This is a genomic window from Cohnella thermotolerans DSM 17683, from assembly GCF_000429825.1.
Lineage (GTDB): Bacteria > Bacillota > Bacilli > Paenibacillales > Paenibacillaceae > Cohnella > Cohnella thermotolerans.
Genome location: NZ_KE386962.1, coordinates 1 through 57,671, shown reverse-complemented (window position 1 = coordinate 57,671; position 57,671 = coordinate 1). Strand labels below are relative to the sequence as shown.

At 59.5% G+C, this 57,671-nt stretch carries 50 protein-coding genes, 1 other RNA gene and 1 pseudogene (1 of these 52 running past the window's edge); 9 read left to right on the top strand and 43 right to left on the bottom strand.

What is annotated here, in order from left to right; all coding sequences use genetic code 11:
* Window positions 1–516, bottom strand: partial view of a glutamate biosynthesis transcriptional regulator GltC gene (gltC, locus tag G485_RS0122455; protein WP_027094382.1) — the 5' portion only. The gene continues 387 nt to the left of window position 1, outside the view; only the first 516 of its 903 coding nucleotides appear in the window; it begins with the start codon at window positions 514–516; its stop codon lies off the left edge, out of view.
* An 85-nt stretch (window positions 517–601) separates the two neighbouring features.
* Window positions 602–1,201 carry a rhomboid family intramembrane serine protease gene (locus G485_RS0122450; RefSeq protein ID WP_027094381.1) on the bottom strand — a complete coding sequence of 200 codons (600 nt, stop codon included), beginning with the start codon at window positions 1,199–1,201 and terminating at the stop codon, window positions 602–604.
* A gap of 116 nt (window positions 1,202–1,317) precedes the next feature.
* Between G485_RS0122450 and tpx the strand changes: the two genes are divergently transcribed.
* Complete coding sequence (gene tpx / locus G485_RS0122445) at window positions 1,318–1,836, top strand: thiol peroxidase (RefSeq protein WP_027094380.1); 519 nt, start codon at window positions 1,318–1,320, stop codon at window positions 1,834–1,836.
* Window positions 1,837–1,919: 83 nt separating this feature from the next.
* Here tpx and G485_RS0122440 read toward each other — a convergent pair whose 3' ends face one another.
* The 4 genes from G485_RS0122440 to cshA form a co-directional block, all read right to left on the bottom strand.
* Complete coding sequence (locus G485_RS0122440; protein ID WP_027094379.1) at window positions 1,920–2,306, bottom strand: DUF1499 domain-containing protein; 387 nt, start codon at window positions 2,304–2,306, stop codon at window positions 1,920–1,922.
* A gap of 82 nt (window positions 2,307–2,388) precedes the next feature.
* Window positions 2,389–2,571, bottom strand: a non-coding RNA gene (ssrS, locus tag G485_RS29555) — 6S RNA.
* Between the two features lie 45 nt (window positions 2,572–2,616).
* Window positions 2,617–3,387: a YesL family protein gene (locus tag G485_RS0122435; protein ID WP_027094378.1), complete on the bottom strand. Its 771-nt coding sequence runs from the start codon at window positions 3,385–3,387 to the stop codon at window positions 2,617–2,619.
* Between the two features lie 34 nt (window positions 3,388–3,421).
* The gene (gene cshA / locus G485_RS27845; protein ID WP_051318495.1) at window positions 3,422–5,035 is read right to left on the bottom strand and encodes a degradosome RNA helicase CshA; all 1,614 of its coding nucleotides are present in this window, start codon (window positions 5,033–5,035) and stop codon (window positions 3,422–3,424) included.
* Between the two features lie 203 nt (window positions 5,036–5,238).
* Between cshA and G485_RS0122425 the strand changes: the two genes are divergently transcribed.
* Entirely contained in the window at window positions 5,239–6,078 is an 840-nt protein-coding gene (locus G485_RS0122425; RefSeq protein WP_027094377.1) for a YitT family protein, read from the top strand.
* A gap of 199 nt (window positions 6,079–6,277) precedes the next feature.
* Window positions 6,278–7,474, top strand: coding sequence for a putative glycoside hydrolase (locus G485_RS0122420; RefSeq protein WP_027094376.1), 1,197 nt, complete (start codon window positions 6,278–6,280; stop codon window positions 7,472–7,474).
* A 145-nt stretch (window positions 7,475–7,619) separates the two neighbouring features.
* On the opposite strand, the gene G485_RS0122415 is transcribed toward G485_RS0122420, so the two are convergent.
* From G485_RS0122415 to G485_RS0122400, 4 genes are all read right to left on the bottom strand, one after another.
* Window positions 7,620–7,829 carry a DUF3906 family protein gene (locus G485_RS0122415; protein ID WP_027094375.1) on the bottom strand — a complete coding sequence of 70 codons (210 nt, stop codon included), beginning with the start codon at window positions 7,827–7,829 and terminating at the stop codon, window positions 7,620–7,622.
* Window positions 7,830–7,860: 31 nt separating this feature from the next.
* A complete protein-coding gene (pfkA, locus tag G485_RS0122410; RefSeq protein WP_027094374.1) occupies window positions 7,861–8,829 on the bottom strand; it encodes a 6-phosphofructokinase in 969 nt (322 codons plus the stop codon).
* 39 nt (window positions 8,830–8,868) lie between these two features.
* On the bottom strand, window positions 8,869–9,894 hold the full coding sequence (locus tag G485_RS0122405; protein ID WP_084423456.1) for a tetraprenyl-beta-curcumene synthase family protein: 1,026 nt from the start codon (window positions 9,892–9,894) through the stop codon (window positions 8,869–8,871).
* 80 nt (window positions 9,895–9,974) lie between these two features.
* The gene (locus G485_RS0122400) at window positions 9,975–10,325 is read right to left on the bottom strand and encodes a hypothetical protein (protein WP_027094372.1); all 351 of its coding nucleotides are present in this window, start codon (window positions 10,323–10,325) and stop codon (window positions 9,975–9,977) included.
* A 139-nt stretch (window positions 10,326–10,464) separates the two neighbouring features.
* Between G485_RS0122400 and G485_RS0122395 the strand changes: the two genes are divergently transcribed.
* Together G485_RS0122395 and G485_RS0122390 are read left to right on the top strand one after the other, a co-directional pair.
* Window positions 10,465–11,805: a hypothetical protein gene (locus G485_RS0122395; protein WP_027094371.1), complete on the top strand. Its 1,341-nt coding sequence runs from the start codon at window positions 10,465–10,467 to the stop codon at window positions 11,803–11,805.
* The gene (locus G485_RS0122390) at window positions 11,802–12,962 is read left to right on the top strand and encodes an MFS transporter (RefSeq protein WP_035157764.1); all 1,161 of its coding nucleotides are present in this window, start codon (window positions 11,802–11,804) and stop codon (window positions 12,960–12,962) included. Before G485_RS0122395 ends, G485_RS0122390 begins: the two co-directional genes overlap by 4 nt.
* Before the next feature lie 78 nt (window positions 12,963–13,040).
* Here the strand turns inward: G485_RS0122390 and G485_RS0122385 are convergent, their stop codons facing one another.
* The 10 genes from G485_RS0122385 to G485_RS0122340 all read right to left on the bottom strand — a co-directional run bounded on the left by G485_RS0122385 (window position 13,041) and on the right by G485_RS0122340 (window position 24,293).
* The gene (locus G485_RS0122385; RefSeq protein ID WP_027094369.1) at window positions 13,041–14,006 is read right to left on the bottom strand and encodes an ABC transporter ATP-binding protein; all 966 of its coding nucleotides are present in this window, start codon (window positions 14,004–14,006) and stop codon (window positions 13,041–13,043) included.
* The gene (locus tag G485_RS0122380; RefSeq protein ID WP_027094368.1) at window positions 13,999–14,982 is read right to left on the bottom strand and encodes an ABC transporter ATP-binding protein; all 984 of its coding nucleotides are present in this window, start codon (window positions 14,980–14,982) and stop codon (window positions 13,999–14,001) included. The genes G485_RS0122385 and G485_RS0122380 overlap by 8 nt, the downstream gene beginning before the upstream one ends.
* Before the next feature lie 13 nt (window positions 14,983–14,995).
* Complete coding sequence (gene opp4C, locus G485_RS0122375; protein WP_027094367.1) at window positions 14,996–15,928, bottom strand: oligopeptide ABC transporter permease; 933 nt, start codon at window positions 15,926–15,928, stop codon at window positions 14,996–14,998.
* A 13-nt stretch (window positions 15,929–15,941) separates the two neighbouring features.
* Window positions 15,942–16,898: an ABC transporter permease gene (locus G485_RS0122370; protein WP_027094366.1), complete on the bottom strand. Its 957-nt coding sequence runs from the start codon at window positions 16,896–16,898 to the stop codon at window positions 15,942–15,944.
* A 53-nt stretch (window positions 16,899–16,951) separates the two neighbouring features.
* On the bottom strand, window positions 16,952–18,697 hold the full coding sequence (locus G485_RS0122365) for an ABC transporter substrate-binding protein (protein ID WP_027094365.1): 1,746 nt from the start codon (window positions 18,695–18,697) through the stop codon (window positions 16,952–16,954).
* A 240-nt stretch (window positions 18,698–18,937) separates the two neighbouring features.
* A complete protein-coding gene (locus tag G485_RS0122360; RefSeq protein ID WP_027094364.1) occupies window positions 18,938–19,846 on the bottom strand; it encodes an ArsR/SmtB family transcription factor in 909 nt (302 codons plus the stop codon).
* Between the two features lie 228 nt (window positions 19,847–20,074).
* Window positions 20,075–21,382: a hemolysin family protein gene (locus G485_RS27840; protein WP_420805833.1), complete on the bottom strand. Its 1,308-nt coding sequence runs from the start codon at window positions 21,380–21,382 to the stop codon at window positions 20,075–20,077.
* A gap of 255 nt (window positions 21,383–21,637) precedes the next feature.
* Window positions 21,638–21,790 carry a hypothetical protein gene (locus tag G485_RS30235; protein WP_156922545.1) on the bottom strand — a complete coding sequence of 51 codons (153 nt, stop codon included), beginning with the start codon at window positions 21,788–21,790 and terminating at the stop codon, window positions 21,638–21,640.
* Between the two features lie 36 nt (window positions 21,791–21,826).
* Window positions 21,827–23,152 (bottom strand): replication-associated recombination protein A, encoded by a 1,326-nt coding sequence (locus G485_RS0122345; RefSeq protein ID WP_027094363.1) that lies wholly within the window; start codon window positions 23,150–23,152, stop codon window positions 21,827–21,829.
* Window positions 23,153–23,237: 85 nt separating this feature from the next.
* Window positions 23,238–24,293: a CotH kinase family protein gene (locus G485_RS0122340; protein WP_027094362.1), complete on the bottom strand. Its 1,056-nt coding sequence runs from the start codon at window positions 24,291–24,293 to the stop codon at window positions 23,238–23,240.
* A gap of 214 nt (window positions 24,294–24,507) precedes the next feature.
* Here G485_RS0122340 and G485_RS27835 point away from each other — a divergent pair, with 214 nt between their 5' ends.
* Entirely contained in the window at window positions 24,508–24,792 is a 285-nt protein-coding gene (locus G485_RS27835) for a hypothetical protein (protein ID WP_051318492.1), read from the top strand.
* 184 nt (window positions 24,793–24,976) lie between these two features.
* Window positions 24,977–25,483 carry a ferritin gene (locus G485_RS0122330; RefSeq protein WP_027094361.1) on the top strand — a complete coding sequence of 169 codons (507 nt, stop codon included), beginning with the start codon at window positions 24,977–24,979 and terminating at the stop codon, window positions 25,481–25,483.
* 132 nt (window positions 25,484–25,615) lie between these two features.
* Here G485_RS0122330 and G485_RS27830 read toward each other — a convergent pair whose 3' ends face one another.
* From G485_RS27830 to G485_RS0122230, 21 genes are all read right to left on the bottom strand, one after another.
* Entirely contained in the window at window positions 25,616–26,266 is a 651-nt protein-coding gene (locus G485_RS27830; RefSeq protein WP_051318491.1) for a YdeI/OmpD-associated family protein, read from the bottom strand.
* A complete protein-coding gene (locus tag G485_RS0122320; protein WP_027094360.1) occupies window positions 26,253–27,023 on the bottom strand; it encodes a tRNA threonylcarbamoyladenosine dehydratase in 771 nt (256 codons plus the stop codon). Before G485_RS0122320 ends, G485_RS27830 begins: the two co-directional genes overlap by 14 nt.
* A 107-nt stretch (window positions 27,024–27,130) precedes the next feature.
* Window positions 27,131–28,969 carry an aspartate--tRNA ligase gene (gene aspS, locus G485_RS0122315; RefSeq protein WP_027094359.1) on the bottom strand — a complete coding sequence of 613 codons (1,839 nt, stop codon included), beginning with the start codon at window positions 28,967–28,969 and terminating at the stop codon, window positions 27,131–27,133.
* A complete protein-coding gene (gene hisS / locus G485_RS0122310) occupies window positions 28,959–30,248 on the bottom strand; it encodes a histidine--tRNA ligase (protein ID WP_027094358.1) in 1,290 nt (429 codons plus the stop codon). The genes aspS and hisS overlap by 11 nt, the downstream gene beginning before the upstream one ends.
* 651 nt (window positions 30,249–30,899) lie before the next feature.
* Window positions 30,900–34,604 (bottom strand): non-ribosomal peptide synthetase family protein, encoded by a 3,705-nt coding sequence (locus tag G485_RS0122305; protein WP_027094357.1) that lies wholly within the window; start codon window positions 34,602–34,604, stop codon window positions 30,900–30,902.
* Between the two features lie 73 nt (window positions 34,605–34,677).
* Window positions 34,678–36,426, bottom strand: coding sequence for a methyl-accepting chemotaxis protein (locus tag G485_RS0122300; protein WP_027094356.1), 1,749 nt, complete (start codon window positions 36,424–36,426; stop codon window positions 34,678–34,680).
* Window positions 36,427–36,622: 196 nt separating this feature from the next.
* A complete protein-coding gene (locus G485_RS0122295; protein WP_027094355.1) occupies window positions 36,623–38,215 on the bottom strand; it encodes a coproporphyrinogen III oxidase in 1,593 nt (530 codons plus the stop codon).
* A gap of 104 nt (window positions 38,216–38,319) precedes the next feature.
* Window positions 38,320–38,496 (bottom strand): hypothetical protein, encoded by a 177-nt coding sequence (locus tag G485_RS30230; protein ID WP_156922544.1) that lies wholly within the window; start codon window positions 38,494–38,496, stop codon window positions 38,320–38,322.
* Between the two features lie 83 nt (window positions 38,497–38,579).
* Window positions 38,580–39,023, bottom strand: a complete 444-nt coding sequence (gene dtd / locus G485_RS0122285; RefSeq protein WP_027094354.1) for a D-aminoacyl-tRNA deacylase — start codon at window positions 39,021–39,023, stop codon at window positions 38,580–38,582.
* Window positions 39,024–39,041: 18 nt separating this feature from the next.
* Window positions 39,042–41,234, bottom strand: coding sequence for a RelA/SpoT family protein (locus G485_RS0122280; protein WP_027094353.1), 2,193 nt, complete (start codon window positions 41,232–41,234; stop codon window positions 39,042–39,044).
* An 83-nt stretch (window positions 41,235–41,317) separates the two neighbouring features.
* Window positions 41,318–42,766, bottom strand: coding sequence for a sensor histidine kinase (locus G485_RS28640; RefSeq protein ID WP_051318490.1), 1,449 nt, complete (start codon window positions 42,764–42,766; stop codon window positions 41,318–41,320).
* Entirely contained in the window at window positions 42,763–43,446 is a 684-nt protein-coding gene (locus G485_RS0122270) for a response regulator transcription factor (protein WP_027094352.1), read from the bottom strand. Before G485_RS0122270 ends, G485_RS28640 begins: the two co-directional genes overlap by 4 nt.
* Window positions 43,447–43,485: 39 nt before the next feature.
* Entirely contained in the window at window positions 43,486–44,655 is a 1,170-nt protein-coding gene (locus G485_RS0122265; protein ID WP_027094351.1) for an ABC transporter permease, read from the bottom strand.
* Window positions 44,652–45,356: an ABC transporter ATP-binding protein gene (locus G485_RS0122260; RefSeq protein ID WP_027094350.1), complete on the bottom strand. Its 705-nt coding sequence runs from the start codon at window positions 45,354–45,356 to the stop codon at window positions 44,652–44,654. Before G485_RS0122260 ends, G485_RS0122265 begins: the two co-directional genes overlap by 4 nt.
* On the bottom strand, window positions 45,353–46,906 hold the full coding sequence (locus G485_RS0122255) for an efflux RND transporter periplasmic adaptor subunit (RefSeq protein ID WP_027094349.1): 1,554 nt from the start codon (window positions 46,904–46,906) through the stop codon (window positions 45,353–45,355). Before G485_RS0122255 ends, G485_RS0122260 begins: the two co-directional genes overlap by 4 nt.
* Window positions 46,907–47,366: 460 nt before the next feature.
* Window positions 47,367–47,885 (bottom strand): adenine phosphoribosyltransferase, encoded by a 519-nt coding sequence (locus tag G485_RS0122250; protein WP_027094348.1) that lies wholly within the window; start codon window positions 47,883–47,885, stop codon window positions 47,367–47,369.
* Window positions 47,886–47,951: 66 nt separating this feature from the next.
* Window positions 47,952–50,438, bottom strand: coding sequence for a single-stranded-DNA-specific exonuclease RecJ (recJ, locus tag G485_RS27820; RefSeq protein WP_035157758.1), 2,487 nt, complete (start codon window positions 50,436–50,438; stop codon window positions 47,952–47,954).
* Between the two features lie 142 nt (window positions 50,439–50,580).
* Window positions 50,581–51,525 (bottom strand): cation diffusion facilitator family transporter, encoded by a 945-nt coding sequence (locus G485_RS0122240; protein ID WP_027094347.1) that lies wholly within the window; start codon window positions 51,523–51,525, stop codon window positions 50,581–50,583.
* A 30-nt stretch (window positions 51,526–51,555) separates the two neighbouring features.
* Window positions 51,556–52,464 (bottom strand): protein translocase subunit SecF, encoded by a 909-nt coding sequence (gene secF, locus G485_RS29550; RefSeq protein ID WP_035157756.1) that lies wholly within the window; start codon window positions 52,462–52,464, stop codon window positions 51,556–51,558.
* The gene (gene secD, locus G485_RS29545; protein WP_035157753.1) at window positions 52,454–53,704 is read right to left on the bottom strand and encodes a protein translocase subunit SecD; all 1,251 of its coding nucleotides are present in this window, start codon (window positions 53,702–53,704) and stop codon (window positions 52,454–52,456) included. Before secD ends, secF begins: the two co-directional genes overlap by 11 nt.
* A gap of 161 nt (window positions 53,705–53,865) precedes the next feature.
* Window positions 53,866–54,138 (bottom strand): post-transcriptional regulator, encoded by a 273-nt coding sequence (locus G485_RS0122230; protein WP_027094346.1) that lies wholly within the window; start codon window positions 54,136–54,138, stop codon window positions 53,866–53,868.
* A gap of 210 nt (window positions 54,139–54,348) precedes the next feature.
* On the opposite strand from G485_RS0122230, the gene G485_RS0122225 reads away from it, so the two are divergent.
* Entirely contained in the window at window positions 54,349–55,965 is a 1,617-nt protein-coding gene (locus G485_RS0122225) for a putative polysaccharide biosynthesis protein (protein ID WP_084423452.1), read from the top strand.
* A 3-nt stretch (window positions 55,966–55,968) separates the two neighbouring features.
* On the opposite strand, the gene G485_RS0122220 is transcribed toward G485_RS0122225, so the two are convergent.
* Complete coding sequence (locus G485_RS0122220; RefSeq protein WP_027094344.1) at window positions 55,969–56,658, bottom strand: DUF421 domain-containing protein; 690 nt, start codon at window positions 56,656–56,658, stop codon at window positions 55,969–55,971.
* A gap of 201 nt (window positions 56,659–56,859) precedes the next feature.
* On the opposite strand from G485_RS0122220, the gene G485_RS0122215 reads away from it, so the two are divergent.
* The gene (locus tag G485_RS0122215) at window positions 56,860–57,273 is read left to right on the top strand and encodes a TIGR04086 family membrane protein (RefSeq protein ID WP_027094343.1); all 414 of its coding nucleotides are present in this window, start codon (window positions 56,860–56,862) and stop codon (window positions 57,271–57,273) included.
* Window positions 57,274–57,507: 234 nt separating this feature from the next.
* On the opposite strand, the pseudogene G485_RS31675 reads toward G485_RS0122215, so the two are convergent.
* Window positions 57,508–57,671, bottom strand: a pseudogene (locus G485_RS31675) (IS110 family transposase); the annotation flags it as partial.

Genomic DNA, 57,671 nt, shown 5'->3' with positions numbered 1-57,671 from the left:
GGCGGGCAGAATGGCGAACAGGTTCTCCGTCAGCACAATTTCGCCGCACACATGGTCGTTCTTGTCCGGCAGCGGCGAGATGAACGCAAGATCGACTTCGGCTTCGATGACGTCCCGGATCAGCGACGCGAACATCCCCTGCTTGAAGCGGAACTTGACGTTCGGATGTTTGGCGCGGAACTCGGCGATCACCTGCGGAATGAGGTGAATGCCCAAGCTGTGCGGAAACCCGAGACGAATCTCGCCGACTTCCGGATCGAGGAACTCGTGAATCTCGTTTACGGCGCGGTCCAGATCCTCCAGAATGCCTTCCGCACGCTTCAGGAACAGCTGGCCAACCGGCGTCAGCTGAACGTTCCTACCCCTCTGCATAAACAGGCGGACGCCGAGCTCCTCCTCCAGCCGGTGAATTTGCCGGCTGACGGCAGACTGCGCCACGTGCAGCTCCTCGGCCGCCTTGGTCACATGCTGGATTTTCGCCACATGAACGAAATATTGCAATTGTCGAAGCTCCACCTTGCCTTTACCCCTTCCACACCATTAGCCCATTTGATAACTGTCCTGCCTGCACGCAATGCCTCATTCTTCGCCGACGACCGGCTTACGATCTCGTCCAGGCCGATCCCATTAGCCGGTAAAGCGCGAATCCCGCCGCCAGACCGCCCAGATGCGCCCAGTAGCCGATATTCGGTACGAGGAAGGAATAGATCAGCCCGGTAAACAGAATGCCGTATACGGTCGTACGCGAGCTCTGATCCAGCTTCTGCCTCTGGAACAGGCAAATATACAAATACGCACCGTAAAGGCCGTAGATCGACGTAGAAGCCCCTACGGCATACCAGGGACCGGAGGCCAGCCAGACGGCGACCAGGTTGCCCAGAACGCCGGAGACGAGATAGAACAGCGCGTAGCGCGCATGCCCGCACATCCGCTCCAGCGGAGGCGCGAAGACGAACAGTCCGAACAGGTTAAAAAGCAGGTGCGGCCAGCTTCCGTGCAGGAACAGCGCCGCAACGTATCTCCACCAGTCGTTGAACCCGGGCAAATTGGTGATCGCCCCGAGCCGAAGCAGGTTATCCGTCGTAAAGCCCCCAAGCGCCAGCTCGACGCCGAACAAGACGATGCACAGAACGATGATCAGCGAGTTGACCGGATAGAGCCGAACGTATTGGCGCCAGCTCTCGTATCTGACGAAAATCAAGGCAAGTCCCCTTTTCCTTCCCCGTCCGCGCCGGTTGCCGATTATTGGACAACGGCATTTCCAACGGATTATAATAAGTTCGGCAAGCCCATTCCCTAAAGGAGGTATTTCTCATTATGAGCCAAGAACGCACCAACGTTGCAACCTTTAAAGGCAATCCTCTTACGCTGATCGGACCCGAACTGAAGGTCGGAGACCAGGCTCCGGACTTCCAATTGCAGAAAAACCTGCTTGAGACCGCTTCCCTGCAAGATTTCGCAGGCAAAGTGAAGCTGATCAGCGTCGTGCCTTCGATCGATACGGGAGTATGCGACGCCCAAACGCGCCGCTTCAACGAAGAAGCTTCCAAGCTTGGCGACAATGTCGTCATCCTGACCGTAAGCGCGGACCTTCCGTTCGCCCAAGCCCGCTGGTGCGGCGCAGCCGGCGTGGATCGCGTCGTCCTGCTCTCCGACTACAAAGGCAACACCTTCGGTAAAGCATACGGCGTCCTGATCAAAGAGTTTCAACTGGACATGCGTTCGATCTTCGTCCTGGACAAGAACAACAAAATCACTTATATCGAAGTGCTGAAGGAAATGACGGAACATCCGAACTACGAAGCTGCCGTAGGCGCCGTCAAAGCGCTCGTTTAAAAACAGAACCGGGCGCCGGGCTCAGGCGCAACAAAAGCGAGGCAAGGCCACCCGCCTTCCTCGCTTTCTTATGTTCTTCCGCGTTATTGCTGCTTATATGAGGCCAGCTTCTTATCGAGGACGCCGTAGATTTCCTGAATGACGCGATAATTCGCCCCCAGATCTCCTAACGAGCCTCTGGAAGCCGAGTAGATGTCCACGGCCGACGAGCCCGGTCCGGTTCCTACGATCTGAACGGTGATGTCCATCGTCCGTCCCGACATCGTCTTCTTCTCCATAACGATCTCGCCGATCGTCGGCACTTCATGGAGAACGCGATAACCTTGCATCTTCTTCAGAATCGATCCGATCTCTTCCCAGGCCCGATCCTTCGACAAGCGGTAATAATGGGATTTCAATTTCGGATCCTTCGCCTTGTCGCCCGTATGTTCCTGGCTGCGAAATAATCCGATGAGCATTCGCTTAAGCAATACACTCTCTCCCTCCGGGTGCCAATGCGCTACCTAATATCATACCATGCTTGTCCCGGGGATAAAAGCCATCCGCAAAAGAAAAAAACCCGCAAATGCCGTTCGACGCGCAAGTTTCTGAACCCGCTCTCGCAGGTGGGTGTCCGCAGCGTACGCTTTTGACTTCCCCTTTCGAGGGCATGCCAGCCGCCGCGCAATGTAGGACTCCCTTAGAAACAGCATTGGTTCAAAACAATTATCGTCGTGACGAACATCGCAGGAGGTAAACCTTATTATACGCACCGCATCGGGAAAAGTAAACCCGCGGCCTTTAGACGCTTCCGTTTTTGCCGCTTTCTTCTTCGTCCTTGGTCGGCGACTCTTCGATCGGCAAATCGTTTGAATCCGCTTCCGTCTTCGCCTGCATCTTCTGAATCGTCTGGTAAAAGTTGAAGAAGGCGACGACCGCGATAATGCTTCCCATGAAGAACGGGATGAGGAACGTAAACTTGAACAGACTGATGTAAATGACGAATGCGCTTACGATGGCCGTCGACAAGGAACGCAGCGGGCGTCCGATCGTCAGAATGACGGCATTCTTGACGAGCTGAATCGTTTTCATATGAAAATGCGACAGCATCGAGAAAAACTGAAACAGCGAGATAAAGAGCAGCACCATCAAGGCCAGGAACAAAATGGCGAGCACGCCGAAGCCTTTCAGGTTTTTCAAATAAACCTGATAATCGATAATCAGGATGGCGAACAACACCATGTACAGCAATCCGCCGAGCATGGCTTGCAGGTAGTTCGCCTTGTAGCTGCGGAAGAACGTCTTGAACAACGGCACGTCCGTATCGCCCATCACCCATTTCCGGGCGACCGAGAACATGGCCGAGGTCGCCGGAAACAGGGTAAACGGGGACAGGATGGAAATCAGAATGAACGTAACCACGAACTGGTCCGTCGTCTCGGAGTGAAGCAATGACAGCATGAAATACCATACCGGCAAAGAACACAACACCCACAGGACGTTCGTTACGGACAAACGCATGATCCATTCGGAGATCTTGTAAAAACCGCCCATCATGCCCCGCATCTCCATGGAGTACTTCCTCCTCAGACGAAGCTGTCGTTCGTCAGATGTTTACATAATCTTCGTTGTGCGAACGGGCGCCCCCGCGGGGATCGTCCCGGCGGTCTCCGCGCGGCGATCCGCTGCGGTAGCCGCCGTCCTCGCGGCGGTCGCGGTATCCGCCTTCCCGATAGCCGCCTTCGCGATAAGGCTTGCGGTAACCGCCTCCTTGCCCGCCGCCGTAACCGGAACGGCCCTGGCCGCCGCGGCCTTGTCCGCCGCCGTAGCCTCCGCGACGCTGACCGCCGCCGTATCCGCCTCCGCCCCGTCCGTCGAATTTGCGCTTCTTCGAACGGATCGGATCTTCCGGCGTCAACTCGATCGCGACGTCCTTCTTGTCGCCGGTCAGCAGCTTCATGGCCGCCGACAGCAATTGGACGGAATCGTACTGCTCCAGCAGCTGGGTAGCCACGAACTTGAACGAAGCTACGTCGTTCTCGTCGTCTACCGCGTCGATAATCCGTTCCGCGACGACGCGCTGCTTGCCTTCCATCGCTTCCGCGATCGTCGGCAGCGGCTTTCTGGAGATACGATGACGGGTCACCTTCTCGATAAAGTGCAGATGGTCGATCTCGCGAGGCGTGACGAACGTCCAGGACGTGCCTTCCTTGCCCGCGCGTCCGGTACGGCCGATCCGGTGAACGTAGCTCTCGGGATCCTGCGGCAAGTCGAAGTTAATGACGTGCGTGACGCCGGAGATGTCGAGACCGCGCGCGGCGACGTCGGTTGCGACCAGAACGTCGATGCTGCCGTCGCGGAACTTCCGCATGACCGCGTCGCGCTGGTTCTGCGACAGGTCGCCGTGCAGGCCGTCCGCCGCATAGCCGCGCTTCAAGAGCGCTTCGGACAGCTCCGCCACACGGCGCTTCGTCCGTCCGAAGATGATGGCCAGCTCCGGCGGTTCCATGTCAAGCAGGCGGCACAGCCCGTCGAACTTCATCCGCTCCTGAACTTCGATATAAAACTGCTGGATGTTCTTGTTCGTCGTCTGCGTCTTCGGAATCATGGAGATATGTTCCGGATCCTTAAGGAACTGCTGCGCCAGCTTCTGAATGTTCGGCGGCATCGTAGCCGAGAACAGCAGCGTTTGACGCTCTTCCGGCACCAGGCTCAGAATGGATTGGATATCGTCCATGAAGCCCATGTCGAGCATTTCGTCCGCTTCGTCCAGCACGACCGTCTGCACGTCGTCCAGGCGGATCGTCTTGCGGTTAATATGGTCCAGCAGACGGCCCGGCGTGCCGATAATGATCTGCGGCTTGCGGCGCAAACCGCGAATCTGGCGTCCGATGTCCTGACCGCCGTAGATAGGCAGCGAGCGAAGTCCCTTGAAGCGTCCGAGCTTCTCGATCTCTTCGGCGACCTGAATGGCAAGCTCGCGGGTAGGCGTCATGATGAGCGTAACGATGCGATCCTCGGACGCTGCGATCTTGCTGACGAGCGGAATGCCGAACGCCGCCGTCTTGCCGGTGCCAGTCTGTGCCTGCCCGATCATATCTTTACCGCTCAGAGCGACGGGAATCGCGTGCAATTGAATGGGGGTCGGTTCTTCATACCCCAGCTCCGTAATGGCTTGAAGAACGTCGGGCTCCAAGCCGAATTGTGAAAATGTGCTCAAATTTTTTTCAAACTCCTTCTGTATTGGGCCTTCTATTTGAACGGCTTCCAAAAAAATATACAGTACATTATAGCACAAAGCGCATTGGAAACTCCAGTCATTCCGTCAGATGCCGATTCTCGCCCAACCGCTAGGCCGTATGACCGCCTTGTGCCGGGGAACCCTACTGTTGAAAAAGGCCAAGCGAACCGGAGGTTCTCTCCATGAACAAGTGGGTGTCTCTCTGTCTTTACTCCCTTCTGATGGCAGCCAGTTCCGCGGTCATCGCCTGCGGCTTCCAATTGTTCCTCATCCCCGAGGGCCTTCTGAGCGGAGGCATCTCCGGCGTGGCCATGGTGGCGGGCTACATCACCGGCTGGAATATCGGCTGGCTCTATTTTGCCCTCAACGTCCCCATCCTGTTGTGGGGGCTGAAGGTTCTCGGACGCCGATTCATCGTATACAGCATCGTCTCGGTCGCCAGCACCTCGTTGTCCATGCAGGTCATCCCGGTCCTCGACCTGACGGACGAGCCTTTGCTGGCCGCCGTGTTCGGAGGCGTTCTCGTCGGAACGGGCACGGCCGTCGCCCTTCGTTACGGCGGCTCATCGGGAGGCTTCGACATCATCGCTTCCATTATTTCCCGCTACCGCGACCTTCCAGTCGGCATTCTTATTTTTTTTCTGAACTCGGCCGTCGTGATCGCCTTGATCTTCTACAATCGCAATTGGGATCCCGCCCTTTATTCTATGCTGTCGATCTTCGTGACGGGAAAAGTGATTGACGCCGTGCACACGCCGCATCGCAAGGTGACGGCGTTCATCGTAACGAACCGGACCGAGGAATTGGCCGCCAGACTGCTGCAGATGCCGCGCGGCGTCACGATCCTGAAGACGAGGGGCGGCTTCACGAGCGCGGAGAGGGATATGTTGATGACGGTAACGACTAGATACGAGCTGGCCGAGCTTCGCAAGCTGGTCCGGACTCTCGATCCGAAAGCGTTCGTCAACATCGTCCAGACGGTCGACGTCATCGGCGAATTTCGAGGCCGCTCCGCCCGCTGAACGCTCCCTATATCTTTTTCCCCGTCCGCCCCCCCGATTCCTTCCTATTCTTAATAAAGTTTATCGGACGATTTCCGCAAGAGCTCCCGCTCCTCGTTCGTCCCCGACACCGATTCGCAACATGCGGCAAAATACCTCTGTCTCCCTTCGGCAAACTCGTTTATAATCGGGTCAAAGAGCTTAAGGGGAGAGAAGCTTCATGGACGTCTTACTGGCTTTGTTTTTGCTGCTGCACGCCTCGTCCTCCGGAACCGGAGCCGCGGCCGGGCAGACGGAAACCGCCACGCTTGAGCAATTCATACATACGGTCTATCAAGCTTCGCAAACGCAAGGAACAGGCTCCGGCTCCGCTTCGGCCGGCCGGACGCCGGACAATTCCGCCGCCGAGAACGCCGATCCGCAGCCGGACGCGCCCAAGGTCAAAGGAATTTATGTGACCGCCTACAGCGCCGGAGGATCGCGGATGGCTTCGCTGCTCGACCTGGTGGATAAGACCGAGCTGAACGCCATGGTCATCGACATTAAGGACGACAACGGGTACATCACCTACAACACGGACAATCCGGAGCTTCGGAAGCTGGGAACCCCGCAGCCCTTCATCAAAGACATCGGCAAGCTGATGAACACGCTGAAAGCGCATCAAATCTACCCGATCGCGCGCATTGTCGTGTTCAAGGACACGGTGCTCGCCAAAGAGCACCCTGAATTCTCCTATGTGACGGGCGCTGGAAGCGTGTGGAAAAACAGCAAGGGAGACAGCTTCGTCAACCCGTACCGGAAGGAGGTATGGGACTACAACGTCGCCATCGCCAAGGAAGCCGCCAAGCTCGGGTTCAAGGAGATCCAGTTCGACTATGTCCGGTTCCCCGAAGGCTTCGAGAAGAAAGCCGACTATTTGAAGTTTACCAAATCGAACAAGTCACGGGTCGAGGTCGTCTCCGATTTCGTCGCCTACGCGCGCGGACAGCTCGCCCCGCTGGGCGTCCGGGTGTCGATGGACATCTTCGGCTACGCCGCGTCGGTGCCGGCGGCGGAAGGCATCGGTCAGGACTTCGTGAAAATCTCCGACGGAGTCGACGTCATCAGCCCGATGATTTATCCCAGTCACTACAGCGCAGGGTGGTTCAATCTGAAAAATCCGGATTTGGAGCCGTACGCGACGATCAAAGGCGCGATGGCGGACACGCACAAAAAGTTGGATACGCTCGGGGCCAATCAGCCGATCGTTCGCCCCTGGATTCAGGACTTCACAGCGAGCTGGCTGGGCAAAGGGCACTACATGAAGTACGGAGCGGCCGAAGTGTCGGCGCAAATTAAAGCGCTCAAGGATTCGGGCGTGTCCGAATTTCTGCTCTGGAACGCGGGCAACAAGTATTCCGCCGGGGCGCAATACTGATACATTCCCCCAAAAGTGACGTGAAGCGCTGCAGCTTATTCCGATTACTTTTGGGGGAGCCCCCGCTCGAACGCCGCGCAAAAAAGCTGCACCGGCTCCAGCCCTTTCGGGCGCCGGTTGCAGCTTTTGGGCCTTCCGCTCAGAATTACGGTTCCTGAACCTCGATCACGTACGCGGCTCCCTTGACGGCGCGCCGCTTCTCCAGAAGCACAAGCTCGCGCACGTCCTGCTTGCCGATGAAATGCTTCTCGAGGTGAACCTCGGCTTGCTCGAGCACGTCCTTGTCGGATTCGCCCATGACGATCAGCACGGCCTTCCGATCCGCAAGCGTCGCTTCGACTTTGTATAAATACATTCCGTGTTCGCTCCTTCGCGGGACGATCGCCTTATTGGGCCAGGCGAATAGCCAAATTGTATAAGTTCATGTCGAAGCTCTTCTTGCTCGTCACGACCTTGTCGATCTCCGTCGCGACCAGCTCTCCCTTAATAATGCCGCACGCCTTGGCGGAATCGCCCTCGGTCAGCTTCTGGACGGCAAAATCGCCGAGACGGCTCGCCAGAATCCGGTCGTTATGCGTCGGCGTGCCGCCGCGCTGAATGTGGCCGAGCACGGTGACGCGCGGCTCGATGCCGCTGTATTCGGTAATCTGGCGGGCGATGTCCTCCCCCTTGCCGGCGCCTTCCGCCACGATGACGATACTGTGGCGCTTGCCGTTCTGGAAATTTTCCTTCATCCGGCCGGAGATTTCCTTGATGTCGAACGGCACCTCCGGCACGAGAATGGATTCGGCGCCGCTGGCCAGGCCCGCGTACAAGGCGATGTCTCCGCAGTGTCGGCCCATGACTTCCACGACGGACGAGCGCTCGTGCGACGTCATCGTGTCGCGCAGCTTGTTGATGGCGTCCACGACGATGCTAACCGCGGTGTCGAAACCGATCGTAAAGTCGGTGAACGGAATGTCGTTGTCGATCGTGCCGGGCAGGCCCATCGTCTTGATGCCGAGCTTGCTCAGCTTGTTCGCCCCTTGATAAGAGCCGTCGCCGCCGATGACAACCAGACCGTCGATGCCGTGCTTGCGAAGCACCTCGGCGCCGCGCTGCTGGCCTTCCGGCGTCAGAAATTCCTTGCAGCGGGCGGTCTGAAGAATCGTGCCGCCGCGTTGAATAATGTCCCCGACGCTCCGCAAATCCATCTGGCGCAAATCCTCGTTGAGAAGCCCCTGATACCCGCGTTGAACCCCGAAAACCTCCAGCCCCCGGAACAGCGCACTCCGTACGACGGCCCGGACCGCCGCGTTCATCCCTTGCGAATCTCCCCCGCTGGTCAATACGGCAATTTTGCTAACTGCGCTCATGAACCGTTGCTCCCTTCAACTGTCTCGTTAGTGCTCATTTTACATCGCCTTGCGAATCCAATGGGTGTTCAACCAGAAAAACACCCGGGTCCAAGGGCTGCCTCTCATGAGCAGCCTGGCCGTCCGGCGGACGTTCCGCTGGTCCCGCACTTTCGGATCGGACAAGTACAGCGCGACCAAGCCCTCCACAATCATCCGGTGGAACCTGGCGAACGGCAGCCTGTCCGCCGCAAGCCGCGCGGCTTGCACCATGCGCTGAAGACGCTCGTCCAACTCTTCCTGGCTGGCGTAATAGCTGCAGAAGTTCAGATCGCCTCCGAGCTCGTCCTCCTGCTGATCGATCAAATAGTCGAGCAGAATGTGGAGGCCGTTGATGGACGGGAAATAGGCTTCCCGGATGAAGCGCCCGGCGGACGGCTCCAGCTTCTCGTCGCTCGCCGCGAGGAACAGCATGAACATGCCCAGCGTGGAACCGGTCGCGGCCGCGAACTCGTTCCACTTCAACTCCGGATAGCGCGGGGAGTGCCGGTCCCACCATTCGAGCAGTCGCGGCTCGCGAAGGCTTCTGTCGATGTGTTTGTACACCTGCAGGTCCCCGTAGAGCGATACCAGATCCCGCACTTCCTCTTGTACGTGCCGGTACGAAGGAAGCCGCTCGGCGCAGGATTGGCAGCGCTTAACGAGTGCGTGAAGATAGCCTCCGTCGTCCTGCTCGCTGCGAAGCTCGTAATAATTGCACGTCGCCGCTCCGGGCGTTACCGCATCCAGCATGCTGCGATGCAGCAGCCGGAAATCTTCCGCATCGAGCGACGTGCTCCGGTCGCACAGATTGTCCAGGTAATCGCTGATCGTCTGCAGGGCTACTATGAGCGGAATGAGGACATCCCGGCTGGCTAGGTTGGCCGCCGCGTACACCGCTCCTCCCTGGCAATGGAACTCCTTGGCCGTCATGCTGTCGATCGCCTGCTTCCTAAGCTCCGGGTCGGGAATCGTCTCCGCCATCCGGCGCCAATTGCCGAGCTCCGCCCGCACTTCGGGGAGGATGTACTTGTATACGCGGGCCATCAGCGTGACGGGCCCTCTCGGCGAGCGGCCCGCAAGCAAAGTAAAGTCGGTCAAAGCGGTACCTCCAGCTGCCATCGGACTCAGCCGTGCCTGCGAGTCTCTTCTTCGAAATCTTGTTCGGTTCGATACCAAATGTTCAGGTCGTTGATTCGGCTGGCGAGTTCCGCGATCTCGTAGTTCAGGCGGCAAGACTTCGCGAAGTCTTCCTCCTCGAACAGTTCGCTCTGCATCGCCCGGATCGATTGCTCGAATTCGGCGATGCGATCCGGAATCCGTCCCCGAATCGCCTCCCAGGCTTCCAGGAGGGCGGCTTTCCGGTCTTGGCTCAGGCTCTCCCACTGCTGGGTCAAACGGGGAACGGCGATGCCCAGGCGGCCGTCCATCGCGAATTGACCGCAGGCCCAGCGGCTTACGTTAAACCATTCTCCCATGTTCAACCCCTGTTCCATACATCATTCTCTAATTTATCATTTCGACAAGGCTAAATCCAGTGAAAAAGTATTGAAAACAGCCCCCGAACGTCGTCGAACCTGCTATAATACTCGGGAATACATAAGGAGATGAACCGCGTTGTCCGCCCTAGAAGAGAGAGTCACCTTGAAGCGGCTTTTTTTCTTTTTCATCCCGCTCGGCTTGTCCGCGCTGCTGATCAATTTGTCCCACGTCGTTATAAACGGCACGCTGGCGCGAGCGGCCAACCCGGAGTTCATTCTGGCCGGTTACGCCACCGCCATGAGCCTGCTTACCGTCACCGAGCGTCCCGCCGTGCTGTTCCGCGAGACGTGCTCCGCGCTCGTGCGGGACCGCCTGTCGTTCGCCGCCATTCGCCGGGTCGCGTTCATCGTGTTCGGCGGATCGCTCGTCTTCGGCGGCCTCATCGCCTACACGCCGGTCGGCCGATGGGTGTTCGGAGGCGCTTACGGAGCCGACGCCGACACGGCCGACGCTGCGGTGGATGTCTACCACGCGCTTATGTTCCTCAGCGTTTTTTCCGGCATCCGCTGCCTGTATCAAGGGGTTATTATCTATAAAATGCGCACGAAGTGGCTGACGGTCGGAATGGTCTTCCGCCTGGGCGCGATGATCGCGCTGTCGCAATACATGCTGCATGTCGGCGTCACCAACTCCCGGCAAGGCGCGGTCATCTTCGTCTTCGGCATGATCGTCGAGGCGGCCGTCAGTTGGCTCGAAGGCCATAAGCTGGCGCGGGAGCTCCCCGAACGGGACCCGGATTGCGACGTCGCGCGTCCCGGCCAAGTGCTTAAATTTTATAACCCGCTGCTGTTCTCTTCGCTCATCATCGTATGGGTGCCTCCGATTTTGAATGCGCTGCTGGGGCACACGGACCGGGGAACGCTGGCGATCGCTTCCTTCTCCGTCGCGGGAAGCTTCATGAACCTGGTGCTCGGCTTCTTCAACTATTTCCACCAGATCGCGCTGCAATTCTATCGGACCCATCCGCTGCTCGTCCGCAAGTTCGTCTTGCTGATGGCGTTCGTGCCCGGGGGCCTGATCGCCTGCATCGCCTTTACGCCCGCGGGCCCGTGGATTTTCGTCCATCTGATCGGGGTCGAGGATCGGCTGCTCGATGCGAGCATCAACGCGCTGCGGGCTTATTTGCCGTACGTGCTCATTTTTCCGTGGCTGGATTCGTTAAACGGTATTATTTTGTCGCGGGGGCAGACGAAGCTGATGTTCGGGTCGCAGACGTCGAACGCGCTCATCACCATCGTGCTGATCGTTACGCTGACGCTCGCCTTGCCACAGTGGGCGGGGACGCTCGGTTCCCTCGCGCAATCGGGCGGCATCGCGGCGGAGCTGGCGCTGCTCTACTGGCTGTTCCGGCGAAGCCGCCGCATGGAGCGAATGACCCGGCTTCCCAATCTCAACGCGGAGGGGATCGAACGATGAAACTGCTGCAATCCGACGCCGGCCAACTCGCGGTGCTTCGCAGCCTGCATTTTATGAATTACGCGACGATGGTGCTCGTCGTGACGTTTTTCCCGCTTTATTTCGCCGATCTCGGCTTTACGAAGCTGCAGATCGGAGCGATCTATTCCATCGGTCCGATGCTGTCCATCTTCTCCAACCTGCTCGCGGGCATCGCCGCCGACCGGTCGAAAGCGCTGCGCCGCGTGCTCAACCTGATCTTTCTGGGCCAATTGCTGGCGCTCGGCCTGCTGCTTCCCCAGAAGGAATTCGGCGTTATCGCCGTGCTGATGGGCGTATTCTACCTCTTCCAGACGCCCGTCAACTCCATGATGGACAGCCTCACGCTGCTGGCCGCCGACCGGATGAACCGCTCCTTCCCTTCGATCCGGATGTTCGGCTCGCTCGGCTACGCCGTCTGCGCGCTGGCGTTCGGCTTCATTCTGAAAGCCGTCGGATCGTCGTGGACGATGGGGTTCGGCCTGGCGACCGTCGTCTGCTCGCTCGTTCTGTCGCTGGCGCTCGGCAACTTCCAGGCGTCGCTCAGCAAATTCCAGTTCAGCGGGCTGTGGGTCGTCTTGAAGCGCAAGGAGACGCTCGCCTTCTTCGGTCTCGTCGCCCTTGTGTCCGTCTCCCACCGGATGAACGAAGGCTTCCTGGCGGTCGCGATGCGGGAGCTCGGCGCCAGCAGCTCGATGATCGGAGCGGCTTCGCTGGCCTCGTCGGTCAGCGAGATTCCGATCTTCTTCCTGCTCGCCAAATTCGGCCACCGCTTCCGGGAACTCCCGCTGCTGGCCGTCGCCAGCCTGATGTACATGGTGCGGCTCGGCCTGCTCAGCATCGCGCACGAACCGATCGCCTTCGTCTTCCTCCAGATGATGCACAGCGTGACGTTCGGCATTTACTACATCACCGCGCTCCGCTATTTGCAGTCGGTCGTGCCGGACGAGTTCCGCTCCTCGGGGCAGGCGCTGTTCGGCATGGTGTGGACCGGACTCGCCGGGCTGATCGCCGGCACGCTGGGCGGCTGGCTGTTCGACGCCTACGGTCTGAGCGTCGTGTTCCGCTTCGGCTCGATGTTCGCCTTGGCCGCCGCGGTCGGCTTCCTGATCGTCCACTTCCGGCGCTCCGCCGCATAAAATCAAAGAAGACAGAGGAACGGCCGCGCGTGCGCCGCACGACCGTTTCTCTGCCTTTTCTTTTACCTTATCCATCCGCTATACCAGATGGCAAGCCACGTAGCGCTCCCCGCCGACATGGCGGAATTCGGGCCGTTCTTCCGCGCATCGCGCGACGGCGAACGGGCATCGGGTATGGAACTTGCAGCCCGACGGCGGATTGGCCGGGTTCGGAATATCGCCCTTGAGCACGATCCGCTCCCGCTTCAGCTTCGGAATCGGAATGGGCACGGCCGAGAGCAGCGCCTTCGTATACGGATGCAGCGGCTCCCGGAACAGGTCGTCCCGCGAAGCCGTCTCCGCCATCGATCCCAAATACATGACGCCGACCCGCGAACACAAATGCTCGACCACGCTCAAATCGTGCGAGATGAACAGGTACGTCAACCCGTTCGTCTCTTGCAGCCTGCGGAACAGATTAATAATTTGCGCTTGAATGGAGACGTCCAGCGCGGACACCGGTTCGTCCGCCACGATCAGCTCCGGATTCAGCACAAGCGCTCTCGCGATCCCGATCCGCTGGCGCTGTCCGCCCGAGAACTCGTGCGGGAACCGGTCGATATGATAGGACGACAACCCGCACAGTGAGAGAACGTCCAGAACGCGGTCCCGAACCTCGTCCTTGGAAGCCAGTCCGTGCTCCAGCAGCGCTTCTCCGATCGCATCGCCGACGCGCACGCGGGGATTCAAGGAGCTGTACGGGTCCTGAAAAATGAGCTGCAGCTTCGGCCGCAGCTTCCGCAGCTCCTGCGGAGGCAGCGCGTACAGATCGACGCCTTTGAACGCTACCTCGCCTTCCGTCTTGTCCGTCAGCCGGATCGCCGTTCGTCCGACCGTGCTCTTGCCGCTGCCGGATTCGCCCACGAGTCCGAACGTCTCTCCCGGCCGAATCGTAATGCTGATGTCGTCGACCGCCTTCACTTGACCGACCGTGCGGTTCAGCAGCCCGGACTTGATCGGAAAATATTTCTTGAGCCGCCGGATGTCCAGCAACGGTTCAGACATAAGCGACCGCCTCCTCGTACAGCCAGCAGGCGACGCGGTGCCGCTCTCCCGCTTCTCTCAGACGCGGTTCCCTGCTTCGGCAGACGTCCATGCATTGCCCGCAGCGGTCGTGGAAGTAGCAGGACACCGTCAATTCCAGCGGATTCGGAACTTGGCCGGGAATGGCATACAGCTCGTCCTGGCGATGGTTCAGAATCGGCTTCGAGCGAAGAAGCCCCTTCGTGTACGGATGCTTGGGATGGGAGAACAGCTCCGTCACTTCGCCTTCCTCGACGACTTTGCCCGCGTACATGACGACGACATAGTCCGCCATCTCGGCGACGACGCCCAGATCGTGCGTAATGAGCAGAATGGACATGTTCGATTCCGCCTTGAACCGCCGCAGCATATCCAGAATTTGCGCCTGGATCGTCACGTCGAGCGCGGTCGTCGGCTCGTCCGCGATGAGCAGCTTGGGGCTGCAGGAGATCGCCGCCGCGATCATGATCCGCTGCAGCATGCCGCCGCTCAGCTCGTGCGGGTAGGCGTTCGCGATCTGCTCCGGCCTGGCGATGCCGACCTGGGCGATCAGTTCGATCGCGCGCGCCCGCGCGGCTTTTTTGCCCAGCTTCAAATGCTCGATGAGCGGCTCCATGATCTGCTCGCCGACCGGAAGAACCGGGTTGAGCGACGACATGGGCTCCTGGAAAATCATCGCGATCTCATGGCCGCGCAGCGTCCGCAGCTCGTTCTTGTCCAGCTCGAGCAGGTTCCGGCCGTCGAATTCGATCCGGCCGCCGACGACTTTGCCGGAGCTTCCCGCCGCCAGCCCCATCACCGACAGGGCCGTAATGCTCTTGCCGCAGCCCGATTCGCCTACGATGCAGACGGTCTCCCCCTCCCGGACGCGCAGGCTCACGCCGTCGACCGCTTTGATCGTCCCTTCCGGGGCGAAGAAATGGGTGCGCAAATTCTCGATCGTAAGCAAGTCTCTCATTCCGATGCGCCACCTACCTTTTCTGCTTGGGATCGAGAACGTCCCGAAGTCCGTCTCCGAATAGGTTGACGGCGATGACCGTCGCGAAAATGCAAAAACCCGGCGGAATCCACAGCCACGGCCGCTGCTGAAAGTCGATCAAATTGTTTGCCGCATCGATCATGTTCCCCCAGGTCGGCGTCGGAGGCATCACGCCGAGGCCGAAGAAGCTGAGCACCGACTCGCTCAGAACCGCTCCGCCGATGTTGAGCGAAGCGATGACAATGAGCAGCGGCACCAGATTCGGAAGCAAGTGGCGAAACAGTTTGCGCCTGGCGCTCAATCCGAGAACGGTCGCCGCCTGCATAAATTCGCGTTCCCTCAGGCTGAGCACCTCGCCCCGGACCATTCTTGCAATGCCCGGCCAGTTGACGAAGCTGAGCAGAAGCATGACGATGTACATCCGGTCTTCCGGCGGCACCTTCCATTCGGACAGAAGCGCGCCCAGAATGAACAGAAGCGGAAGGCTCGGCACGGTCAGCAGCAAATCCCCGATCCGCATAATGATCTGATCGGCGATTCCTCTGTAATAACCGGCAATAGCGCCCAGCAGCGAGCCGAGGAAGACGGACAGCACCATCGAAGCGAGCCCGACCGTCAGCGAGATCCGGCCCGCCTGCATGACGCGGGTCAGCACGTCCCGTCCCAGCGCGTCCGTTCCGAGCCAGTGCTTCCAATTCGGAGGCTTGTTCATGAGCGCCATATGAATTTTGTTGTCCGTGTAAGGCGAGAAGAGCGGACCGATAAAGCAAATCGCGAACATGAGCGCCACGACGATTCCTCCGGCCATCGCCAGCTTGTTTTGCAAGAGCCGCCGCAAAGCCAGCGCCCACAGCGAAGTCCGGACGGATTCCTTCCGGGCGATCGGAGTATCGGCCGCCGGCAAGCCGCCGCTTATCGCAGACATTCGTTACCCTCCCTCATTGCAGTCTGACGCGCGGATCCGCGACGCGGTACAAAATATCCGATAGCAGCGTGCCGATGACGGTCAAAATGGCGATCAGCACGGTGAAGCCCATCAACAGCGGATAATCCCGGAGTCCGAACGACTGCATGTACAACTGGCCGATTCCCGGCCAGTTGAAGATTTTCTCGATAATCAAGGAACCGCCGAACAACGACGGAAGCTCGAAGCCGACGAGGGTGATCGCCGGAAGCAGCGCGTTGCGCAGCGCATGCTTGAACAGCACTTTCCGCTCCTTCAGCCCTTTGGCGCGCGCCGTCCGGATGTAATCCTGCTTCAGCACGTCGATCAGATTGCCGCGGATATAACGGGTCAGCGAGCCGATCCCAAGCAGCGTCATCACGACGACCGGGAGCGTCATATGGCGCACGACCTCGCGGAAGTAGGCGATGCCGGTCGCGTTGCTCCCCGTCGTCAGCATGCCGCCGGGCGGCAGCAGCTTCCAGTCCACGGCCAATATCTTGATCAGGAACAGACCGATGAAGAAGGACGGCAGCGACATCGCCCCGAAGATGACGACCATCACCAGCGTATCGAACCAGGAATATTGCTTGTAGGCGGCAACGACGCCGATGACGACCGCGATCAGCCAGGTGAAGAACGTGGAGACGGCGGCGAGCAGGAACGAGTTCCAAATGTACTCGTTAAACAGGGTGAGCACCGGCTTCTGCTGCGCCAGCGAATAGCCCAAATCGCCGTGAAAGGCATGCTTCATCCACGTGGCGTAACGCTCGAGCACCGGCTTGTTCAGGCCGTAGATCTCCCGGAGCTCCGCCTTCCGTTCGGGCGTCAGCTTGATGTTGCCGCTAATGAAGTCGCCCGGCGTCCAGGCGTACAAGCTGAATATAAGCAAAGAGGCGGCCAGCAAGATCACGACGGTATACAGCAGTCTTTTCGTCAGAAACGCGCTCATTATCCGCACCTCAATCGATCATCCCCCGCCGGATCGGCAGGGGACGATAGTTCTTACTTCAGGGACCAGTCCGGCAGGCTGGGCGAGATGCCGTTGAACGGGCTGACCGACAGATTCTCGATCCGGCCGTTGTATGCGTAAACCGTCTTCTTATAGCTTGTGAAGATGACCGGCAGCTCGTCGTTGAGCAGTTGGAAAATCTGCTTGTAAATGTTCTTCCGCGCCTCGATGTCGTTCGTCGCCAGACCCTGGTCGAACAGCTCTTTGAATTTCGGGTTGTCGTAGCCTTTGATCTCCCCGTCCACGAATTGCAGCAGCCCGTCGGACGGATCGGTCAGGAGCGGCGTCGAGAACGAGACGAGATCGTAATCGCCTCCTTCCACCTTGGAGACGAGCGAGTTGAAGTCCGCGAACACTTCGGGCTCGAACTTGATGCCGAGCGCCTCGAAGTTTTCTTTGGCGACCGCGATGAAAATGTCCGTGTCCTTTTTCTTCGTTCCCAGGTAGTGAATCGTCAGTTGCTTCCCGTCCTTCTCCCGGATGCCGTCCTTCCCAACGGTCCAGCCGGCTTCGTCAAGCAGCGCCTTCGCTTTGTCCGGATCGTACTTGTACGGGTTGATTCCCTCTTCGGTATACGCCCACGAAATGGGCGACGAAGGGATGTTGGCCACCGCGCCCGCTCCCTGGTTGGCGTCGACGTAGATGCTTTGCCGGTCCAACCCGTAGGCGATCGCTTGCCGCACCTTCTTGTCTTTAAAAGCTTCGTGCTCCAGGTTCACCTGCAAATAGCCGTATGTGCTGGGCGTGTAAGGCAGAATATTGACAAAGCCGAGACTTTTCAGCTTGTCGATGTTCTCCTGGGTCGCGCTGAATGAAGCGAAGTCGATTTCGCCGGTCTCGAGGAATTGCCACGTATCGCCTTCCGACGTCTTGTACAGGAAGTGCTCCGTCTTCGGCTTGCCTTTGTAATAATACTCGTTGGCGACGAACCGCACTTCTTGTCCCGGAATGAACTTCTCCAGCTTGTACGGACCTGTTCCGACCGGTTTCTCGTGAAGCTTCTTGATATAGTCCAGTTGGCCGAACTTGTAATCTTTGCCGTAATACGCCTTGGACAGCACGTCCGATCCGAGCGTCAAGAGCGCGGCGGCGTTCGGCTTCTCCAGCGTGACGGAGACGGTGAGCGGATCGATCACTTTAATGCCTTCAATGCTCGCCGCCTTGCCTTCCTTGTAGGCTTCTCCGCCTTTGACGCCAAGGGTGCTTACCAGAGAGTCGCCGTCGTAGGCTTTGTCGTGAAGAATCGTCCACGTGAAGGCGACGTCGTCGGCCGTTACCGGGGAACCGTCACTGAACTTCAAATCTTTGCGAAGATGGAACGTGTAAGTCAAATTGTCGGGGGAGACGTCCCAGCTCTCCGCAAGCGCCGGAATCGGCACACCCTTGTCGTCCACCGTCACGAGCGGGGTATACAGCAAGGAAGAGACGTTCCCGTCGTATCCGCTCTGATGAAAGTAAGGCGTGAACGCGCCGCTCGGATCGGTCAGAGCGACGATAATCGTATCGGTCCGTTGCTGCGCCGCGCCGGGCAGCTTGGACAAGTCGCTTGCCGGGATGACATCCGAAGGCGAAGCCGACGGAGACGAAGACGGCGATGCCGCGGATGCGGCCGAGGGCGACGATGCGGATTCCGAGGCGCCTCCGGAGGGCGCGGATGAGTCCGACGAACCGGACGAGCATGCCGATAAGAGCAATCCCAGAATCAGAATGGCGGATAACGCAGCGATCGATTTCTTCATGATTTCCTCCCTGATATTTCTATCGTTTGTTAGTCCCGACATACCCGATAATTTAAGTGGGATATATCGTAATAGCTCTTATTATAGGAACCAATTTCGGTTCTGTAAATAGAGAACCGACAAATAATTCGCCATATAGAGAAATTATATAAGGACATGCAAATAAAGAACCCTACCGTTCCGAATAACCGGTCCGATAGGGTTCGATAGGGTTCGATCGTTCGCTTGCGCGTCAGCCACTCAGCCTCGTTCGATATACGCCAGCAATTTGTTTTGCATTTGCTGCAGCGCCGCGGGTCGGAAGCTGTATTCGATGAGCGACTCTCCTTCGAAATGCGCGTGAATGAGCCCCGCCATGCGGAGCTTCGTAATGTGATCGTGGGTAATTCCTTTCGACAATTGCAAGTGGCGCACGATTTCGATAAAGCTGCGGGGACCGCCGTGAAGATAGCGCAATATTTTCAGCCGGCTTCTCTCGCTCAGGCTGCGAAGGATGCGGTAATCGGGCGTGGCCAGATCCTCCTCTTCGCCGAAATAAACTCGGGCTCCGTAATGACATACCGTCATCGAGCCGAATTCGTAAATGACGTTCAACGGTTGAAAATGGTATTGAGGAATCAGTACGAGCCGCTCCATGCCGGGCATCGGCTTGAATATCAAGCCGTTGGTCGTCCGGTCGATGAACTCGTCCTCCGGCAAGCGCGCCAATTGCTCCTTGCGGTTCCGTTCTTCGTCGCGCAGAGACCGGATGACGGCCGGATCGACGGTCTTGAAGTATTGGTCGTTCCAATGCGAAAACAAGGTCAGCGTTCTGGAGCGAAACTCCCCCATTTGCTCCGGGAACTGGTTGCCGTAATCGGACATCAACTCGTAAAGATCGCCGACCGCCAGCCCCTCGAGCCATGCCAGAAAGCCTTCTACGTCGTCGGCCGGACACAAATGAACGAGCAGATAGGTCATTTTCCAATCGTGGTCGACTTCCGTTCGGTCCAGCATGGACGCAAATTCGGGGGTTAGCCGCTCGCGGGCGGCTTTGGCCCAGGCGGCGCCAAGATCGATTTTCTTGTGCGATTGGCGGCAAATAAAGGTGTGAAGGCTGTTGATCGCTTCGTACAAAGGTTTGAATTCCACTTGCGGACGGTATTTCAAGATTGTTCGCCCCTCTCTGCTAACCATTATAGCTTTTCCAAGGAATGGCGGAAACCGAAGGCGCGAAGATCGGTCTGGGCCGAGTCCGGCGGCTCAGCCCCGATCGTTCGTCAAGTTCGAAGACGGCGGCCCCTCGGGTTCGACTAAAAAAGAACGGCCGCCTGCCGGCAGCCGCTCAAATCTCGTATAAAAACGGAAAACATGCTTCTATTCCAATCCACGGTTCCTTCAGCCGGTCTCCGCCTGAGGCGGCTCCCATTCCTTCGTCTCGTCCCGAATGACCTGAATGCGCGATATGCGCAAATGATCGGTCTCTTCGACAACGAGGCGGAAGCCCTCTTCCAGCTCGACCGACTGGTGCTTCTTCGGCGGAATCTCGATCTGGGAGTACATCCAGCCTCCGATCGTATCGTAATCGTCCGTCGAAATATCGAGACCGAAGAAGCTGTTCACTTCCTCGATCAGCATCATACCGCTGATCGAATAAGAGTAATCGTCCTTCTTCTCCAGTTCCGGCCGTTCCTCGTCGAATTCGTCCTGAATGTCGCCGACGATCTCTTCCATAATATCCTCAAGCGTCACCAGGCCGGATGTGCCTCCATATTCGTCGATCAGAATGGCGATCTGCGTCTTGTTCTTCTGCATCAGCTTCAGAAGCGAGCTGATCGGCATGCTCTCGGGCACCGTCGTCAGCGGCCGGACGAGCCGGCGAATGTCGTGAACGCCGTCGTCGGAAGCTTGGAGCAAATCGCGAATATGAACGAAACCGATGATGTTGTCCTTGTCGTTCTCGCAAACCGGATAGCGGGTGTGCATCTCCTTGAGCACGATCTCCTTGTTGTGCTCGAAAGAATGGTTCGCGTACAGGCAAACCATCTCGGTCCGGGGAATCATAATCTCCCGGGCGTTCGTCTCGGCGAATTCGAAGATGTTGTCCACGAGCGTCAGCTCGGTGTTGTCGATCAATCCGCTCTTATGGCTTTCCTTCATTAAAATCCGGATTTCTTCTTCCGTATGCGCCGATGAGATTTCGTTCGCGGGTTCGATGCCGACAAGCTTCAGGATGGCGTTCGCGGTGCCGTTCAGAAGCCAAATAAAGGGGCTCATCAATTTGCGGAACGCGATTAGCGGAGCCGCGGCCCATAAGGTTACCGTCTCCGACTGGCGGATGGCCAGTGTTTTGGGGGCCAGCTCGCCGAGCACGATATGGAGAATCGTAATCAGGGAAAAGCCGACAACGAACGACACAGGATGGATCCAGCTCTCCGCAAAGCCTAAGTCGTGAAACAAAGGTCTGAGCATCATCGCAATCGTCGGCTCTCCGATCCAGCCGAGTCCGAGCGACGCCAACGTAATGCCCAATTGGCAGGCGGATAAGTAGGCGTCCAAATGACCGGTCAGATGGGAAGCGAGCTTCGCCCGTTTGTTGCCTTCCTGAACGAGCGTGTCGATGCGGGTTCCGCGCACTTTGACCATGGCGAATTCGACGGAGACAAAAAATCCGTTCAAAAACACCAGCAAAAAAATCAAGACCAAGTCCACCGCTAGCGGAAACGGGTCACTGTCCAAACGATCCCTACCCTCCGTTCGGAGGATAGGTACACCTCCTTTATATCGAAAAAGATAAAATATGGAAAAGGATTCGAATTTAAACTTTATTCTAGCTTAGTCGATGACACAGGAAGCCGTCAAACGGCGATTCACCCCGTAAACGGCCGCAGCGGGGGGCTTCCTTCGTGTCAGCCTGCTTCCCGGGCCGTTTTTCCTTGCGGAATCGGCGTATATCCGCCATTACACGCTCAGAAAGGTTCCGGTGGCCGGAAAGGTTGGCCGTCCCCGGGCGAATCGACCTTCGAGCGGCCGGAGGAAATGGCGGGAACCGTCGATTGGGACGTTCGCCGGATTGCCCGCGATGCTGGCGGCCGCCATCAAATAAAAAAGCAAACGCCGGTCCTCCTGGACCGCGTCTGCCCGTTCGTCTCACGGCTCTCCGCGTTTGCACTGCCGCCTGCGCCGCTCCTGGTTCTGCCTGATTTTGTCCTCCATTCCCTGTTCGGAAGCTTCGAAGAACACCCGGTCCCGAATCGGATCAGGCAAATATTGCTGATCTACGTAATGCCCCGGATAGTCGTGCGGATAGCGGTAACCGACGTGGCCCAGCTTCTTGGCTCCGCTGTAGTGGCCGTCCCGGAGATGAAGCGGAACTTCCGCCGATTTCAACGTCTCGAAGGATTCCATAATCTTCCCGATCGTAACGGCGATCGAGTTCGACTTCGGGCTCTCCACGGCGAACAGAATAGCTTGCGCGACAATATATTTCGATTCCGGCCAGCCGATCCGGTGATAGGCTTCCATCGCGCTGACCGCCTGCACCATCGCCTGCGGATTGGCGAGTCCGATGTCCTCGCTGCAGGCGACCGTCAGCCGGCGCAGGAACACCATCGGATCCATGCCGAGCTTCTCCACGGCGTAGAGGAACCAGAACAGCGCCGCGTCGCTCGATCCGCGCACGCTCTTGTGGAAGGCGGACAGCACGTCGTACTGCGTAGACTCGTCCGCCTGCACCGTCGGCTGCCGGATCGATTCCTCCGCAACCTCCAGCGTAATGTGCACGAAGCCGTCCGGATCGGACGGCGTCGTCACGGCCGCCAGCTCGAGAGCCGTCAGCGCCCGGCGAATATCCCCGTTCGCCATCGCCGCTATATGCTCCAGCGCTTCTTCGTCGACGCGCAGCTTCATAAAGCCGAGCCCTTTGACCGGGTCGGCAATCGCCCTGCGCATCGCCAGCAGCGAATGCTCCTTCGTCAACGGCTGCAGCCGGAACAGCGTGGAACGGGACAACAACGCTCCGTTGATGGAATGGTAAGGGTTCTCCGTCGTCGCCCCGATGAACACGATGATCCCCTTCTCGACGGCCGGCAGCAGCGCATCCTGGCGGGCGCTGTTAAAGCGATGCACCTCGTCGAGGAACAGAATCGTTTTGCGGCCGTACATATTCTTGTTGCTCTCGGCCTGCTCGATGACTTCCCGCACGTCCTTGACGGAAGCGTCCACCGCGTTGAGACGGACGAATTCGCCTTCGGTTCTTTTGGATATAATATGAGCCAGCGTCGTCTTGCCCGATCCCGGCGGCCCGAACAGCACGATCGAGGTCACCGCGTCCCCTTCGATGGCGCGCCGCAGCAGCTTGCCCGGCCCGACGATATGCTCCTGACCGATATATTCCTCCAGCGTCTCCGGCCTCATGCGGTCCGCCAGCAGTCTGGCGCGCGGCTCGGCTTCCGCCCGAAAGCTGAACAAATCCATTTCACTCCCGCCTTTCTCTTCCTCCATCTTAGCAGATTCTCCGCTCGTTCGGAAGAAGAACGGGAACGTACGTTCTTTGCAAGATTCACATTTTCCGCAAGGCCGAAGCGATCAACCGCCGGCGCTCCCGAATATATTGGCGAATGACGTCCCCTTCTCCCAGAAATTCGGAATAAGACCATCGGCGCAACGTGTCTTCTCGGATGTAAGGAGACAGCTTCGAGATCATGCTTCGGACGTTCGGCATAATGAGATTTTCGTTGAACGGACCTTTGAGCGCGCTGGACAAGATCGCCTTGTAACGCGCCCGATTCGCCTTCTGCTCCAGAACCTTGCGCGTCAAATGATTGTATCCCATCACGTCCACCAGGCCGCTGGACACGAGCTGGCCGTAGCAGTTGCGGCCCCAGGTGCCTTCGTAATCCCACGGAATGATGCGAAATTTGCCGGTTTTCTTGTGGCGGTACAAGGCGTAATTCTGTTCGAAGCCGTCGTAATTGCCGGTCAGCACCGCGCCGGCCAGCCAGCGCAAATAGTTCTCGACGTCGAGCTTCGACTTCAAAAAGGCGGTCAACCCGGTCCCGCTTTTCTCGTTAAATCCTTTAATGAAGGCTTTGAGCCTCGCCTTCTCCGCGTCTCCGCCGAACCGATGCTCGTAACCGGACAGGAGAGTGTGCTTGAGCCGGTTCGTCTCGGGATTTCGAAGACCGAAATCGGCGTTGTTGTTCACCGCGTAGAACAGAGAAGAATACCCGATCCCCCTTCGGCGGAAAAAAGCCCGTTCCACCCCCTCGATCTCCAAATAAACGCCCAGCGGTTCCCCATTGAGGAACAGGCGCACGTGCTTGGTGCGCGGACTGGGAACGCCCAACCCCTCGAAAAATCGAAAGGACAGCGCGTTGCGAATCATGGAGGGATCGTCGAACTCCGCGTTGTAGTGGAAAGATTGTCCCTGCCGAACGACTTCATAAGAGCGCTTCGGATATTCTCTCGTATGGCCGCCGCGGAATCTTACCCTCACCGGAACGTTTCTCCCGTTCGCGTGCATGACGGCGTTCACGTATCGGTCGTTCCACAAGTTCCGCTCCATTTCCCAACTTTCCGCTTCGCCAATCTGAAGCTCTCGAACCGGTAAGTTCATTCCGTCTCCGCCTTTCCTTGGGCAGGGCTATCGTTCCTGTATAGGGTATGAGTGCCTACCAAATGCGGAAACGGCATTCGTCTATAAGATCGTGAAGCGAAACGTACCGACGCTTGTCCCCAAAAAAACGCCCCGATGGATCGGGGCGTAAGAATCGACATCGGCACCGACATCATCGTTTTGATATCCGACGACGGAGCTGTATCGCAAAGTTTTGCTGAACACCAAAGGCATGTTTGCCGAATTGAACATTGTCGGCAACCGCTCGGTGCACGGTTACGTCACCAGCATCATGAACGACTTTTTCGTCTTCTACTCTCCCATGTTCCGAACTCTGTACGTGTCCATGCGGCATCTGAAAATTTTGATCCCGTACGATCCCGAAACGACGCCTTACGCCATGGAACAGGAGAAATTTCCGATCAACCCGACACCCGCGTCGCTTGCGCGAACATTCGATCAACAGTTGAAAAAGTTCGAAGGCTCAAAAGCAATCTGATCGAACTGGTCACCGCCGACGGTTCCAGCAACTTTTATCCATCTCGATCAAGTCAAAACGATTCACCGACCTTAACCGATACCGCTTTTCGGGAGCCCATTGACGGCCGCTGAAGAGCGGTTATTTTTTTGCCCCGGTGGAATCATTTACTTGTTCGATCACTAAGGCCAAGAGGTGTTCCCGAATGTTAACCCCTTCCTTGCTCGACAAGCTGAACGATCAGATGAACTACGAATTTTATTCTTCGCAGGTGTATCTGGCCATGGCCGCCTACTGCTCCTCCGAGAGCTACGACGGTTTTGCGAACTTCTTCCTCGTGCAATCCGAGGAAGAGAAATTTCACGCGATGAAAATTTTCCGCTTTATAAACCGATTGGGCCAAAGAGCCGTCGTCAGCGGCATGGACAATCCGCAGAACGAGTACGCCTCCTTGCTGGAGACGTTCGAACACGCCTACGCCCACGAGCAAACGGTGACCAAACGGATCTACGATTTGTCCGATGCTGCCTGGGCCGAGCGCGAGCACGCGACGATCCATTTTCTGCAATGGTTTATCGACGAGCAGGTCGAGGAGGAAGCGACCTTCGATGGCATCATCCAGAAGCTGCGAAGAATCGATCGCGACAGCAACGTGTTTTATATGCTGGACGCGGAGCTCGCGAAGCGCACGTTCTCGCCGGAAGCGGAATAGCGGGGCAGGGTTGGCGAAGAGAAAAGGGTTGAAACCGGAGGACGCTCGCCGGTCTCAACCCTTTTCAATTTGCACCGCTATTGCAACGAGCGGAAACGTTCATGCTCAGTCGCCGGCCGCGGAGCGCTCGACTTACAGCTTGTCCGAAGGACGCTTCAGGCCCGCCTGCAGCTTCTCAACCGTTTTCTCGATCCGGCTGGCCCGCGTCTCCGCCTTTTTCGCCTCGACGATCCAATTGACGTATTCCTTCCTGTGCGAAGGCGCCAGCTTGGCGAAGAAGGCGGCGGCTTCCGGATTGGCGGCAAGCGCCCGTTCCAGATCGTCCGGCGTCGGAATCGGCGCGGAAGGCGCGCCCGCCTGGCGGCGATCGGCCGGAGACGGACGCGATCGCCCGGAAGCGCCGCGGGGACGGAATCGCATCGCCGACCACGTGTCGTCGATCGAGATGAGCGAGACGCCTTCCCAGCCGGCGGCGGTCACCGTCTCCCAGCCTTTGTCCCGGTTAAGATCCGTCTTCAGCTTGGACGTGCCCTTGGGGTAACAAATCCAGAGCAGACCGTCGGGCTTGACCGCCTTCAGCGCATCCGGGGCGTACCGTTCGACGGCTGCAACGCTGTCCGCGAACAATTGCACGTAATCGTACGTGCCGGGCTCGCCCGAAGGCTCCGATTCCGCGCCGCTCCGTCCGATCGCCTCCAGAAACCCTTCCGGCGGCAGCATGACGGCGATTTTGCCCGAAGGCGGAAGTTTCAGCTTGCGAACGAGCGCTTCATCCATGGGCATCGCGGGCTTGCATGCCTTTCTCGATCAGCTCCCGGAACACGACGCTAACCATGATGAGGCCGGCGACCGGCGGCACGAACGCGTTGCTGGAAGGGGGCTGCTGCGCCTTGCGTATTTCCTTCGGCGCCGTATCCGGCACGATGCGCTGCGTCACGTCCTCGCGCGGCTTGATCGGCTCCTCTTTGGAGAAGACGACTTTGACGCCTTTCTTGATGCCTTCCTTGCGGAGCTTCTGACGGATGACACGGGCGATCGGGTCGACGCTCGTCTTCGAGATGTCCGCCACCTCGAACCGGGACGGGTCCAGCTTGTTCGCGGCGCCCATGCTCGAGATGATCGGAATGCCCCGCTGAAGGCATTGCTTGATTAGATGGATCTTGTACGAGATCGTATCGGAAGCGTCGATGACGTAATCGAGCGGATATTTGAACAGCTCCTCGTACGTCTCTTCGGTATAAAACATGCGGAGCGCGATCGCGTCGCATTCCGGGTTGATCAGCTTGATGCGGTCGCGCATCAGGTCGGCTTTCGGTTGTCCCACCGTCGTCGTCAGAGCGTGAATCTGCCGGTTGACGTTAGTGATGTCCACGACGTCCTTGTCGATAAGGATCAGCCGTCCGACTCCGGAGCGTGCCAGCGCTTCGGCCGCGATCGAGCCGACGCCGCCGAGTCCTAGCACGGCGACGGTGCTGCCCTTCAGGATCTCCAAACCTTCCGGGCCGATGGCCAATTCCGTCCTAGAGAATTGGTGCAGCATGAGTAACCGTTCAACTCCTTAGCAGGGGGAATCGGAAAGGCGCCGCGCGCCGGAGATCAAGCCGGAGCGCGGCGCTTGCCGTGAATGGTCGTCTTAAGTCTTGAGTCTTAAGCCTGGCCGGCCGGCGCTTCCGCCGGAGCGGCAGCTTGCGCGGACTCGGCCGTCTTGGCTTGGGCCGCCAGCGCTTTGGCCGACAGGCGGATATGCAAGTCGTCAAGCTGACGATCGGTCACGGCGGACGGCGCGTCGCAGAGCAGGTCGGTGGCGCTGGCCGTCTTCGGGAACGCGATCGTCTCGCGCAGGTTCGTCCGTCCGGCGAGCAGCATGACAAGGCGATCCAGACCGAACGCGATGCCGCCGTGCGGCGGGGTGCCGTAGTCGAACGCGTCGAGGAAGAAGCCGAACTTCTCCTTCGCTTCCTCCATCGAGAAGCCGAGCGCGGCGAACATCTTCTCCTGCACGTCGCGCCGGTAAATCCGCATCGAGCCGCCGCCGACTTCGTAACCGTTCAGGACGATGTCGTACGCTTGCGCGCGGATGGCGCCCGGATCGGAATCGAACAGCGGCAGATCCTCGTCGCGCGGGCGGGTGAACGGATGGTGCTCGGCCACCCAACGCTTCGCTTCTTCGTCCCAGCCGAGCAGCGGGAAGTCGACGACCCACAGAAATTTGAACTGGCTGTTGTCGATCAGGCCGAGCTCGCGGCCGACTTTGAGCCGCAGATTGCCCATGACGTCGGCGGCCGTCTTCAGCTTGTCGGCGGAGAAGGTGAGCAGGTCCCCTTCTTCGACGTTCAGCCGTTCGGTCAGCGCCGCGATCTCTTCCGGCTTGAAGAACTTGACGATCGGGCCGCGCCATTCGCCGTCCTTGACGGTAATCCAGGCGATGCCCTTGCCGCCGTAGCGGGCGGCGAACGGCTGCAGGTCGTCGAGCTCCTTGCGGCTCCAGTTCGCGCAGCCTTTGGCGTTGAGCGCCTTGACGACGCCGCCGGAAGCGGCGACGGACGCGAACACCTTCACGTCGCTGTCTTTGACGATGTCGGTGACATCCACGATCTCCAGGCCGAAGCGCAGGTCCGGCTTGTCGGAGCCGTATTTGTGAATGGCGTCGTGGTAGGTCAGCCGCTGGAACGGAGTCGGAATTTCGACGCCGATCGTCTCGCGGAACAGCTTGGCCATCAGATTTTCCATCATCGTCAGCAGCTGCTCCTGGGACAAGAACGACGTCTCGATGTCCACCTGGGTGAACTCCGGCTGACGGTCCGCGCGCAGGTCTTCGTCGCGGAAGCAGCGCGCCACCTGGTAATAGCGCTCGATGCCGCCGATCATGAGCAACTGCTTGAACAGCTGCGGCGATTGCGGCAAGGCGAAGAACTCGCCCGGGTGGACGCGGCTCGGCACGAGATAATCGCGTGCGCCTTCCGGCGTGCTCTTCGTCAGAATCGGCGTCTCGACGTCGATAAAGCCGTGCTCGTCCAGGAAGTCGCGGAACACTTTGGTCGCTTTCGAACGAAGACGCAGCGTCTTCTGCATCTCCGGGCGGCGCAGGTCAAGATAACGGTACTTCAGGCGAAGCGCTTCGTCCACTTCAACCCCGTCCTCGATCGGGAACGGAGGCGTCTTGGCGCTGTTCACGATCTCGACTTCGTGAACTTGCACTTCGATCTCGCCCGTGGCGATGTTCGGGTTGAACGTCTCGGGGTCGCGCTCGACGACTTTGCCTTTGACGGCCAGAACGTACTCGTTGCGCGCGCGGCTGCCGATCTCCAGCGCCTTGCCGGAAAATTCCGGATTGAAGACGATCTGCACGATGCCGGTGCGGTCGCGCAAATCGATGAACAGGATGCCGCCGAAGTCGCGCCAGCCTTGGACCCAGCCGTTCAGAACGACCGTCTCTCCCACCTGCTGTTTGGTTAACGTTCCGCAATCGTGATTTTTAAGCATCATGTTGAGCTTCCCCTTTTCCAAGTTCGGTAATCAATGACTTGATGGTGTCCGCCAGCCCGGCCAGCGGCACTTGCCGCTGCTCCTGCGTGGCCATGTTCTTGAGGGCGATCTCGCCGCGGTCCAGCTCGTCGTCGCCGAGAATGGCCGCGAACGCCGCGCCCGCGCGGTCCGCCGCCTTGAACAGCGCCTTCGTCTTGCGGCCCTGGTAGTCCCGCTCCACGGCGAGCCCGGCTTCCCTCAGACGGTACGCGAGTCCCGGGGCTTCCCGTTCCGCGCGCTCGCCCAACGCGATCAAGTACACGTCCACCGGCGAGCCGGCTTCCGGAACGGCGCCCTGGTTCTCGAGCAGCAGCACCGTCCGTTCGAGGCCGATCCCGAGCCCGACGCCAGGGCGGTCTTCCCCGCCGACATCGGCCACGAGACCGTTGTAGCGGCCGCCTCCGCCGACCGTGTCGATGGAGCCGATGCCCTGCGCCTTGTACTCGAACGCGGTGTGCGTGTAATAATCGAGGCCGCGAACGAGACGCGGGTTGATGCGGTAAGGAATCTCCATCGCGTCGAGACATTCCCGCACGCGGGCGAAGTGCGCTTCGCACGCCTCGTCCAGGTTGTCGAGAATCGAAGGCGCGCCTTCGAACTTCGCCTGGTCCACCTTGCAGTCGAGCACGCGCAGCGGATTGCGCTCCATACGGGACTGGCAATCCTTGCAAAGGCTATCCTTCATCGGCATCAGGAAGTCGAGCAGCTTCGCGCGGAACGCCGCCCGCACTTCCGGCGTGCCCACCGAGTTGATCTCGACCGTGACGCCTTTGATGCCGACATCCTTATAGAAGCTGTAGCCCAGCGCGATCACTTCCGCGTCAAGCGCCGGATCGCTCGAGCCGATCGCCTCCACGCCGAACTGGTGGAACTGCCGGTAGCGGCCGGCTTGCGCCCGCTCGTACCGGAACATCGGGCCGATGTAATAAAGCTTGGCGAGATCGGGCTCCCCGTACAGCTTGTTCTCCACGTAAGAACGGACGACGCCCGCCGTGCCTTCGGGCCTCAGCGTCATGCTGCGGCCGCCCCGGTCTTCGAACGAGTACATCTCCTTCTCCACGATGTCCGTCGTCTCGCCGACGCCCCGCTGGAACAGTTCCGTCGTCTCGAAGATCGGCGTGCGAATTTCGCGGTAGTGGAAACGCCGGCACAGCTCTCTCGCGGTACGCTCCACGAATTGCCACGTCTCGGCGTTGCCGGGAAGCACGTCCTGCGTGCCCGGCGGTTTCTGGAACCTCATCGTTCATTCACCCCTTCTAGTCATGCGGTCCAAGCATCCAAGCCAACACGTCTTCGGCGTCCTTGGACGGCGAAGAAGCTTGGCGGAGACGATTCAGACAGGAATAAACGTGAACCTTATCGACTCTGAATCGTAAAAAAAGCTCCCGTCCCCGAACATGCGTCTGTATGCATGTCAGGGACGGAAGCTTGCTGCTCCCGCGGTGCCACCCGTCATTCGATCGCCCGCCCGGCTCCTGTCGCTTGAGCCGCTCGGCAATCGCACTTGAACCGGTTAACGCCCGGCCGCGCCTTCGCGCTACTGATGCCTCCGCCGTTCACGGAAGCCGTTCGCGCGAGGTTCTCGGGGATGTCGTTCGTCCGGTCATCAACGGAAAGCTTGCAGCCGAAGGCCTTCCTCTCTGGAGATGTGGAGCCGGAGTACTCCTTCCCGTCATCGAATCCGATTTAGGTCGTGTAACTCTTATTGTAATCCCCCAAGGAGGCCCATGTCAATCCGCGAGTGTATCCGCGAGTGCATCCGCGAGTACATCCGCGACTGCGTCGCCCGATTGCGCCGCCGCACCGATTCCGGCCGTTGTCCGCCGCCGCCCGGCGAACGCTTCGCGGAAGCCCGCCGATTGCCCGCCTGCGGAAGCCCGGCAGCTGCCGTTTAGACCGGAATCGGCTGCCTGATCTTCTCCGGCTTCGGCAAATAGCCGATATGCGCCGCGTAACTGAACATCCGCCGGATGAATCCTTCGTCGGGTGCCGGACAATGGATGCTCGAACCTTCCAGATAAGCCGCCGTCGATTCGCAGCCGTAACGGTAATTCGAATTTTTCGCGCCGTCGCCTTCAAGCTGTGCGATCGCCAGCTTCAACGCCTCCGGGTCGTGATCCCGGTTCGAGCGCAGCAGCCAATCGGAATAAGCCGCGAACGGCATCGTCTCCACCTTGTACCCCAAGCTCCGGATCGCCTCCACGAGCTTCGCGTACGGAATCGTCTCCGGGTTGCAAATATGGAATACCCGCCCGGCCGTATCGGACCGCAGCGCCAGATGGACGATCGCTTTGCCCGCGTAATCGATCGGGGTGAAGTCGACCTCCCAATCCGCTTCCGGCGCCTTGCCGAGCAGCAGCATCGCCTTGAACATCCGGTAGAAGGCGTTGCTGTCGATGTTGCGCTGGAAGCTTCCGCTCTCGGAGTGGCACGACAAGTTGCCCACCCGGTAAACGGTGACGGAGAGCCCCCGGTCGGCTGCGGCGAACAGCGCCTTCTCCGCCTCCAGCTTGCTGTTCGTATAGAGGTTGTCCACCCGCACATCGGCCGGGAAGCTTCGTTCGCCCCTCAGGCTCTCCCATTGGCCGCTTAAAGCGAGATCCTCGGGAATGCCCAGCGTCGAGATATGATGGAACCGGATCGGGCGTTCCGCCTCCTGAGCGAGCGCAATCAGATGCTTCGTGCCCAGCAGATTCGACTTCTCGAACTGCCCGGCTTCCCCGAAATGCCGAACATCCGCCGCGCTGTGGACGATGGCATCGATTCTGCCTTGCAGCTTGCGCCGCTGTTCCTCGGACAAGCCGAGGCCGGGCCGTTCGAGCTCCCCCTCCACCGCCGCGACGCGCCCGGTCATCAAGGGCAAGGCCGCTTGTCCGAAATAATGCACCATCGTCTCCTCGAGCCTCGCTTGTCCCGATTGCGCGCCTTTGCTGCGAACAAGACAGTAAACGTCCGCATCGCTGTGCACCAGCAGATCGTACAGCAGGCGAGAACCCAAATACCCCGTCGCTCCGGTCAGCAGAATGGCGGAAGGCGAATCCGCCCGAAGCTCCGTCAATCCGTTGCCGAACGTCTCCGGCCACTCGTTCAGCGCAACTTTGCTTCCTCCGGAGACGGCATTCTCTGCCGGGGCGGCTTCCCTCTCCAGCTCGCGGATGCGGTCCGCCAGCTTCGCAATCGTCCGGTACCGGTAGAAGTCGTTGATCCGAAGCCCGGGGTAATCCCGCTTCAACAGCGCAAGCACGTGCATAATCGCCAGGGAATCGCCGCCGATTTCGAAGAAATCGTCCTCCATTCCCACCCGCTCCAGACCGAGACCTTCCATCCAGGCGTCCGCGATGAGGCGGTGAAGCTCGCTTGCGGGAGCGACGTAAGCTTCGCCTTCCGGTTGAAGCTCTTCGCGCACGTCGAGAGAAGCCAGCTTCTTGAGGTCCAGCTTTCCGGTAGGAGATATCGGGATTCGATCAAGCTGAATAATCCATTTCGGAACGAAGTAGGAAGGCAGCCGCTCCCCGAGTTGCCGCTTGATTTCGAGCGGAGACATTTTGCTCCCGTCCCTGGACGTAAAGTACCCGACCAGCATGTTCTGGCCGTCCTTGTCCTTTTTGGCGATGACGGCGACGTCCTGCACGTTCGGGATTTTGATGAAATTGTCTTCGATCTCTCCGATTTCGATCCGGTGGCCCCGAATTTTGATTTGCGAGTCCCTGCGCCCTACATACTCGATCGAGCCGTCCGGCAGCAGCTTCGCGATGTCCCCGGATTTGTAGATCGTTCCGCCCTCTTCGAACGGGTTCGGAAGGAACGCCTCCGCCGTTTTCTCGGGCTGATGGAGGTATCCTTTGGCCAGACCGACCGTCGAGATGTACACTTCGCCCGGCACGTTCACAGGGCAGAGCCGGAAATCTTCGTTCAAAATATACACTTTGTAGTTGCGGATCGGCCGCCCGATCGGAATGTTGACCAGATCGTCCGGGATGTAGCCGCGAACGACGTGCGTCGTCGTGCAGACGGTGCACTCGGTCGGGCCGTACACGTTCACAATGTCGATCGCGTCCTTGAATTTGCGCTGGAAGGCTCGCACCTGTTCCCCGTACAGCGCTTCGCCGGCCACCGTAATCAGCTTGACCTTGGCCAGCCTCCGGTATCCTTCCTCCGACAGATAGGCTGACAGTTGATTGAAGAAGACGGTCGGCAGAATGGCGATGATCGTCGTGCCGGTCCTCTCGACCGCAAGGGCGAACTCCTCGACCGATACGCGCTCCTCCGGAGACAACAGGTAAAGGGTAGCACCGTAAAAAAGAGCGCCGATCGTATCCCACACCGAGGCGTCGAAGCTGTAGGTCGCGAATTGCGTCAGGACGTCGCCCGGCTCGATCCGGCAATCGCGGCGGACGGTCTCGCCCAGGTTCACGACTCCCTCGTGCGCGATCAATGCGCCCTTCGGTCTCCCCGTCGAGCCCGACGTATAAATGACATAAGCCAAGTCCTGCGGCTTCACGCCCGCATCCGGATTGGCGGTTCCTTCATACTCGGGGAAGCCCCCGTCCACGGCGATGATCTCCCGGACCGTCGCGATCGGAGCGCACAAATCCCGCGCTTCGGCCTGGTAACGCTCCTTGGTGAGCACGAAGACGGATTCCGTATCCTCGACGATGTAGCGGTTGCGCTCCGCCGGATGATCCGGATCGACGGGAACGTAGACGCCGCCCGCCTTCAGAATGCCGAGCAGGCTGACGATCAGCTCCTGGCTCCGTTCCATGTAGATCGTGACGAAGTCGCCTTTCTGCAGGCCTTTGCCGATCAGCATGCGGGCCGTCTCGTTCGCCTTCTCGTTAAGCTGCCTATAGGTGAGCTCGCCCCCTGCCGAAGACAGCGCAATCCGGTCCGGCATAACCGCCGCCGTCCGCTCGAACATGCCGTGGATCGTCTGGTCCCGCGGATATTCCGCTTCGGTGGCGTTCGTCCGCTCATAGACGGCCGCATCCTCCGGCGTCAAAATATCGACGCTCGCGTATCGCCCCCGGGGATTGTCCAAAGCGGCTTCCAACAGCCTCAGATAGTAGAAAATATATCGTTTGATCGTCTCTGCGCGGAAAAGCGAGGCGTCATAGACAACCGTCACGCTCCAACCGTCTTCCTGTTTAGTCATCTGCCAGTTGATGAGCTCTTGCCGGGCTTCGGGAGAACGGCCGACGGCGAAGCGGGCGTCGCATGCCGCGCCGGTTCCTCCGCCGGACGCCGGCAGCGCTTGGCGAATCAGGTCGCCGATGTCTTGAAAGGTGTTGGCGGATTCGAGCGCGAGGGAGACGACCGTCTCCCCGCCTTCCGCGCCGGCCAGGCCTGCCGACAGCTCCTTCTCGTTCGTCAAGCGCTGCATCCATGCAAAAAACACGGCCGACAGCGTCGTTTCGAGCTCCGCGCCCTTCAGCTTCCTATCGAGCGTCCGGCTCAGCCGCTCCTCCAGAGGTTGCTTCTCTTCCACAAAGGAGTAAGTTCTCTTATGGCGCGGATAATCCAGCGGCAAATGGACCACCGCGCCGTACGATCCGGACTCGGCAACTTGTTCGTTTAAGCTGGGATTCAATGTCATCATCCGGCACCTCCAGAAGTGCAAATTCCAGGTATTCGCGATTGTTGCGGACAGGATTATCGACGGGTATAACGAATCAACGGACCTTGAATTGCTGAATAAGACGTTGAAGCTCTTCCGACATGGACGTCAAGCCGACGGACGATTGAACGACCTCATCCATCGACCGCTTCTGCCTCTCGATGGATTCGGCAATCCGGGCGCTGCTGGACGCGGTCATGCCCGCCGACGCGGACAGCTCGACGGACGTAGCGGACAGCTCCTCCGTTCCGGCCGACATCTCCTCGGTGGCGCTGGACACTTCCTGGATCTGGGTATTGACGTGGCGGGCGGCTTCCAGCATTTCCTTGAACAGCTGCTGCGTATCGGCCACAATTTCAATCCCTTGCCTTACTTCTTCCGTTCCTTGTTCCATAGCCTCGACCGCGTTTCGGATTTCCTCCTGGATCTCCTTGATCAACTCCGTAATTTGGTTCGCCGATCCGCTGGACTGCTCGGCCAATCTGCGAACCTCTCCGGCCACGACGGCAAAGCCTTTGCCCTGCTCGCCGACTCTGGCCGCCTCGATCGCGGCATTCAGCGCCAGCAGATTCGTCTGCTCCGAAAGGCCCGTAATGATGGTGACGATATTTCCGATCTCCTGCGAACGGCTCTCCAGCAGCTTGACGGATTGCCCGGTCCGGGCGACGAACTGCTCGATCTGCCCGATTTGGTTCGCGACGCGCTCAACAGCCTCGTTGCCCTGCAGTGACTTCTCCTCCATGACGGTCGCCTCGTCGGCCACCCGGGAAGAATTCTCCGCGATATTCTGAATGACGACCGCCATCTCCGTCATTGCTCTCGCCCCGTCTTTGGCCGCTTGCTCCTGGCTCGCGATGCTCGCTGCGATCTCTCCCATGCTCGTTGTGATCGTCTCTGCTTCCTCGCTGTTGCGCTCGGTAATGGCGTACAGGTTCTTGGCGGATTCGTTCAGCGAATGCGAGGCTTGCTGGACCTGCGCCATCATCTCGTTGATCCGTCTGACCATGCCGTTGAACTTCTCGTTGGCAATGCCGATCTCATCCTTGCCGGTGCGAACCTCGACGTTCAGGTTCCCCGCGCTCACCTGCTCAATGCCGCGGATCAGCTCCCGCAGCGGCTTGATGAGCCTTCTCGTCACGAAGTATTGCAATAGGAAAATGAGAATCAGGAAAGCGGCCAGAATCAGGATACCGTTGGTCAGCAGCTTGTGCAGTCCGTTCGGAACCGCGCTCGCATCGACGTCGGCGGCAAAATAAGCGAAAATTTGCCCGTCCGCGTTCTTGAGCGGGTAGGCGATCGTCGTCCAGATGCCGAAATCGTCCGAGTAAAAGCTGGTGAACGTCGGTTTCCCGCTTTTGAGCATCTTGGCGAGCGCGCTTGCCACCGCCTGGGGCTGCTCGTACATGTCGCCGATATTCACGTTGCCTTCTTTGAAGGCGTTCATCAGACTTGTCGGCATCGCCACCAGCGAAGTTTTATTGCCTCCCTCCAATTCGGTTCCGAAAATATAAGCTTGCGCGATATTCGGATTGTTTTGGTTCACCTTGTCCAAGTAGGCTCTAAGGCTCGACTGGACGGGTCCTTCGTAGCTTTTTTCGCTGATCGCCTGCTGGACCTCTTCGGTCTTGATCCCTTCGGCCCAGGTTTGCGTCGTTTTGATGATCTGCCCGTGAAGCTGATCGAAGAGAACGTTCTTCTCGATCCAATAGCTGGACGCAATAAGCACGGCGCCGATTAAAACAACGTTAACAAAAGATAACAAAAGGCTTTTCATAAAGAAGGAAGTTCGAATGGACCTTTTCATGCAGTGGACTTCCGACGGATCCGGTGTCTGGGCACAAAAAAACGGCCCTCGGGCCGTAATAAGAAAATAACCTGCCGACAAATCCGGCAGGTTCATGTTTATATATTGAAAAAAGGGGGTCAACTTGTATAATAAAGACTTTCTTTTAAGGAACTATGAAAACGAGATTACAGTTGTATTACAAAAAAGGAAGCGCTTATCCGGCCGTCGCCTTCAGCCGCGACTCGTTCCATTTCTCCAGCGCCTCCAGCTTGGCCTCGATCGACTTCTCGTACGTGTCGATATAAGCTTTCGGCTCCTTCGGATTGGCGAGACGGGTAATGGCGCCCGTCAGCGGATCGACCCATTTGCTCGTCGCTCCGCAGCCGAGGCCGACGATCGACTGCATCTCCTCGATGATAAGAATGTTGTACAGGCTCTCCTTGCCGGGGAACGAATAGCCGACGTTCTCCAAGTTGCCGAGAATATTTTTTTGCCTATACAAATAATAGGGGGCATAACCGCGCGCTTCCGTCCAACGCACCGCTTCGTCCATCATCTCGCCGATCTCCTCGCGCGTCGCCACCTTGTATTTCGCTTCCCCGCGGTGCTGGGTCATCTCAGACGCTCTCTTGAAGGAGAGCGTGTGTACGGTGAGCGATTCGGGCATCAGCTTCGCCGTCTCCGCCAGCGTATGCCTGAATTCGTCGGGCCCCTCTCCCGGCAGGCCGATGATCAGGTCCATGTTGATGTTGTTCATGCCGTTCTCGCGCGACAGCCAAAACTTCTCGATCGTCTCTTCCACGGAATGATGCCGGCCGATCAAATCGAGCGTCTCCTGAATGTAGGATTGCGGATTGATGCTGATCCGGTCGATGTTCCATCTGTTCAGAACGGCCAGCTTCTCCGGCGTAATCGTGTCCGGCCGTCCCGCTTCCACGGTGATCTCCCGCACCGTGTCCAGATCCGGGAACGAAGCGGCCATTTCCGCATACAGCGCGTCCATCTCGCTTGCCGTAATGCTCGTCGGCGTTCCGCCTCCGTAGTAAATCGTCGTCACGCGAACGCCATGGTCGCGCAGCCACTTGCCGATGACGCGGATTTCCTCGTGCAGGCCGTACAGGAAGCCGTTCACCGAGCCTTGGCGGCCGTTAATATCGTATGCGGGAAACGTGCAGTAAGCACATTTGGTCGGGCAAAAAGGAATGCCGATATACACGCTCACTTCGTTGCGGAGGTCGTACAAATCGGGCAGCGCTTGCAGCTGGCGGTCCACAATCCGCTCCATAAGCGAAATCTTCGCTTCGGAGACGAGGTAATCTTCCCGCAGCGCGCGGCGCACCTCTTCCCGCGGCCGTCCGGCGCGAAGCCCTTCGTGCATCAGCTTCGTCGGACGAACGCCCGTGAGCACTCCCCACGGCTGCACAATGCCCGTCTCGTGCTGCAGCAGGTCCACCAACGCCCGGGAAGCGGTCTGCCGCAGCAGCTTGCGGCGCTCTTCGTAGGGGGCTCCCGCCGGATAGGCCGTCTCGTGGACGACCCGGCGTTCCCGGCCGGCCCCGACCACCGGCGGCGCACCGGCAGGCGCAGTCGCCAAGCCCGCCGCCGCCATCTCGGCGGCGCGAATCCGAAGCTCGGCGCCGATTCGGACGGAATCCGCCCCCTCATCGATGTTCAGGACGATGTTTGCGTCCGCTTCCGGCTCCTCCTTGTCGGAGAACGTCACCTTCGGATTGTCGTAAAAGAGCGGAACAATGTGACAAAGCGACCGTTCCAATACCGCGTCGGTCGCCGATAGATGAATATGCATCATACCGTATCTCCTCCCGTTCCATGAACGCAGGCGCGGATTCGCGGGACGGGCTTGCCGCTTCGGTCTCTCTGCACCCCGCAAGCCCGCCCGATGCGCCGCCGTCAGCCCCGCCCGACCGGCGGATGCCTGCGGCCGTACGCGCTCCCCGTTCGGGCGTCCGGCTCGAACTCGTCCGCGAATTCGGCGCCGGCCCGCATGGCCAGCGCTTCCCGCCGTTCGACCGGCGCTCCGTCCTTCATCGCCCGCTGAAGCTTCGCTTCCTTGCCGGATTGCCTCATCTGCCGTCTTCCTTTCCAAATCAAGGGATCGACATGTAGTGTTGCCATCCGGGCGGCGGTTCAATCCGCGGAAGCGGCGCGGCTCAAGCGGGGCTGTCCAATATAAGCGTCACGGGGCCGTCGTTCACGAGCGACACTTCCATCATCGCGCCGAACGTCCCGGTCGCGACCGTAAGCCCTTTGGCCCGCAGCAAAGCGTTAAAGCGGTCGTACAGATCCGAAGCTTGCTCCGGCCGCGCCGCCGCCATAAAGTTCGGGCGTCTGCCCTTCCGGCAATCGCCGTACAATGTAAATTGCGACACCGACAGAACGGCTCCCCCGACGTCCTCCACGGACAGGTTCATTTTCCCGTCCCCGTCTTCGAAAATGCGCAGCCCCGCCACCTTGTCCGCCATCCAGGCGAGATCCTTCTCCTCATCCTCCTGCCCGATGCCGACCAAGAGCAGCAGCCCTGCCCCGATCTCGCCGACGACCGCGCCGTCCACGGTTACGCTGGCCTTCGATACGCGTTGCAGCACAACTCTCACTTTGACGTCAACCTCTCTCTATTGCATCATCCGCTGGACGGAGAAAATATCCTTGACCCGCTTGATCTTCTCGACGACCGATTGCAGGTGGTCCTTGTTGCGGATGAGAATCGTCAAATGCATGACCGCGACCTTGTTGCGGTCCGACCGGCCCGATACGGCGGCGATGTTCGTCTTGCTCTCCGACACCGCCTGCAGCACTTCGTTCAGGAGGCCGCGCCGGTCATGGCCGAGAATCTCGATCTCGACGCTGTAATTCGCTTCGCACGATTCCTCCCACTCGACCTCGATGACGCGCTCCGCTTCTTCCCCTTCCGTCGCCTGGGGAATGTTCGGACAGTCGGTCCGGTGCACCGACACGCCGCGTCCGCGCGTAATGTAGCCGATGATGTCGTCTCCCGGAACGGGGTTGCAGCAGCGGGCGAACCGGACGAGCAAATTCTCGACTCCCTTGACCTTCACGCCGTTGGAGGGCCGGCTCTTCCGCTCCGGAGGAGCCGGCTTCACTTCCTTGATGACTTCCGAGGACAGCTGGATTTGCTGGGCTTCCTCGGCTTCCTTGCGCAGCTTCTCCGTCAGCCGGGTGCAAATTTGCGCCGCCGTGATGCCGCCGAAGCCGATGGCGGACATCATGTCCTCGACGTCGTTGAACGTAAATTTGCGCGCGACCTCGATCAGCTTGTCGTCCGTCATCCATTCGGAAGGCTCCAGTCCGATCCGGCGCAGCTCGCGTTCGAGCGATTCCCAGCCCTTCTGGACGTTCTCCTCGCGCTTCTCCTTCTTGAACCACTGCCGGATCTTGCTGCGGGCGTGGGACGACTGGGCGATCTTGAGCCAGTCCTGGCTCGGGCCGTAGGAATGCTTGGAGGTCAAAATTTCGACGATATCGCCGGTCTTCAGCTTATGGTCCAGCGGAACGATGCGGCCGTTCACCTTCGCACCGATCGTGCGGTTGCCGACCTCGGTGTGGACCCGGTAGGCGAAGTCGAGCGGAACCGAACCCGCCGGCAGCTCGAACACCTCGCCCTTGGGCGTGAAAACGAAGACGAGGTCGGTGAAAAAGTCCATTTTCAGCGATTCCATGAACTCCGCCGCGTCCCGGGTCTCCTGCTGCAGCTCGATAATTTCCCGAAACCAGTTCATTTTGTCCCCGAACGAGCCTTGGACGACGCCCGTATCCTTGCCTTCCTTGTAGGCCCAGTGCGCCGCGATCCCGTATTCGCTCGTCCGGTGCATCTCCCAGGTGCGGATTTGCACTTCGGTCGGCTCGCCCGTCGGTCCGACCACCGTCGTATGGAGCGACTGGTACATGTTCGCCTTCGGCATGGCGATATAGTCCTTGAAACGGCCCGGCATCGGCTTCCACAGCGTATGGATGATGCCCAGCGTCGCGTAGCAGTCTTTGACGTTGTCGACGAGAATCCGGATGGCGAGCAGGTCGTAGATTTCGTTGAACTGCTTGTTCTTCGTCGTCATCTTCTTGTAGACGCTGAAAATATGCTTCGGCCTGCCGGAGATGTCTCCCTGAATGCCCATCTCCTCGAGCTTCTCGCGGATTTTGGCGATGACGTCGCTGATGTACTGCTCGCGCTCCGTCCGCTTCTTCTTCATCAAATTGGCGATGCGGTAATATTGCTGGGGATTGAGAAACCGAAGGGCGATGTCCTCCATCTCCCACTTGATGGCGCTGATCCCGAGCCGGTGCGCGATCGGGCAGTAGATCTCGAGCGTCTCGTGCGCGATGCGGCGCTGGCTCTCCTCGGATTGGAACTTGAGCGTCCGCATGTTATGAAGCCGATCGGCGAGCTTGATGAGGATGACGCGAATGTCGTTGGCCATCGCCAGGAACATTTTGCGGTAGTTCTCGTTCTGCTGCTCCTCCTTGGAGCGGAAATGAATCTTCTCCAGCTTCGTCAGCCCGTCGACGAGCCCGGCGATCGTCTCGCCGAACCGCTCCCGGACGTCGTCGACCGTGACGTTCGTATCTTCCACGACGTCGTGCAGCAGCGCCGCCATCACCGTGACGACATCCATCTGCATATTGACCAATATTTCGGCAACCGCGAGCGGATGCAGGATATAAGGTTCGCCGGATTTGCGCAGCTGTCCGCGGTGCGCTTCCTCCGCATATTCGTAGGCTTCGCGGATTCGCTGCAAATCCTGGTTTTTCATATAGTTCGAAGCTTTCTCGAGCAGTTGCTCCATGCCCATGCCAAGTTCCTTTCCATAGGCGGTAGGCGCCGCCGGTTCCCATGAAGTATTCCTTTCATTATGCCTCTAGGCGACGGGAATCGTCAACCGATCGGCCTGGGAAGCTGCGTACGGGAACCGGCGGGCGGACTGGCGAGCGGAAGCGCGAACGCAAAGCGCGAGCCTTTGCCGGGGGCGCTCTCGACGGTCGCAGAGGTGCCGTGCCTCGCCAGCACGTGCTGCACGATCGCCAAGCCGAGTCCGCTGCCTGCGTGGGCGGAACGGGCCTTGTCGGATTTGTAGAACCGCTGCCAGATTCGGTCGATGTTTTCCTTGGCGATGCCGACGCCCTCGTCGCGAACGCTGACGACGGCGTTTTTGCCCCGGCGTTCGATGGACACCTCGATCGACCTGCCGTTCGGGGAAAACTGAATCGCGTTCAGCAGCAGGTTGGACAGCACTTGATCGATCCGGTGCGGGTCGGCCAGCACCCAGACGTCTTCCGGATCGCCGGTCAGCTCGAAGCGCAGCGCCCGCTTGGTGAATTCGGGGTCGAGCGCGGCGAGCAGCCGGCGAACCCATTCCGTAAGGTTGTACGGAACGGGAGAGATGTCGATCTGCCCCGCCTCCATTCGCGCCACCTCGAGCAGATCGTTGACGAGCCGGTTCATCCGCTGCGTCTGCTCGCGAATGAGCCTGAGGTATTCGTCCCTTCGGTCGTCGGGAACGGCGCCGTCGATCATCGCTTCCACGTACCCGCCGATCGACGTCAGCGGAGACCGCAAATCGTGCGAGACGTTGGCGAGAAACTCCCGGCGCATCTGGTCCAGACTGGCCAGCTCCCGCGACATATGATTCAGCGACTCGGCGAGCTCGCCGATCTCGTCCTTGGGCTTGACGTTCAAGCTTACGTCGAACCGCCCCTTGGCGATCAGCTGCGCCGCGTCCTTCATTCTGCGGAGCCGGGCCGTCATTCGGCCGGAGACGAAGAAGACGATGATGCAAGCGGTGACAAGGGTCGAGATCATAATGTTGCGGAAAAGTCCCGTGAACAGGCCGAACTCCCGCTTGAATTCGCGGGAGACGATAACGACGGCTTTGGCACCGATCCGGTTCGAGCCGCTGACGGGAGCGGCGGACAGTCTGGCGGAACCGCTTTCCCCGATCGGCTGGGCGACGACGGTTTTGCCTTTCCGGAGCACGTCCGTGAGCGGCTCCTCCGAGACGGACGGCAGAGGCAGCGGCGAATTCGGGTTGCCCGCTTTCAGCAGCACCCTCCCGCTGCGGTCCAGCACGTAGATCGTGCGGTTCATCGGTCCGCTCGCCATCTGCAGCGCGGAGCGGAGCATATCCTCGTCCCACCTCTCCCGATAGGAGCTGCGGATCAAGGCCGCGGCCACGTTCAACTGCTCTTCTTCGAATTTGAAGTTCCGATGGCCGAGGGCGGAGCTGACGAACCAGACGGAGATGGCCGACGTGACGGCGAAAGAGATGAGCAAAACGGCGAAAAAGGCGAGCAGCAGCTTGACGGTGATGCCGTTCCACCGGATCATGCTCCGCTCACCTCGAATTTGTAGCCGACGCCCCGTATCGTCTCGATGCGGTAATGCGCCGACGAACCGATTTTCTCCCGAATTCGCTTAATATGCACGTCCACCGTTCGCGGATCGCCTTCGAAGTCGAACCCCCACACCCGGTCCAGCAGCTGCTCCCTTGTCTGCACCCGGTTCGGCATCGACGCGAGCGCGTGCAGCAGTTCCATCTCCTTCGGAGGAAGCGTCAATTCGGCGCCGCCGCATTGCACGACGTAACGGTCCAAGTCGATGACCAGATCGGGCAGCCTAACCGGATCCCGGGCGAAGCCCGGCTTCGTCCGGCGCAGTACGGCCTTAATGCGGGCCAGCAGCTCCTTCGGGTCGAACGGCTTCACCAGGTAATCGTCCGCTCCGAGCTCGAAGCCCTTCAGCTTGTCGTAGCTCTCGCCCTTGCCCGTCAAAATAATGATCGGCGTCGACCGCTCGGCCCGGATCCGCCTGCAGACGGTCCAGCCGTCGAAGCCCGGCAGCATCAGATCGAGAATGACGAGATCCGGCGGGGCGGAGAGGAACTGTTCGACCCCGTCCTCTCCGTCGCTCGCGGCCGAATATTGAAAGCCTTCCCGCTTCAGGTACAGACCGATCAGGTCGCTGATATAAGGATCATCTTCGATGATTAGAATATTGGCAACGGCCATGAGCGCCCGCACTCCTTTACGGAAATGGATTTCACCGGCTTACTGGTAGCGCAAAGCTTCCACCGGATTGAGCTTCGACGCCCGGCGGGCCGGAATGAACCCGAACAGAACGCCTACGCCCATCGAGAATAACAAAGCGAGCACCATGATGTCGACCGAAGGAGCGGCCGGCGAATTCATCAGCTTGCCCGCGAACGAGGAGCCGCTCGCGCCGACGATGACGCCGATCAGTCCGCCCAAGCCGCCGATCATGGAGGCTTCCACAAGGAATTGGAACAGAATGTCGCGCTGTTTCGCCCCAAGCGACTTACGGATGCCGATCTCGCGGGTCCGCTCCGTCACCGACACGAGCATCATGTTCATAATGCCGATGCCGCCGACGAGCAGCGAGATGCCGGCCACATACGTCAGCATCGTCGACATGGACGTGGATACCGACGTGATCGTGTCGAGCAGATCCTGCTGGTTAAATACCGTATAGCTGTTCTCGTCGTTGCGGAAAAACGATTGGAGCTTCGCTTCCAGCATCGCTTGCACCCGATCGACCTGCTTCGAGTCCGCCACCTGCACGTATATGGTGCGAATGGCGTCGGTCTTCAACACGACGCGGGCGGTCTGAATCGGCACGATCACCTTGTTGTCGTTCGAGCCGGCCGAAGAGCTCCCTTTGGAAGCCAACACGCCGACGATCTTGTAAGGGGTGCCGTTCAGCACGATCTTGCTGCCGATCGGATTCGTCATCTTCAGCTCGGAGACGATCTCCGATCCGATGACGGCGACCTTCTGCTTGAAGGTGCCGTCGATATCCATAATAAACCTTCCTTGCTCCACCTTATACTCGCGCACGTCCGCAAACGCGGCCGTCGTCGCTTCGACCGAAGCGGTATACGTGTTCGTGCCATACTTGGCGGTTACGCTGCCGGTGATGTCCGGGGCGTAGGCGGCGACGCCGTCGATGTCGACCAAATCTTTCACGTCGTCGAGCTTGATGCTTGTCACGGCTCCGCGCCCGATGACGTTGGCGGTCAGCATGTTGGTGCCGAGCCCTTGCATCTGGCTTTTGACTTGCTCGGCCGTTCCGTTGCCGATCGCGACCATAATCGTGACCGAGGCGACGCCGATCATAATGCCGAGCACGGTCAGCAGCGTGCGCATCGGCTGCGAGCGTACGCTGAACCAGGCCATTTTGATGCCTTGAAGCAGCTTCACGAAGCCTCGCTCCTCTCTTCGGACAGCTTGCCGTCCTGAATGCGAACGACTCTCTTCGCTTGTTCCGCAACCTTGGGATCGTGGGTAATCAGCACAATCGTATTGCCTTCCGCGTTCAATTGCTTAAGCAGCCCGATCACGTCGCGGCTCGTCTTGCTGTCGAGCGCGCCGGTCGGTTCGTCGGCCAGCAGCAGAGGGGGCGACCCGGCGAGCGCCCGCGCGATCGCGACGCGCTGCTGCTGCCCGCCCGACAATTGGTTGGGCAGGTGGAACATGCGCTCCGCAAGTCCCACCTTCTCCATCGCTTCCTTCGCGAGCGCGCGCCGCTCTTTGGCCCCCATCCCTCTGTAGATGAGAGGGAGCTCGACGTTCTCGATGGCGCGAAGCCGGGGCAGCAAATGAAAGCTTTGGAAGATGAAGCCGATCTTCGTATTGCGAATCGTCGCCAGCTTGTTCTCGCTGAGCTTCTCGACTTCCGCGCCGTCGAGTACGTAACGGCCGCTCGTGGGCGTATCCAAGCAGCCAAGCACGTTCATCAGCGTCGATTTGCCGGAGCCGGACGGTCCGATAATCGCCATGAAATCGCCTTTGTACACCGTCAGCGAAATGCCGTCCAGCGCATTCAACGTCTCCCCGGCCAGCGTATATTGTTTAAAGACGTTCTCGACCTCGATCAGCGGTTCGCGCTTGAATTCGCTCATCCGCGCCCACCACCGTTGCTGGTCGTTGTGGCGCCGCTCGAGCGGTTGCTTTCGCGGAAGTTTCCGCCGCCGCCCTGGAAGCCGCCTCCCATGCCGCCGCCTATGAAGGCGCCGCCTCCCATACCGAAGCCGCCCATGCCGAATTGCTGCCGCGTATTGGATGTCGACGCAGCGGCGACCGGAATGAGAACCGTTTGGCCTTCGCTCAAGCCGGAGACGACTTCCACCATCGAATCCGTCGTGATGCCGACCGTAATTTCCTGCAGCTTAAAGTCGGCGTTCGCCGTCTGATTCGTCCGTTGCCTGCGCGCCCCGGCATAGCCGCTTTGCGAATATCCGCCACTGCCGCCCCGCTGGTAACCGCCTTGACCGCCGCCCTGGAAGCCTCCCTGCGGCATTTGGCCGCCTTGCGGCGCCTGGCCTGTCGTTGCGCCAGAAGCATGCGCTGCGCCTTGCTGCGTGCTTGCCCCTTGCCGCGCTCCGGCTCCTTGCTGCCCCCCTTCGGCTGCCTGGTTGCCCCCTGCGCCCGACGCGCTCTTATCCGTCTCCGTACCCTGGGCGGCTTCGGCCGCTTGGCCGGACGAACCGCCGGTTGCCGCGCCGGAAGAACTGCCGTCGTTCGGCACGCGAACGAAGTACCTCGTCCCCATCTGCTGAACGGCTTCAATCGGCACCATGAGCGCATTTTCTTTGGATTGGATCACAATCTCCACATCCCCGTTCATCCCGGGAAGAACGTTGTCCGTCTGATCGAGCGTCACCGTCACCGGAAACGTCGAGACGCCGTTGGAGGAGGTGCCGTCCTTCGAAATCTCGGTTACTTTGCCGGTAATCTTCCGGTCGCTCAGCGCATCCAGCGTAATATTCGCGGACTGCCCGACTTTCAGCTTCGTGATATCCAGCTCGTCCGCCGAAATCGTCATATCGAGCTTATTGTAATTGACGATCGTAAAAGCTTCCAGTTGGGGCGACACGTCGTCCCCGGCTTTAATGTTGACCGCCGTAACCGTACCGTCGATCGGAGCGACAATCGGATCGGGCGCTTTGGCCTTCTCCTCGTAATCCTCGATTTCAAGCTGCGTCTGCTTAATGTTCAATTGCGCCGTCTTGATGCTCATCTGGGCGTCTTCCAATTCCGAATCGGATGCGCCGGAAATTTGCAGGCTTTTCCACTTTTCCTGCGCCTGCTCCAGCTGCATTTGCTGCTGCTCCAGATTCAGCTTGGCTTTGCTGAGGTTCAAGCTGACGTCTTCGCCTTCGAACGTCGCCAGAACCTGTCCTTTCTTCACTTCCGAATTTTTCTCGACTTTGACTTCCGCAACGGTCGAGTTCTCGGACACTTTAACCGTCTCCGTCTCGCTGGCCTCAACCGTACCTGTGCCCGATACGGATTCGGTGATCGTTCCCTTCGTTACCCTTGTTTGGGTGAAGGAGGCCGCTGCCGCCACCTTGTCATCCTTCGTAAACCACCAGTAGCCGAAGCCTCCGCCCCCTCCGACCAGGCAGATGACCACGATCCACACGATCCATTTCTTCAGCCTTTTCTTCATTTCCCGAGAACCTCCCGATTCTATGACAGCTATGTAACCAATAATAACTGGATACTAGCATTCATAAATGAACGGACGATGAACGTCGCCTTAATGCCAGATTAAACTGGCGAATTCTGGACGCCGCTTCGCTTCCCGGCACTTCATCGGCGCATCGTCCCCTCTCCCGACCTCGTACCGCTATCCCTTTCGGTCAGAATCGGGATAGAGCTCTTTCTCCCAAGAGCATCCCATTATCCCTATCAATCAGGATTCGTCAAACTTCATAAAGATCGGAAGACACCCCGCCTGCGGCCGTACAATACGTTGCATGCGGCACTTCGTTAGGCGGCACTGAGACATGGGGATAATGGGACGCTTGGCGAAAAGAGACAGCGAAAGCCCAGCGGCATGGAGGGCCGCAAAAAAAGAAATGGCCCGAGGCAACGAGGCCCCGGGCTTTGATACGCCAGGCGAAACTTTAATAGGTAACGAGTGAGCGGATTTCCAGTCCCGGCAGCTTCTCGCGGCCGTTCAGGTAACCGAGCTCGATCAGGAACGCGGCGCCGACGATGTCGCCGCCAAGCTGGCGGAGCAGCTGCGACGTCGTCGCGATCGTGCCGCCGGTTGCGAGCAGGTCGTCCGCGATGAGCACGCGCTGTCCCGGCTGGATGGCGTCCTTGTGAACGGCGAGCTTGTCCTTGCCGTATTCCAGGTCGTAGGCGGCCTCCACGGTCTCGCCCGGCAGCTTGCCGCTTTTGCGGATCGGCACGAAGCCGACGCCGAGCGCGAGGGCGAGAGGCGCGCCGATGACGAACCCGCGCGCTTCAGGGCCCGCCACGACATCGATTTGCAGATCGCTGACGGACTCTTTGAGCGCGTCTATTGCAGCGCGGTACGCTTGCCCGTCCTTGAGCAGCGTCGTAATGTCTTTAAACCGGATGCCCGGTTGCGGAAAGTCGGGAATGACCCGAATGTAATCTTTGAAATTGAAGCTCATGCCTCTTTAGGCCCCTCTCCATTATCGCATTATGAGTAGCATTATACACTTTCGCCGAAGCGATGACTATGTTTGCGTCTTCAGCTGCTTATGAATCCATAGCTTCAGTTCCGACGCGTTCAACGCGGACAGCGCCGCCAGTTCGAAACGTTCCTTCGCTTTGCGGTAGCGCCGCGATTGATCCAGCTCTTTGCGCGCGGGTTGGCTGACGACGCGAACGTCCGAGCGCTCGACGGTCAGAAACCCAAGCTCCTCAAACACTTCCTGCATCATCCGCACGACGGACAACGGCAAGCCGGTCGCCTCCGCCGCCTGGCGGAGAAAGCCGTCCGGGGCGTCGATCCAGGAACCCTGACGGCGGAACAGGGCGTACACCCGGCCGAATTGCTCGCGGTCCGGAAACCTTGGCCGGCCGGCGCCTGCCGACAATTGCCCCGCCGCTTCCGGTGAAAAGACATGTACGGCCTCGATCGGATAACCCGATGCGAGCAGCCGGTTCAGCGCCAGCGCGTCGTCGGGCTGGTCCGGCAATTCCGCCAGGACGAGCGTCAGTCCGTCCGCATCGGCAAATGCAGCTTTCGCCGGGAGGACCGCTGCTGCGGAACCCGCCGCCGCGACGGCCATCTCGTCCAACGCCGATCCGCGCAGCAGCGACGGAGACCGCTCCCACTCGCCGTATTTGGCGACGATCGCGTCCGAAGAGGCCAGCGCAGGCGACATCCGCGCTTCGTTCCAAGCGGCGTGCGACGCGCACAGAACGAGCAGACGGGATTCGCCCTCCGCTTCCGCCATGCGCTCGATCGCCCGCAGCCACTGCCGCTCCTCCCGGCGGTCGAACACGGGTAGCGAATGGTGCCGCCAATCTTGAAGCATAAACTGCACCCGCTTGTTGCCGTTCCATTCGTTCACCGACAGCTCGCCCAGCAAATCGACGGACGTTCCCTCCGCCAGCGATGCCGCCATCTCGCCCATGCCGAAGCCGACCGCTTCAAATCTGCGCCCCTGCTCTTCGGCCACAAGCCGCAAATGCTTGCCTTCCTTGCCGAGCAATTTGGTCTCGACGACCGTCGCGCCCCGAACGACAAACCGCGGCGTCGGGTTGCCGTTGCCGAAAGGCTCCAGCCGCTTGAGCAGTTCCGCCGCTTCCAGCGTCAAATCGGCGGCCCTTCCGACCAAGTCCGCCTTGCGCTTCGGCAGCCAATCTGCCGGGGCGATCCGCTCCGACGCGATCGCGGACAGCCTGCGCTCGAGTTCCGGCAGCCGGTCGATTCGAATCGTCAACCCCGCGGCGGCCTGATGCCCGCCGAAATGCTCCATCAGCTCCGCGCAGCCGGTCAGTGCCGCGTGCAGATCGAAGCCTTCGATTGAGCGGGCCGACCCTTTGCAGGTTTCGGCTCCCGCTTCGTACGCCAATATGACGGTCGGCCGATAATACCGCTCGACCAGCTTGGAGGCGACAAGGCCCGCGATGCCGGCGTTCCAGCCTTCGCCCGCGAGCACGATCGCCTCCGGCATCCGGCCGCCGAGCGCCTCCAGCTTGTCGCGCCACATGGCTTCCGCCTCGGCCAGCGTGTCGTCCACCAACTGCTGCCGTTCCCGGTTCAGCGCGTCCAGCCGCTCCGCAAGCGCCTCGGCTTCCGCTTCGTCCTCGGTGACGAGCAGCTGCACGGCGGGATCGGCCCGTTCCAGCCGGCCTCCCGCGTTGAGCCGCGGCGCCAGCCCGAAGGCGATGCGTCCGCTCGTCAGCTTGGCGAATTCCGTTCCGCTTGCGGCGGCGAGCGCCCGGACGCCGGGAGACGGACGCGTCGTCATCTCGTTTAGCCCCATTTTCACCAGTGCGCGGTTCTCGCCTTCGAGCGGCATGAGATCCGCAACCGTCCCGATGGCGGCCACATCCGCGAGCGACGGATCCGCCTTCCCGAGCAAGGCGTGCGCCAGCTTGAAAGCCACGCCCGCGCCGGACAGCCCCTTGAACGGATAGCCGCAATCAGCCTGCTTCGGGTTCACCAAGGCGATCGCTCCCTCGGGCAGGACGGCCGGCGGCTCGTGATGGTCGGTGACCACGACGTCGAGGCCCCGCTCCTTCGCATAGGCGATTTGTTCGACCGCGCTGATGCCGTTGTCCACCGTTACGATCAGGCGAACGCCCGCTTCGACGGCCAGGTCGATCGCGCCGATATTTAAACCGTAGCCTTCCTTGCTGCGATGAGGTATGTAGGTGTCGAAAGCGCCCCCGAGCCGCCTGAGCAAGCGGATCATCAAGGCGGTCGACGTCACGCCGTCCGCATCGTAATCGCCGTAGACGCGTATTTTCTCGCCGTCCCGGATCGCCTTGCGGATACGTTCCGCCGCCTCCGCCATTCCCTTCATGGCGAACGGGTCATGGAAGGCGTCCTCTTCCTCTTGAAGGAAGGCCTTCACCGCTGCCGGAGTGCGGAATCCCCGAACGACCAGCAATCGCGCGATCAGGGGCGGCAGCTTGAGCGCTTCGGCAATCGCCGCCGCTTCCCGCTCGTCGGCCTCGCCCACTTCCCATCGATACTTTCGCTTCATCCCATAGAGAGCTCCTTTCCAGCCGCTGTCGGCAGGCCGAAACGACAACTCCGCCGATCCGGACGCTTCACCTGAAGGACGTCCTTCGGGACGTCGTCAGGGGGCATCGCCGGCAGCTCGGCGGAGCGTATCGTTAGCCGTATTACTGAAGGAGAGACGTCATCTCTTCCTCGTGATGGTTGGACTTGTACGGGTAACCCGGGTCGTAAGGCTGCACGTGAACGTTCGCGTCGGACACGTGCAGGAACCGCTTCTTCAACTGACGCTTGACTCTCATCGCGACGTCGTGCCCCTCGAATACGGTGATCCGCGGATTCACCCGAATGACCATATCCACGACGACGTAATGGCCTTCCTCGCGGGCATTCAGGTCGTCGACGGCCACGACGCCGTCCACGCGCTGAACCGCTTCGAGAATGGCCTGCACGTCCACTTCGTTCAATGCGCGCCGATCGTTCGCCCGGACGAGGCTGAACACAAGCTGGCAGCCCGAACGGATAACGAACACGGCGATGACGACACCGGCCGCCGGGTCAAGCACGTACAGCACGGGCATATCGAGCAGATCCCCCGTCATAGCCCCGACCGTGCCGACCAGAGCGGTCAGCGAAGCGAAAATGTCGGACCGGTTCTCCATCCGGAGCGTATCGGTCCGGATGCCCAGCTTCGATTCGTGTCTTCTCCGATAACGGACAAGCCCTTCGCGAACCGCCATGCCGGCGATAATGACGGCTACGGCGCCCCATCCCGGCGATTCTTCGGCGCCTCCGATCATTTTGCGCAGCGAGCTCAGCCCGATCTCGATGCCTGCAACCAGAAGCAGCGCCGACAGGAAAATGCCGGCGACCGCTTCGGACGGCAGCCGCTCGTCGGCCGAACGAGCGCGGGGAGAATGGCCGACTCTACGCATGGCCATATACGACGTCGTTGCGCCCGCGAAATCCGCGGCCGAATGGCAAGCGTCCGCGATGAGCGCCTTGCTGCCCGTCAGCCATCCGGCCGCCCCTTTGACCAGCGTCAGCCCGAGCAAGCCGAGCACGGACACTCTGGCCCCATGTTCCGCGGCGTGGGAGTGGAATACCGTCATTGCTTTTGCCTCCCCTAAAACTTATGAATGTTACGGAGCGCTTTGAACCTTGACGGTTTTTTTCGGTTTCGCCTTGTTGCGAAGGATCAGCCACAGCGGACTCGCAATGAAGATAGACGAGTAGGCGCCGCTGATCAAACCGAAAATCATCGCGAGCGAGAACATCTTGATCGACTCGCTGCCGAAGACGAACAAACAGATCGCGGCGAAGGCGACCGTCAGCACCGTGTTGATCGAACGGGTCAGCGTCTGGCTTACGCTCGTGTTGACGAGGGTGACCAGATCGTCCCTCGATTTGATCTTCGCGAACCGGAGATTCTCGCGGATCCGGTCGAAAATGACGACGGTGTCGTTGATCGAATAACCGATAATCGTCAGCACCGCGATGATGAACGGGAGATTGACCTCCAGCCGGAAGAGCGAGAACAGCGTGATGACGATAAAGGCGTCATGCAGCAGCGCAATGACGGCCGCGACCGCGAAGCGCCATTCGAAACGGATCGCGATGTAAATAATAATCCCGATGCTCGCGATCAAAATGCCGTACAGCGCGTTCGTCTCCTGCTCGCGGGCGATCTCGACGTCCACGATGTTGATCTCGAAGGAGGCTTTGTCGTCGAACTTCGATTTGAAGTCCGACTCCAGCTTCGACTGCTGCTGCTCGTCGAGCGTGTTCTCGAACCGGATCGAAAACCGCTCCGCGCTCGAAGTGAACGTGTGCTTCCCGAAATTTTCGGATTCGATAAATTGTTGGACCTTCGCTGCGTCGAGCGGCTTCGACACTTTAATGTCGACGGACGAGCCCGATTTGAAGTCGATGCCGTAATTCAGGCCGAAGATCGACAGCGAGAGGATGCCGAGCAGCGTCAGAACGATGGAGAGAATGAAAAATCCTTTGCTCGCTTTGACGAAGTTGAAGTTTTTGAAATTATAGCGCACGGATTTCACTCTCCTTCACGCCATAGTAGGACGGCTTGCTGAAGCGCCCGCTCTTCACGAGCAGCTGCAGCAGAAGCCGCGGCAGGAACAGGTTGGTCAGAATGTTGACGATAATGCTGGCGAGCTGCACGACCGCGAAGCCTCTAACCGATCCTTGCCCGATGAAATACAATACGGCGGTAGCGATAATATTCGTAATATGCGCGTCGATGACGGTGCGGAAGCTGTTCTTGTTGCCCGCGCGCAGCGACGAAGCGACGCTCTTGCCGCTCCGAATCTCGTCCTTGATCCGCTCGGCGGTAATGATGTTCGTATCGACGGCGATGCCGATTCCGAGAATGAATGCGGCGATGCCCGGCAGCGTGACGGTGGCGTGCATCAGCCAGAACGCGACAAGCATAACCCATACGAAGACGATCAGGCAGATGCTGGCCACAACGCCCGGAAGGCGATAGAAGATAAGCATGAACAATAAAATGACGATCGATGCGACGGCGCCGGCAAGCGCCGTCTCTTCCAGCGACTTCTGGCCGAGGGTGGCGCCGACGCTTTGCGTATACTTCTCCGTCAATTTAAGCGGCAAAGCGCCCAGATTGATGATGTCCGCAAGATTCTGGGCGGCCTGTGGCGTCGGCTGGCCCGAAATTTGAGCCGTTCCGTCCGTCAGCGCCTGCTGAACGACCGGATCGCTCTCCAGTTCGTCGTTCAGGTAAATGGCCAGACGTTTGCCGATCAGCCGTTTGGACACTTCAGCGAGCTTGCTCTTGTCTTTGACCTTGATCGTAATGAGCGGCTGGTTCAGCGTGTTGTACTCCACTTTGGCCGCGCCTTCGACGAAGTCGCTGCCGACCAATTCGACCTTGCAATAGTCCGTTTCGCTCTTGCAGCCTTCCGCGCTGCGGAATTGCAGTTCGGCCGGCTTTTTCAACATTTCCCGCACTTCGGCTTCGTTCGTTACTCCGGCGATTTTGACACGGATGCGGTTTTTGCCTTCGGTCGTCACTTCCGGCTCGGCGACGCCCTGCTTGTTCGCGCGTTCTTCCAGGCTTTTGGCCGTTTGCTGGAGCGACTTCTTGTCTACCGGCCCCGTGCCGGAAAGCGGTTGCGCTTCGTAAAGGATTTCAAAACCGCCTTTAAGGTCTAGCCCGAGCTTCGTCGCATTCAGCAGCCCCGGGCTTGTCCACGCGATCAACCCGAAACATACGACAACGACGAGCACGAATGCGAGCAATCGTCTCATTGTGTATTGCGGTCCCCTTTCGATTCTCAATGTTCCTATTATACCTACGCGCTAAAATGGAAGTCAATTTGTCGAAAGCCCGCCGGAACGGTCCGCAAACAGCGAAGGCAGCCTGGCGGACCATCCGCCAGACTGCCTATGACACGGGCTTGCCGGCGCCGTCAGCGCCTCTCGCCGCGATAAAGGTTCAGCGTAATGAAGTTCATGTACTGGTTCACTTTGAGCGACAGAATATCATTGACAATGACGTGCAGCGGAGGCGTGCCTTTCTTGAGGTACTTGTCGCTGACACATTCCCATATGTCCGCGCCCCGAACCTGTTCGTACCCGAGCATCCTGAATTCCTCAGCCTTGCTCTCGCATAGCTGCTCGATCATCCGGTTCTTGTCCTCGTCCGCAAGCTCCGGCTCCGGAGCCGAATCGTGATCCGACATGCGCGCGCCCTCCTTCTTCCCAGACAAGTAACCTCCGGTTCGTCCTATTCCTTTCTCCGCCGGTTCTCCGAATTCCTGCTTGACTCGCTCTCTTATCGCCGAGATTCTTTGTCGGGTTGCGCGCGCTTCTCTGGACAGGTCTCTGTCATGAAGACGCGCCGGCTTCGCATAAGCATGTACTATAGACCGGGAATCGAAGAGGGTGTGCCCATGTCCATACGGAAACAATCGTTCATACAAGGCGCCATGATCTTGCTGGCGGCGGGATTGCTGAACCGGCTGCTCGGCTTCGTTCCCCGGATCGCGCTTCCCCGCATCATCGGCGCCGAAGGGGTTGGCCTCGTCCAGCTCGTCTACCCGTTCATGATCGTCATTCTGACCGTCATCACGGGAGGTTTGCCGCTGGCCGTCGCCAAAATGATCGCGGAAGCGGATTCGCAAGGCCGAAGCGGCGAGGTGCAGCGGATCGTGCGCATCGCCATGACGTTCGCCGTGACGGCAAGCCTCGCCGCAGCGGCGGCGTGCCTGGCGATGGCCGAATGGATATCGTCGGTCGTCATGACCGATCCGCGGGTGCATACCGCCTTCCTGGCGATGATTCCGGTGCTCCCCATGGTGGCCGTCTCATCCGTCTGGAGAGGCTACTTCCAGGGGAAGCAGAATATGATTCCGACCGCGTTCTCCCAGACGACGGAGACGATCGTGCGCATCGCCCTGACGCTTACGCTCACTGCGCTTCTCATCCCCCTAGGGCTTGAAGCCGCCGCGGCCGGCGCGATGGCCGGCATGGCCGTGGGGGAGCTCGCGGGCTTGCTCGTGCTCTGGCTGCAAATTCGCCGGGAATCCGTTGACCCGGCGGAAGCGGAGAAGGCGGGAGAAGCGGACGGGAAGCCGCCTGCGGCCGGGAAAAGGGATAAAGGATTCGCATCCGCCGCCATGAAGGAGTCGAATCGACAGTTGTCCAGAGGGCTGCTGCGCATTGCTCTCCCCGTTACGGGAAGCCGGCTGATCGGCTCGCTGTCCTACCTGTTCGAATCCATTTTGACTTCGCGAAGTCTGGTGGCGGCCGGCCTTGCGGCCTCGGCGGCTACCGCGCAATACGGCGCGTTGCAAGGGATGGTGATGCCGCTCCTGCTGCTCCCGGGGGCGCTGACGTATTCGCTTGCCGTCTCGCTCGTCCCCGCCTTGTCGGACGCTGCGGCGCGCGGCGATTGGGCCGGCATCCAGAAGCGGCTCCACCAATCGATGCGGCTCGCCATCGTCACCGGCGCACCGTTCGTGGCGCTGCTGGGTCTGCTCGCCCAGCCGATCTGCTCGCTGCTGTACGCGGACGACTCCATGGCGGACATGCTCCGGTGGCTCGCGCCGATGGCCGTCTTCCTGTATATGCAGGCGCCGCTCCAAGCCGCCCTTCAGGCGCTGAACCGGCCGGGCACGGCGTTGTTCAACACCTTCGCCGGAGCGATCGTCAAGCTCGTCCTCATCGTCCAGCTCGCGTCGAAGCCCGATCTCGGCATAAACGGCGCCATCGTCGCCATCGCGGTCAATATGGGGCTCGTCACGTTGCTCCACTGGATTAGCGTGACGAGACTGACGGGGTTCCGGCTGCTGCCGACCGACTTCCTCAAAGTGTTGTCCGCCGTCATCGTCACGGGCGCAGTCGCGGTATGGATCTGGAACCTCGAAGGCGTGCCGGGGGGCGCCGTCAAGCTCATGGCGGCTTCCGCCGCAGCCATCGCGGTGTACCTGCTGCTGCTCGTATGGCTCCGATTGGTCGACCGGTTCGACGCGGCCCGCATTCCCGTCATCGGCCGATGGTTCCGTTAGCGATTATTTTTTGCGGTCGACGTAGAGCTTGCCTTTATGGTCGAGGCTGCAATAGAACACTTGATCGAAACTCCGAACCCCGTATCGCCGCAGTTCCTTGCGCAGCCAGAAGCGGTTCTTGCCGATTTTCTCCAGCCCGTCGTCCTGCACCGCTCCGTCCATGATCAGAGGAATCGGCAGCAGCTCGAACCGGAAGTTGGGCGAAGACGACTCCGTTTTTTCGCGTTTGGGCTCCTGCGAGTCGCCCTCCTTCGGAAGGACGGACAGCTTGCCGTTCGATTCCAGTACGGCCAGCTCGACGTCGGCGATGCGAACCATTCGGTTCTCGCGGAGCTGGGTGAGCAAATCGTCCAGGTTGTAGCGCTGCCGCCTCATTTCCCGCCAGTTCAGCTTGCCGCCGCGAATGAGCACGCTCGGTTCCCCGTCGAACCAAAGCCGGATTTGCCGGTTCTTGAGCGTGAGCCTGGAGATGGCCAACTGAATGAGCATAAGCACGACGATCGGTCCGACGGTCACCCATAACGACCGGCTTGTATCTTCAATGGAGATGACGGCGATTTCGGCGATCATGATCGAGATGACCATATCGAACACGGACAGCTTGCCGATCTCCCTCTTGCCCATGAGACGCAATATGAGAAACACGAAGAGATACATGAACACCGTGCGTAACAGAGTGGCTGTCAGCTCCATGTCCGTCGGACCCTCCATGTCGGTTCGTTGTTCGTTACGGTTGCGGCGCCTGTTAGTGTCACCTTGGCCCAAGCCGCTCATACGGTGCGGCCTGCGTGGAAAAAATGGCATTCTTCGCGAACGAAGCGTCTTAAGCGGTACTAGCTTGCCTATTGCCGCCATAGGCTGATACAAACCCTTGCGAAATGGAGAGTGTGTTCCATGAAGCCTATTCCTCAAGTATCCGGGATTCGCATCGCTTCCCCGATGCTTTCCGGCATTTTGTGGTCCATCATCTGGCTCGCGGCCGGAACGCTGCTGCTGTCCATGCTGCTGTACAGCACTTCTATGGCGGAGAAGGACGTAGTGCCGTGGGTGTTCGGCATTCACGGGTTCGCTTCCTTGTGCGGCGGCTTCGTATCCGGACGCCGGTCCGGGCGCAAAGGATGGTCCATCGGCATGGCGACCGGACTGCTCTATGCGCTGCTGGTGCTGTTGACCAGCTTCCTGGCGAACGATGTCGGGTGGTCGGTGCGCATTCCTCTCCTGCTTGCCGCGACGGGCCTGGCGGGAGCGTTCGGCGGCATGCTGGGCGTCAATACGGGGGGAGGGAGCGGCAAGAGCAGGCGCAAATGAGGGGCGCCGCGTTTTCTCCTCCGAGTTATGGTATACTAGGTCAGGACTGCTACAGAGATTAATGAGAGCAGCGGTACGATGTCAAGTCCTTAAATTCAATGATTTTGAATGAACCGCACTCTTTTCAGGGGGTGACCCGGAAAAAGGCAAACCCAAACTAAACCCGCCCTACCTAGATTTTTCAGATATTTCCTAAATATCAAGGAAATAGGCGGTTAGATGAAAGGGCCTATGTCATGCGTTTTGTCGGATCACCTCTCTGGGTTCGTAAAGTCGGTTGGTTCGCAGCAGATAATCGACCAACCGCACCAATTTACGAGCTGTAAGCGCAAGGGCACGTTTTTCGGCATACTTGGCCGGTTCCGCCGCTTTGAGACTGAAGTACTTCGCAAATACAG

Coding starts and splice junctions, on each gene's coding strand:
- tpx (WP_027094380.1), top strand. CDS start 1,318: ATGAGCCAAGAACGCACCAACGTTGCAACCTTTAAAGGCAATCCTCTT.
- G485_RS0122435 (WP_027094378.1), bottom strand. CDS start 3,387: ATGGAGATGCGGGGCATGATGGGCGGTTTTTACAAGATCTCCGAATGG.
- G485_RS0122425 (WP_027094377.1), top strand. CDS start 5,239: ATGAACAAGTGGGTGTCTCTCTGTCTTTACTCCCTTCTGATGGCAGCC.
- G485_RS0122420 (WP_027094376.1), top strand. CDS start 6,278: ATGGACGTCTTACTGGCTTTGTTTTTGCTGCTGCACGCCTCGTCCTCC.
- G485_RS0122415 (WP_027094375.1), bottom strand. CDS start 7,829: ATGTATTTATACAAAGTCGAAGCGACGCTTGCGGATCGGAAGGCCGTG.
- pfkA (WP_027094374.1), bottom strand. CDS start 8,829: ATGAGCGCAGTTAGCAAAATTGCCGTATTGACCAGCGGGGGAGATTCG.
- G485_RS0122405 (WP_084423456.1), bottom strand. CDS start 9,894: ATGGCCCGCGTATACAAGTACATCCTCCCCGAAGTGCGGGCGGAGCTC.
- G485_RS0122400 (WP_027094372.1), bottom strand. CDS start 10,325: ATGGGAGAATGGTTTAACGTAAGCCGCTGGGCCTGCGGTCAATTCGCG.
- G485_RS0122390 (WP_035157764.1), top strand. CDS start 11,802: ATGAAACTGCTGCAATCCGACGCCGGCCAACTCGCGGTGCTTCGCAGC.
- G485_RS0122385 (WP_027094369.1), bottom strand. CDS start 14,006: ATGTCTGAACCGTTGCTGGACATCCGGCGGCTCAAGAAATATTTTCCG.
- G485_RS0122380 (WP_027094368.1), bottom strand. CDS start 14,982: ATGAGAGACTTGCTTACGATCGAGAATTTGCGCACCCATTTCTTCGCC.
- opp4C (WP_027094367.1), bottom strand. CDS start 15,928: ATGTCTGCGATAAGCGGCGGCTTGCCGGCGGCCGATACTCCGATCGCC.
- G485_RS0122370 (WP_027094366.1), bottom strand. CDS start 16,898: ATGAGCGCGTTTCTGACGAAAAGACTGCTGTATACCGTCGTGATCTTG.
- G485_RS0122365 (WP_027094365.1), bottom strand. CDS start 18,697: ATGAAGAAATCGATCGCTGCGTTATCCGCCATTCTGATTCTGGGATTG.
- G485_RS0122345 (WP_027094363.1), bottom strand. CDS start 23,152: ATGGATTTGTTCAGCTTTCGGGCGGAAGCCGAGCCGCGCGCCAGACTG.
- G485_RS0122340 (WP_027094362.1), bottom strand. CDS start 24,293: ATGAACTTACCGGTTCGAGAGCTTCAGATTGGCGAAGCGGAAAGTTGG.
- G485_RS0122330 (WP_027094361.1), top strand. CDS start 24,977: ATGTTAACCCCTTCCTTGCTCGACAAGCTGAACGATCAGATGAACTAC.
- G485_RS27830 (WP_051318491.1), bottom strand. CDS start 26,266: ATGCCCATGGATGAAGCGCTCGTTCGCAAGCTGAAACTTCCGCCTTCG.
- G485_RS0122320 (WP_027094360.1), bottom strand. CDS start 27,023: ATGCTGCACCAATTCTCTAGGACGGAATTGGCCATCGGCCCGGAAGGT.
- aspS (WP_027094359.1), bottom strand. CDS start 28,969: ATGATGCTTAAAAATCACGATTGCGGAACGTTAACCAAACAGCAGGTG.
- hisS (WP_027094358.1), bottom strand. CDS start 30,248: ATGAGGTTCCAGAAACCGCCGGGCACGCAGGACGTGCTTCCCGGCAAC.
- G485_RS0122305 (WP_027094357.1), bottom strand. CDS start 34,604: ATGATGACATTGAATCCCAGCTTAAACGAACAAGTTGCCGAGTCCGGA.
- G485_RS0122300 (WP_027094356.1), bottom strand. CDS start 36,426: ATGAAAAGGTCCATTCGAACTTCCTTCTTTATGAAAAGCCTTTTGTTA.
- G485_RS0122295 (WP_027094355.1), bottom strand. CDS start 38,215: ATGCATATTCATCTATCGGCGACCGACGCGGTATTGGAACGGTCGCTT.
- G485_RS30230 (WP_156922544.1), bottom strand. CDS start 38,496: ATGAGGCAATCCGGCAAGGAAGCGAAGCTTCAGCGGGCGATGAAGGAC.
- G485_RS0122280 (WP_027094353.1), bottom strand. CDS start 41,234: ATGGGCATGGAGCAACTGCTCGAGAAAGCTTCGAACTATATGAAAAAC.
- G485_RS28640 (WP_051318490.1), bottom strand. CDS start 42,766: ATGATCCGGTGGAACGGCATCACCGTCAAGCTGCTGCTCGCCTTTTTC.
- G485_RS0122270 (WP_027094352.1), bottom strand. CDS start 43,446: ATGGCCGTTGCCAATATTCTAATCATCGAAGATGATCCTTATATCAGC.
- G485_RS0122260 (WP_027094350.1), bottom strand. CDS start 45,356: ATGAGCGAATTCAAGCGCGAACCGCTGATCGAGGTCGAGAACGTCTTT.
- G485_RS0122255 (WP_027094349.1), bottom strand. CDS start 46,906: ATGAAGAAAAGGCTGAAGAAATGGATCGTGTGGATCGTGGTCATCTGC.
- G485_RS0122250 (WP_027094348.1), bottom strand. CDS start 47,885: ATGAGCTTCAATTTCAAAGATTACATTCGGGTCATTCCCGACTTTCCG.
- recJ (WP_035157758.1), bottom strand. CDS start 50,438: ATGAAGCGAAAGTATCGATGGGAAGTGGGCGAGGCCGACGAGCGGGAA.
- G485_RS0122240 (WP_027094347.1), bottom strand. CDS start 51,525: ATGACGGTATTCCACTCCCACGCCGCGGAACATGGGGCCAGAGTGTCC.
- secD (WP_035157753.1), bottom strand. CDS start 53,704: ATGAGACGATTGCTCGCATTCGTGCTCGTCGTTGTCGTATGTTTCGGG.
- G485_RS0122230 (WP_027094346.1), bottom strand. CDS start 54,138: ATGTCGGATCACGATTCGGCTCCGGAGCCGGAGCTTGCGGACGAGGAC.
- G485_RS0122225 (WP_084423452.1), top strand. CDS start 54,349: ATGTCCATACGGAAACAATCGTTCATACAAGGCGCCATGATCTTGCTG.
- G485_RS0122220 (WP_027094344.1), bottom strand. CDS start 56,658: ATGGAGCTGACAGCCACTCTGTTACGCACGGTGTTCATGTATCTCTTC.
- G485_RS0122215 (WP_027094343.1), top strand. CDS start 56,860: ATGAAGCCTATTCCTCAAGTATCCGGGATTCGCATCGCTTCCCCGATG.